This window comes from Gracilimonas sp. BCB1, assembly GCF_040117685.2.
Taxonomy (GTDB): domain Bacteria; phylum Bacteroidota; class Rhodothermia; order Balneolales; family Balneolaceae; genus Gracilimonas.
Map to the genome: position 1 here is coordinate 173,014 of NZ_JBEDYP020000014.1, position 57,671 is coordinate 230,684.

The 57,671-nt window shown below is 44.5% G+C and carries 52 protein-coding genes and 1 pseudogene (2 of these 53 only partly in view); 15 read left to right on the forward strand and 38 right to left on the reverse strand.

Going from position 1 to position 57,671, the window contains the following annotated elements; all coding sequences use genetic code 11:
• The 14 genes and pseudogenes from ABFW99_RS11550 to ABFW99_RS11615 form a co-directional block, all read right to left on the reverse strand.
• Positions 1 to 757, reverse strand: the 5' portion of a protein-coding gene (locus ABFW99_RS11550) for an MBL fold metallo-hydrolase (RefSeq protein WP_349354172.1). 56 nt of this gene lie to the left of the window's left edge; the window shows 757 of its 813 coding nt (coding positions 1-757); its start codon is at positions 755 to 757; its stop codon lies off the left edge, out of view.
• A gap of 59 nt (positions 758 to 816) precedes the next feature.
• Positions 817 to 1,167, reverse strand: a complete 351-nt coding sequence (locus ABFW99_RS11555; RefSeq protein ID WP_349354173.1) for a four helix bundle protein — start codon at positions 1,165 to 1,167, stop codon at positions 817 to 819.
• 34 nt (positions 1,168 to 1,201) lie between these two features.
• Positions 1,202 to 2,162 (reverse strand): annotated as a pseudogene (locus tag ABFW99_RS11560) (PhoH family protein).
• A gap of 160 nt (positions 2,163 to 2,322) precedes the next feature.
• Entirely contained in the window at positions 2,323 to 2,991 is a 669-nt protein-coding gene (rpe, locus tag ABFW99_RS11565; protein ID WP_349354174.1) for a ribulose-phosphate 3-epimerase, read from the reverse strand.
• Positions 2,988 to 3,842 carry a PASTA domain-containing protein gene (locus ABFW99_RS11570; RefSeq protein WP_349354175.1) on the reverse strand — a complete coding sequence of 285 codons (855 nt, stop codon included), beginning with the start codon at positions 3,840 to 3,842 and terminating at the stop codon, positions 2,988 to 2,990. The genes rpe and ABFW99_RS11570 overlap by 4 nt, the downstream gene beginning before the upstream one ends.
• Before the next feature lie 29 nt (positions 3,843 to 3,871).
• Positions 3,872 to 4,843 (reverse strand): hypothetical protein, encoded by a 972-nt coding sequence (locus tag ABFW99_RS11575; protein WP_349354176.1) that lies wholly within the window; start codon positions 4,841 to 4,843, stop codon positions 3,872 to 3,874.
• Positions 4,840 to 8,202: a hypothetical protein gene (locus ABFW99_RS11580; protein WP_349354177.1), complete on the reverse strand. Its 3,363-nt coding sequence runs from the start codon at positions 8,200 to 8,202 to the stop codon at positions 4,840 to 4,842. The genes ABFW99_RS11575 and ABFW99_RS11580 overlap by 4 nt, the downstream gene beginning before the upstream one ends.
• Positions 8,202 to 11,351, reverse strand: coding sequence for a T9SS type A sorting domain-containing protein (locus ABFW99_RS11585; RefSeq protein WP_349354178.1), 3,150 nt, complete (start codon positions 11,349 to 11,351; stop codon positions 8,202 to 8,204). The genes ABFW99_RS11580 and ABFW99_RS11585 overlap by 1 nt, the downstream gene beginning before the upstream one ends.
• A 48-nt stretch (positions 11,352 to 11,399) precedes the next feature.
• Entirely contained in the window at positions 11,400 to 12,545 is a 1,146-nt protein-coding gene (gene porV, locus ABFW99_RS11590) for a type IX secretion system outer membrane channel protein PorV (RefSeq protein WP_349354179.1), read from the reverse strand.
• A 54-nt stretch (positions 12,546 to 12,599) separates the two neighbouring features.
• Positions 12,600 to 16,511 carry a type IX secretion system sortase PorU gene (gene porU, locus ABFW99_RS11595; RefSeq protein WP_349354180.1) on the reverse strand — a complete coding sequence of 1,304 codons (3,912 nt, stop codon included), beginning with the start codon at positions 16,509 to 16,511 and terminating at the stop codon, positions 12,600 to 12,602.
• 267 nt (positions 16,512 to 16,778) lie between these two features.
• A complete protein-coding gene (locus tag ABFW99_RS11600) occupies positions 16,779 to 17,957 on the reverse strand; it encodes an acetyl-CoA C-acyltransferase (protein ID WP_349354181.1) in 1,179 nt (392 codons plus the stop codon).
• A gap of 84 nt (positions 17,958 to 18,041) precedes the next feature.
• Positions 18,042 to 19,178 (reverse strand): cystathionine gamma-synthase, encoded by a 1,137-nt coding sequence (locus ABFW99_RS11605; protein WP_349354182.1) that lies wholly within the window; start codon positions 19,176 to 19,178, stop codon positions 18,042 to 18,044.
• Positions 19,179 to 19,180: 2 nt separating this feature from the next.
• Entirely contained in the window at positions 19,181 to 20,371 is a 1,191-nt protein-coding gene (locus tag ABFW99_RS11610; protein ID WP_349354183.1) for a tetratricopeptide repeat protein, read from the reverse strand.
• 23 nt (positions 20,372 to 20,394) lie between these two features.
• Positions 20,395 to 21,708, reverse strand: coding sequence for a tetratricopeptide repeat protein (locus tag ABFW99_RS11615; RefSeq protein ID WP_349354184.1), 1,314 nt, complete (start codon positions 21,706 to 21,708; stop codon positions 20,395 to 20,397).
• 139 nt (positions 21,709 to 21,847) lie between these two features.
• Here ABFW99_RS11615 and ABFW99_RS11620 point away from each other — a divergent pair, with 139 nt between their 5' ends.
• Positions 21,848 to 22,225 (forward strand): RidA family protein, encoded by a 378-nt coding sequence (locus ABFW99_RS11620; protein WP_349354185.1) that lies wholly within the window; start codon positions 21,848 to 21,850, stop codon positions 22,223 to 22,225.
• Positions 22,226 to 22,245: 20 nt separating this feature from the next.
• On the opposite strand, the gene ABFW99_RS11625 is transcribed toward ABFW99_RS11620, so the two are convergent.
• The 4 genes from ABFW99_RS11625 to rplU all read right to left on the reverse strand — a co-directional run bounded on the left by ABFW99_RS11625 (position 22,246) and on the right by rplU (position 25,586).
• Complete coding sequence (locus tag ABFW99_RS11625; RefSeq protein ID WP_349354186.1) at positions 22,246 to 24,057, reverse strand: M23 family metallopeptidase; 1,812 nt, start codon at positions 24,055 to 24,057, stop codon at positions 22,246 to 22,248.
• Positions 24,058 to 24,060: 3 nt separating this feature from the next.
• Positions 24,061 to 24,714, reverse strand: coding sequence for a fumarylacetoacetate hydrolase family protein (locus ABFW99_RS11630; protein WP_349354187.1), 654 nt, complete (start codon positions 24,712 to 24,714; stop codon positions 24,061 to 24,063).
• 72 nt (positions 24,715 to 24,786) lie between these two features.
• A complete protein-coding gene (gene rpmA, locus ABFW99_RS11635; RefSeq protein WP_349354188.1) occupies positions 24,787 to 25,044 on the reverse strand; it encodes a 50S ribosomal protein L27 in 258 nt (85 codons plus the stop codon).
• A gap of 26 nt (positions 25,045 to 25,070) precedes the next feature.
• Positions 25,071 to 25,586 carry a 50S ribosomal protein L21 gene (rplU, locus tag ABFW99_RS11640; protein ID WP_349354189.1) on the reverse strand — a complete coding sequence of 172 codons (516 nt, stop codon included), beginning with the start codon at positions 25,584 to 25,586 and terminating at the stop codon, positions 25,071 to 25,073.
• A 138-nt stretch (positions 25,587 to 25,724) separates the two neighbouring features.
• Between rplU and ABFW99_RS11645 the strand changes: the two genes are divergently transcribed.
• Positions 25,725 to 25,961, forward strand: coding sequence for a hypothetical protein (locus tag ABFW99_RS11645; protein WP_349354190.1), 237 nt, complete (start codon positions 25,725 to 25,727; stop codon positions 25,959 to 25,961).
• A 1-nt stretch (position 25,962) separates the two neighbouring features.
• Here ABFW99_RS11645 and lexA read toward each other — a convergent pair whose 3' ends face one another.
• A complete protein-coding gene (gene lexA, locus ABFW99_RS11650; protein ID WP_255132855.1) occupies positions 25,963 to 26,619 on the reverse strand; it encodes a transcriptional repressor LexA in 657 nt (218 codons plus the stop codon).
• Between the two features lie 92 nt (positions 26,620 to 26,711).
• Here lexA and ABFW99_RS11655 point away from each other — a divergent pair, with 92 nt between their 5' ends.
• A complete protein-coding gene (locus tag ABFW99_RS11655; RefSeq protein ID WP_349354191.1) occupies positions 26,712 to 28,706 on the forward strand; it encodes a peptidylprolyl isomerase in 1,995 nt (664 codons plus the stop codon).
• Positions 28,707 to 28,708: 2 nt separating this feature from the next.
• Here ABFW99_RS11655 and ABFW99_RS11660 read toward each other — a convergent pair whose 3' ends face one another.
• From ABFW99_RS11660 to ABFW99_RS11685, 6 genes are all read right to left on the reverse strand, one after another.
• Positions 28,709 to 29,164, reverse strand: coding sequence for a hypothetical protein (locus tag ABFW99_RS11660; RefSeq protein WP_349354192.1), 456 nt, complete (start codon positions 29,162 to 29,164; stop codon positions 28,709 to 28,711).
• A 79-nt stretch (positions 29,165 to 29,243) separates the two neighbouring features.
• The gene (locus ABFW99_RS11665) at positions 29,244 to 30,218 is read right to left on the reverse strand and encodes an alpha/beta hydrolase family protein (RefSeq protein ID WP_349354193.1); all 975 of its coding nucleotides are present in this window, start codon (positions 30,216 to 30,218) and stop codon (positions 29,244 to 29,246) included.
• Between the two features lie 47 nt (positions 30,219 to 30,265).
• Complete coding sequence (locus ABFW99_RS11670; protein WP_349354194.1) at positions 30,266 to 30,763, reverse strand: DinB family protein; 498 nt, start codon at positions 30,761 to 30,763, stop codon at positions 30,266 to 30,268.
• Positions 30,764 to 30,847: 84 nt separating this feature from the next.
• Positions 30,848 to 31,222 carry a YccF domain-containing protein gene (locus ABFW99_RS11675; protein WP_349354195.1) on the reverse strand — a complete coding sequence of 125 codons (375 nt, stop codon included), beginning with the start codon at positions 31,220 to 31,222 and terminating at the stop codon, positions 30,848 to 30,850.
• A gap of 2 nt (positions 31,223 to 31,224) precedes the next feature.
• Positions 31,225 to 32,433, reverse strand: a complete 1,209-nt coding sequence (locus ABFW99_RS11680) for an acyl-CoA dehydrogenase (RefSeq protein WP_349354196.1) — start codon at positions 32,431 to 32,433, stop codon at positions 31,225 to 31,227.
• Positions 32,434 to 32,586: 153 nt separating this feature from the next.
• A complete protein-coding gene (locus ABFW99_RS11685) occupies positions 32,587 to 33,759 on the reverse strand; it encodes an acyl-CoA dehydrogenase family protein (protein WP_349354197.1) in 1,173 nt (390 codons plus the stop codon).
• Between the two features lie 210 nt (positions 33,760 to 33,969).
• On the opposite strand from ABFW99_RS11685, the gene xrtX reads away from it, so the two are divergent.
• The 4 genes from xrtX to ABFW99_RS11705 all read left to right on the forward strand — a co-directional run bounded on the left by xrtX (position 33,970) and on the right by ABFW99_RS11705 (position 37,772).
• Positions 33,970 to 34,488 carry an exosortase X gene (gene xrtX / locus ABFW99_RS11690; RefSeq protein ID WP_349354198.1) on the forward strand — a complete coding sequence of 173 codons (519 nt, stop codon included), beginning with the start codon at positions 33,970 to 33,972 and terminating at the stop codon, positions 34,486 to 34,488.
• A gap of 90 nt (positions 34,489 to 34,578) precedes the next feature.
• Positions 34,579 to 35,871 (forward strand): glycerate kinase type-2 family protein, encoded by a 1,293-nt coding sequence (locus ABFW99_RS11695; protein WP_349354199.1) that lies wholly within the window; start codon positions 34,579 to 34,581, stop codon positions 35,869 to 35,871.
• 205 nt (positions 35,872 to 36,076) lie between these two features.
• Complete coding sequence (locus ABFW99_RS11700) at positions 36,077 to 36,562, forward strand: Lrp/AsnC family transcriptional regulator (protein ID WP_349354200.1); 486 nt, start codon at positions 36,077 to 36,079, stop codon at positions 36,560 to 36,562.
• The gene (locus ABFW99_RS11705) at positions 36,546 to 37,772 is read left to right on the forward strand and encodes a trans-sulfuration enzyme family protein (protein WP_440707507.1); all 1,227 of its coding nucleotides are present in this window, start codon (positions 36,546 to 36,548) and stop codon (positions 37,770 to 37,772) included. Before ABFW99_RS11700 ends, ABFW99_RS11705 begins: the two co-directional genes overlap by 17 nt.
• A 75-nt stretch (positions 37,773 to 37,847) precedes the next feature.
• Here ABFW99_RS11705 and ABFW99_RS11710 read toward each other — a convergent pair whose 3' ends face one another.
• The 3 genes from ABFW99_RS11710 to ABFW99_RS11720 all read right to left on the reverse strand — a co-directional run bounded on the left by ABFW99_RS11710 (position 37,848) and on the right by ABFW99_RS11720 (position 39,736).
• Positions 37,848 to 38,606: a TPM domain-containing protein gene (locus ABFW99_RS11710; RefSeq protein ID WP_349354202.1), complete on the reverse strand. Its 759-nt coding sequence runs from the start codon at positions 38,604 to 38,606 to the stop codon at positions 37,848 to 37,850.
• Positions 38,599 to 39,060: a TPM domain-containing protein gene (locus tag ABFW99_RS11715; protein WP_349354203.1), complete on the reverse strand. Its 462-nt coding sequence runs from the start codon at positions 39,058 to 39,060 to the stop codon at positions 38,599 to 38,601. The genes ABFW99_RS11710 and ABFW99_RS11715 overlap by 8 nt, the downstream gene beginning before the upstream one ends.
• Positions 39,061 to 39,145: 85 nt before the next feature.
• Complete coding sequence (locus ABFW99_RS11720; RefSeq protein ID WP_349354204.1) at positions 39,146 to 39,736, reverse strand: LemA family protein; 591 nt, start codon at positions 39,734 to 39,736, stop codon at positions 39,146 to 39,148.
• Between the two features lie 103 nt (positions 39,737 to 39,839).
• On the opposite strand from ABFW99_RS11720, the gene ABFW99_RS11725 reads away from it, so the two are divergent.
• Positions 39,840 to 40,541 (forward strand): HAD family hydrolase, encoded by a 702-nt coding sequence (locus ABFW99_RS11725; protein ID WP_349354205.1) that lies wholly within the window; start codon positions 39,840 to 39,842, stop codon positions 40,539 to 40,541.
• An 8-nt stretch (positions 40,542 to 40,549) separates the two neighbouring features.
• Here ABFW99_RS11725 and ABFW99_RS11730 read toward each other — a convergent pair whose 3' ends face one another.
• The 9 genes from ABFW99_RS11730 to ABFW99_RS11770 form a co-directional block, all read right to left on the reverse strand.
• Positions 40,550 to 41,215 carry a sulfite exporter TauE/SafE family protein gene (locus ABFW99_RS11730; protein ID WP_349354206.1) on the reverse strand — a complete coding sequence of 222 codons (666 nt, stop codon included), beginning with the start codon at positions 41,213 to 41,215 and terminating at the stop codon, positions 40,550 to 40,552.
• Between the two features lie 7 nt (positions 41,216 to 41,222).
• Complete coding sequence (locus ABFW99_RS11735) at positions 41,223 to 41,672, reverse strand: FixH family protein (RefSeq protein ID WP_349354207.1); 450 nt, start codon at positions 41,670 to 41,672, stop codon at positions 41,223 to 41,225.
• Positions 41,673 to 41,675: 3 nt separating this feature from the next.
• On the reverse strand, positions 41,676 to 43,145 hold the full coding sequence (gene ccoG, locus ABFW99_RS11740; RefSeq protein ID WP_349354208.1) for a cytochrome c oxidase accessory protein CcoG: 1,470 nt from the start codon (positions 43,143 to 43,145) through the stop codon (positions 41,676 to 41,678).
• 145 nt (positions 43,146 to 43,290) lie between these two features.
• Positions 43,291 to 43,896 (reverse strand): cbb3-type cytochrome c oxidase N-terminal domain-containing protein, encoded by a 606-nt coding sequence (locus ABFW99_RS11745; protein ID WP_349354209.1) that lies wholly within the window; start codon positions 43,894 to 43,896, stop codon positions 43,291 to 43,293.
• On the reverse strand, positions 43,893 to 44,081 hold the full coding sequence (locus ABFW99_RS11750; protein ID WP_255132816.1) for a cbb3-type cytochrome oxidase subunit 3: 189 nt from the start codon (positions 44,079 to 44,081) through the stop codon (positions 43,893 to 43,895). Before ABFW99_RS11750 ends, ABFW99_RS11745 begins: the two co-directional genes overlap by 4 nt.
• A 2-nt stretch (positions 44,082 to 44,083) precedes the next feature.
• Positions 44,084 to 46,282, reverse strand: coding sequence for a cytochrome-c oxidase, cbb3-type subunit I (gene ccoN, locus ABFW99_RS11755; RefSeq protein WP_349354210.1), 2,199 nt, complete (start codon positions 46,280 to 46,282; stop codon positions 44,084 to 44,086).
• The gene (ccoS, locus tag ABFW99_RS11760; RefSeq protein WP_349354211.1) at positions 46,282 to 46,464 is read right to left on the reverse strand and encodes a cbb3-type cytochrome oxidase assembly protein CcoS; all 183 of its coding nucleotides are present in this window, start codon (positions 46,462 to 46,464) and stop codon (positions 46,282 to 46,284) included. Before ccoS ends, ccoN begins: the two co-directional genes overlap by 1 nt.
• Positions 46,455 to 48,968 (reverse strand): heavy metal translocating P-type ATPase, encoded by a 2,514-nt coding sequence (locus tag ABFW99_RS11765; protein ID WP_349354212.1) that lies wholly within the window; start codon positions 48,966 to 48,968, stop codon positions 46,455 to 46,457. The genes ccoS and ABFW99_RS11765 overlap by 10 nt, the downstream gene beginning before the upstream one ends.
• Positions 48,914 to 49,381 carry an RrF2 family transcriptional regulator gene (locus ABFW99_RS11770; RefSeq protein WP_349354213.1) on the reverse strand — a complete coding sequence of 156 codons (468 nt, stop codon included), beginning with the start codon at positions 49,379 to 49,381 and terminating at the stop codon, positions 48,914 to 48,916. The genes ABFW99_RS11765 and ABFW99_RS11770 overlap by 55 nt, the downstream gene beginning before the upstream one ends.
• A gap of 188 nt (positions 49,382 to 49,569) precedes the next feature.
• On the opposite strand from ABFW99_RS11770, the gene ABFW99_RS11775 reads away from it, so the two are divergent.
• Both ABFW99_RS11775 and purL read left to right on the forward strand, forming a co-directional pair.
• The gene (locus tag ABFW99_RS11775; protein ID WP_349354214.1) at positions 49,570 to 50,844 is read left to right on the forward strand and encodes an acetyl-CoA hydrolase/transferase family protein; all 1,275 of its coding nucleotides are present in this window, start codon (positions 49,570 to 49,572) and stop codon (positions 50,842 to 50,844) included.
• Between the two features lie 87 nt (positions 50,845 to 50,931).
• Positions 50,932 to 53,169 (forward strand): phosphoribosylformylglycinamidine synthase subunit PurL, encoded by a 2,238-nt coding sequence (gene purL / locus ABFW99_RS11780; RefSeq protein ID WP_349354215.1) that lies wholly within the window; start codon positions 50,932 to 50,934, stop codon positions 53,167 to 53,169.
• A gap of 12 nt (positions 53,170 to 53,181) precedes the next feature.
• On the opposite strand, the gene ABFW99_RS11785 is transcribed toward purL, so the two are convergent.
• Positions 53,182 to 54,027, reverse strand: coding sequence for a helix-turn-helix transcriptional regulator (locus ABFW99_RS11785; RefSeq protein ID WP_349354216.1), 846 nt, complete (start codon positions 54,025 to 54,027; stop codon positions 53,182 to 53,184).
• A gap of 140 nt (positions 54,028 to 54,167) precedes the next feature.
• Between ABFW99_RS11785 and ABFW99_RS11790 the strand changes: the two genes are divergently transcribed.
• The 5 genes from ABFW99_RS11790 to ABFW99_RS11810 all read left to right on the forward strand — a co-directional run.
• Positions 54,168 to 54,686, forward strand: a complete 519-nt coding sequence (locus ABFW99_RS11790; RefSeq protein WP_349354217.1) for a DUF1579 family protein — start codon at positions 54,168 to 54,170, stop codon at positions 54,684 to 54,686.
• Positions 54,683 to 55,468, forward strand: a complete 786-nt coding sequence (locus tag ABFW99_RS11795) for an alpha/beta hydrolase family protein (protein ID WP_349354218.1) — start codon at positions 54,683 to 54,685, stop codon at positions 55,466 to 55,468. The genes ABFW99_RS11790 and ABFW99_RS11795 overlap by 4 nt, the downstream gene beginning before the upstream one ends.
• A gap of 42 nt (positions 55,469 to 55,510) precedes the next feature.
• Positions 55,511 to 56,254, forward strand: coding sequence for a hypothetical protein (locus tag ABFW99_RS11800; RefSeq protein WP_349354219.1), 744 nt, complete (start codon positions 55,511 to 55,513; stop codon positions 56,252 to 56,254).
• Positions 56,255 to 56,319: 65 nt separating this feature from the next.
• A complete protein-coding gene (locus ABFW99_RS11805; protein WP_349354220.1) occupies positions 56,320 to 57,039 on the forward strand; it encodes an SDR family oxidoreductase in 720 nt (239 codons plus the stop codon).
• A 264-nt stretch (positions 57,040 to 57,303) separates the two neighbouring features.
• On the forward strand, positions 57,304 to 57,671 hold the 5' portion of the coding sequence (locus tag ABFW99_RS11810; RefSeq protein ID WP_349354221.1) for a DoxX family protein. It continues 28 nt past the right edge of the window; 368 of the gene's 396 nt are visible here — the first part of the coding sequence; the start codon lies at positions 57,304 to 57,306; its stop codon lies beyond the right edge, outside the window.

Sequence of the window (57,671 nt, forward strand, 5' to 3'; positions counted from 1 at the left end):
AGTCAGTTAGTTTGAACAAAGGGTTCTGGTCTTCATGGTAGGCTAAAATAGTATATCCCTCCTCAAATGCCAGTTTGGCCAGTTCTTCGCGTTTCTGTTGGCTTACTTTAGGCTCAAAGTCATACTTGGCGGCATACTTCCGGTTGATGGCACCTTTGGTTCCGATTACATCACCGGCTTGCATATATTTATGTTCGCCATCATCAAAAAGCAGTACCTGGTGAAACTCGGTATGTCCGCCAATCTTCTGAACTTTAAGATCCGGATAAGGTTGGTCTTCCTCATCCAGAAAGTGAAGGTCGGCTTTGGCATCTATAAAAGAGACAAACTCCGTTTTCTCTTCATCATAATATTCATCTTTAGCCATCACTTTTTCCCAGCCTTTTTTGGATAGCCAATGTTTGGCATCCGGAAAGGTGAGTTCCCAATATCCATTTTCACGATGGGCTAATCCACCAATATGGTCATAGTGCAAGTGGCTCAGAAAGATATCGGTGATGTCAAACTCGGTAAGTCCGTGTTCATCCAGATTCCGGCGGATAGTTTCAGGGCCGGTGTCTTCACCGAACTCGCCAATCCCGCAATCAAACAGGTAATTCCGCTCCGGAGTATGAATAAGTACAGGGTTCAGAGAAAGCTTCAAAGCCCCTTTAGCTGGAGGGTCATCTCTGTCAATTCGCACAAATTTTTTGTCTAATCCAACAGAAAATGTGCCCTCATACAATGTGGCAGCGTAGGTTTGTTTAGTTTGTGACAATGAGTTGTCGTTTTGTGTTGTTAAGTGTGACAAAGTAAATGAGTGACAGAGTTACATAGTCATAGGTTGGAGATGAAACTGCTCATCATTCGCTCAATTTCTCGTGTATCGGAGTAAAGCTCCTTAAACAGTTCTTCATCTAAAAACCCAAGATTGAATGATACTTCTAATTCCGTTTGTAGTTCAAATAGCGAACCCATGCTGATATTTAAGAATCTTCGAAAATCTTTCTTTGATCTTCTGCCAAAACCTTCTGCAATGTTGGCCGGAACCGAAACCGAGCTTCGCCGAATCTGGGATATAAGCCCAAACTTCTCGAAATCAGGGAAATCATCAACAGCCTGATAAACCCGGGTGACAAGCTGCATTGACTTTTGCCAAATCTGTAAATCCCGATGTGTTTTAACCATGATTTCTCTGTCTCTTTGTAACTGAACAACTCAGTTACTTTTTCTTCTTCTTTTCCTCAAACTTATCGTAGGCTTTAATGATGTCACGGACCAGCTTGTGGCGAACTACGTCTTTCTTCGCCAAGATATACGAAATCAATTCCGTCAATATCCTGTAGAATTTTTTGAATGGATATAAGTCCCGATTGTTGACGGTGGGGGAGATCAGTTTGTGTAATATCCCCGGTAATAATAGCCCGGCTGTTGAACCCGATTCGGGTCAGGAACATTTTCATCTGGGTATTGGTGGCATTCTGTGCCTCATCCAAAATCACGAAAGCATTGTTGAGCGTACGCCCGCGCATATAAGCAAGTGGGGCAATTTCAATAATGTTTTTGGTCAGATGCAGCTCCAGCCGATCGCGGTCAATCATATCTTCCAGGGCATCATAAAGCGGGCGGAGATACGGGTCAATTTTTTCCTTAAGATCACCCGGGAGGAATCCAAGGTTTTCTCCGGCTTCAACGGCAGGCCGGGCTAAAATAATTTTTCTGACCTGACGGTTTTTCAAAGCCTGAACGGCTAAGGCAACCGAGGTGTAAGTTTTCCCGGTTCCGGCCGGACCAATGGCGAACACAATATCATGCTCTGCCGAAGAACTAACGATTCTTCGCTGTCCGGGGGTTTTAGCCGTGATAGCCTCCCCGTTATGGGTGTGAATGATGGTATCGCCCGTTTCATCCAGTGTACGGATTTGAGGCCGGCCAGCAGTGGTTTCGCCACTTTTAAGAGCAACCAGGGTTTTAACATCTTCTTCGGCTACTTTACTCTTGCGATCCAGCAGCTCGATCATCCCCTCAATTACTTTGGTCGCCGTATCAACTTCCTCTTGTGGGCCTGTGAGTTTAACACGGTCGCCGCGGGTGTTGAATTTGGTTTCGGGAAAAGCCTTGTCTAAAGCAATGATGTTGTGATCATGTAGTCCAAACAGGGCAACAGGATCGGAACCTTTGATTTCAATGACTTGTTCTGAAAGTGTTTTCTCGTCTTCTATGGTAGTATAGATTTTTTAGTGAAAGAATTGCCCAAAGATAAGGATTTAGCAGAAGAAATGATGCAGGGATGCCTTGGAAGCTAGCTTTCAGGAAATGATATAAAAGGCGAAACCGGATGGATTATCCCAGTTTCTCCGTAAGCTCCTCAAAACGGGCGGTGATATCTTCAGCACTGAATACACTGCTTCCCGCTACCAGGATGTCTGCTCCGGCCTCAGCTACTTTTTTGGCGTTCTTGAGATTCACACCACCATCAACCTGTATTAGGAATCCAAGCTCTTGTTCTTCACGGATCTCAGCCAGTTTTTGGAGTTTATCATAACTGCTTTCAATAAAACTCTGTCCGCCAAAGCCTGGATTCACACTCATGATTAAAACCAGATCTACATCATTCAGAACCGGCTTAATATTGTGGAGTGAAGTGGCTGGGTTTACAACAACACCTGACATAATCCCATACTTTTTAATATTCTGTAGAGTTCGGTGGAGGTGAGGACAGGTTTCAAAGTGAACGGAGATTAAGTCAGCTCCGGCCTGAACGAATGCCTCCACATAATCATCCGGGTTTTCGATCATCAGGTGTACATCGATGAATGCCTGGGGAGCAGCCGATTTTGCAGCCTTCACAACACCGGGTCCATAACTGATGTTGGGCACGAAATGCCCGTCCATGATATCACAATGAATCCAGCTTGCCCCTCCTTTAACCGCATCATCGATATCTTGCCCAAGGCGTGTGAAGTTAGCCGCTAAAATGGATGGTGCAATCAGGGGAAGTTCAAAATTCATTGATCAGGGTTGTTATTGGGTTGGTTCTGTTGATTGTTGAGGGAATCAGGGTTAGCACCTGAATTATTATCGGTAGAATCTATGATCACAGCTCCGCCTTCGCTCTGTTCGATAACTTCAAAACGTTCGGAGATGACCAATGTCAGGCTTTCTCCTTCGCGGAGTTCTTCTGCTTTGGGGGAAAAGTCGAGCACGGTATTGGGTACAATATCTTTTGTTGGGCGGAACTGAACTTCGCCTACTCTGAATCCCGCTTCGCGTAATTTAAGCTGGGCTTCAGGAAGCCTGAGCCCAATTATTTCCGGAACAGTGATAATTCGGCTGCCAAATCCATCGCCAACAACAAGGTCTATTACGGTGCCTTTTTCAACGGTGGTTCCTCCGGAAACAGACTGCCGGATGATGGTTTTAAAACGGGACGATTCATAGCTTCGGCTGCCAACTTCAAGCCCATAATTCTGAAGCTGTATTTCTGCATTTCGAAGGGAAAGATCTACGACATTGGGGACCACTACCTGTGGTTTAACCTCATTGTTTACCGTGAGATAGATTTTCCGATTCGGCTTCACGATGTTATCGGCGCCCGGGCTTTGGTCAATCACGTAATTCGCCGGATAGGCTGAATTGGCCCGGCGGTCTGCAACTTCAAAGCGCAAACCGTAATCGGTAAGCAGTGCTTCAGCCTCTTCTAAAGAAATTCGGGTTACATCGGGTACCGTTACCCCTTCATTATAATTGGTGTAGTAGGGCATAATGAAGTTATCAGCCACATATAGAAAAGCTGCACCGAATAGCATCAGGGAAAAGGTGCCGATATAAAAATACTTGTTAGTCAGAATCTGCTTGAGCATGTGCATAAAATACAGGAACTATTAACGTGTTAAAAGTGCCAGGTTACAGAAAATTGCTCCATCTTCATCAGGTTAGTATTCGTCTGAATACGGCTGTTTTTAAGCTGAACCGTGAATAATGCATCGAAGGCGGAGACTACATGGTTTACTACCAACAGCTTGAGGATGTTCCCGGCAGCGCGGTAGTTGTCATTGAATTCCTGAGCCCGATCCCGACCCTGATAGAATAGGGTAAACGGCTCATCCCTGCCATTCCACATGTATCGGTACATATCCGGGCTTTGATTATTGGCAGTAGTAACTTGCCCGTACCAATCCTGCCATCCCGGCTGATATTGATAGTATTTGCTGATCAGCTCGTAATATTGCTGAGAGCCGTAATCGGGTAAAAGGTGCGAAAACTCACTTCCATACCGGTTCTCGAAAACAAAGGGTGTTTCTTTCTCCACCTGATGAAGCAGATTGATGTTCACCTTCGACCAGTCTTTAGTTGTATTGCTGAAGTCCGGATTCTTACCTGCAATATGGGATTGAAGATCTTGCCAGCCGTTATCCAGGTTGTTTTGCATGGAGTAATTCACCAGCCACTCAGCATATGCCAACACACTCCAGTTTTGATGGGTAAACTCTTCGTAGGCTTTTTCCTGCCGGCGGGCTGTTGCATTTCGGTCGAGATGATAAATAATACCCACGGCCTCAACCGCAAAGTAAATTCCGGCCCGTACCCACTTCCCATTTGCTGCCTGACCTGAACCGGGAATAATTGCAGATGCTGCAAATGCGACAATTGGCTTGGTTCGTGGAAGTTCTAAAAGAGAGGACCTGTCATTTCGGTAGGCCGATTGGTAAGAGAAATCGGAAAGCGTAATATCGCCGGTATCAGTTAACTCTGCTGATGGAGTTTTCTTGAATATCTCATTACTGAAACTGCTCAGCGTCTGGGCATTAGTTGCGGTTGAAGCCAGAAAAAGTAAAATCAGTAAGCAGATGACCTTTTTCATAACAGTTCAAAATCAAAGGTTATACCGAAGTGAATAAGTAATTCACGGCCATAGGTAACTTGGTTACTCTGTGAGTTGGTTATAAAATCTTCGGGCAGGGTTAAGGTGAACTCATTGAAACCATACGCACCGCTCACAAAAAACTTCAGAGGGAATAAATAGTATCCGTTTAAAGCTAAGCGAAGTTCTGCTCCTACACCGGATTTTAGGTTATTGCCCGTGTCGTACGGACTACGCCATCCATTACCGGTTTCAAAGAAGAAACGGGCAAAAACTTTATCCAGTGTGTATGGACCTACTTGTTTGTTAATATCCCTGAAAATGGGAGCAAACCAGGACACGCTGGCAAAACCGGTAGTACTACCGCCCAGTGCAAAATAGGGATAACTTCTCAGTCCCAGGAATCCACCCACATAATCGGCATAAAAAGAATCCCCCGGGTTATTGAAATAATGGAAGCCTCTCACACGCGCCTGAAAAGCCTGATCGCCAAATGTCTTGAATCCGTACCGCATATGGATTTCGGTAGAATGGTTTTCGGATTTTTTGAAAACGGGAGAGAGAGAGCCGTCATCAATTTCATATTCTTCCAGCAACTTGGAGGGCTGGTATTGATAACGGGCATATCCTTTTAAACCAAGCGGAGCGATATCGGCATCGTTGGAGTAGGTGTAGTAATCGAAGGTATAGGAAGCGGATAAGGTGGTTCCCCTGAAATACTGCGAGGAAGACCCGCTGATCTGAGCTTTGAGTTCGCGGGAATAGAAATCATCGGTTGAGACACGGTAAGGGCTATAGGCAATGCCAAGTTCCAGCATACTTCTTCGGCTCAGTTTGCTCCTGAAATAGAGGCCGGCTTCCCAGATGTCATAGGCAATATCCACGGAAACCGTATCAGGTTGGCCGCAGGAAGTACATCTGAATTCTTCAATAGACAAACCATCAGATACGTTGCGTCGCAGATTGTAAATTTCCAGAGCAACGGTTGGAGACCAGCTTCGTTCAATGAAAGGAAGTCCGCGGTGTTCAGCGATAAGAAAGGCATCACGGTCTAAGCCAAAAAGCCGGTCCGGGCGGAAAAATCCCCCGATGCTTTCTGCCGGTTGAGAGGCTACTCCTACCATCAACCCACCAAATAAACTTAACTTGTCAATTACATCCCGGGAAGAGAAATAAACCCCCGGCTTGGCATCACGAAGAAGGTTTTCACCAAACTGCCCGATTTTCCCATTTTTAATGAGCGTACCGTTATTGCCGTTTATTTGGGAGTAATTATCGAACCGAAGTACCGGGAAGAAGCTAAATCCGGAATAGGTGTCTTCGTATTCGCGGTAGGTTCTTTCAGTGTTATCGTCAATGGTGGACAAATCAAACCGGTAACTGCCGGTGTCGGCAATGGCTTCTGCCTGTTCATCAAAGGGGCGGATATCGGTGTCATCAAAATCATTTAGCTTATTGATGTACTCAAAATCAGCACCGGGCTCCATAATTTCGTCGGGGAAAGGAGGTGTGTAATAACCAAACCGAGGCTGAGCCAATAACCTGTTTTCCGGAGATGACTTAATCTTATACCCGTCCACATGATATTCGGAAAAGTAAAGGGTGCCATCCTCTCCGATAAATGGCATAAATGCCCCGCCCAGTACACTTGTAAGCTGTTGCGATTCTCCACTGCTCAGCGGAACACGAAAGATATTAAAGATGCCTTCAGGGTTGGCCGAGTAGTACAGGTAATTACCATCCGCCCCGATATGAGGATCCCGGTAATCGATATATTTATCCGATAGGTAGGGAAGAACCACACCCGATTCAACATCCAGTATAAAGATATTCCGGTTTCCGTTAACCGCTTTTGCAAAGTAAATTTTAGAATCGGTTGGTCCCCATTCCGGAGTGTAAACCGTTTCTCCGCTTTTGTAGTTAGTTAGTTGTGTAACAGAATCCGGGTGTTCGGGGTGAAGCAGTACAAGGTTTTGTGTGCCTTGTGAATACTGAACGGCTACAATCTTGTTGTTATCCTTATTCCATGCAGGCGACTCGATGCGTGCACTGTTTGTCAGGCGTTTGTTTTCATCCGACTCAATATCATAAATGAAAATATCGCGGTAGTGTTCTCCATACTTGTTCTTTTTGTTGATGGCGTAAGCAATTTGTTTGCCATCGGGAGAAAAGGAAAATGAAGATTCGAGAAAGGATAGTACCGGCTCCAGAGAACTGACGTGATTTTTATGTTGATGGGTATCAAGGTCATCAATCACAGCGACTTTTTTGTTTTCACCGTTTACGTCTTTCAGATATAAAGAGAGCAAGCCATAATCTACCCCTTTATTTGAAAGGTATGCCAGTTTGGTGCCATCGGGAGATTGCTGAGGGTAGAAATTGAAGAAACCGGACTTCTCAACGGTATCACTGATGGTAGGGATGATTCCTTCCGTTGCGTTAGCATAAAACTCTTTCCGTTCCTCAATCCAGTCATTGAATACCTTATTCCCCGGGAGTCCGGTAGCTATTTCAATAGCTTCCTCAACCTTATATACTCCTTTCTCGCCAAGGGCAGAGGTGATTTCTCTCAAAACCTCATCGCCAAACCGGTTGGCCAGGTAAATGACAAATGCATACCCCTGATTATACACCGTTTCACGTTCAAGGCTGGTTTTGGATGAGAAGGTTCCCATTTGCTGAAGTGAAAAATAGGTGTCGGTAAGGATGCGTGTTCGCAAAATCATATCCCGGTGGCTGTCCCAGGTTTCGTATAAAAGCCCGGCCGTTTGATATTGAGCCGTACCCTCAGCCAGCCAGGCGGGAATATTTACCGTGGCAAAAGGCATGGTTATAATGCCATTGGGAAATCCATAGAGTACATCAGGGCGGCGTACATCCTCGTACGAAAGCCACTGCAGATAAAAAGCAGGAATTTTGCGGCTTCGCTTCATTCCCTTCTGAATTTGAATAATATGAGTGTATTCGTGAGTTATCACATTTCGCAGCCAGTTGTGAGTGCCACGCAGAGGGGTGTTTAAAGCAGGAAGCCAGATATCAATTTTATTATCGAAGAAATAAGCAGCACCGTTAGAGTAGTCTTCCCGGTCTTTGAGAACGATACTCACTTTTTCATCCGGGGTGTATTGATATAGGCCGGTAATAGGCGGGTGGATTTCTTCTGCTATACGTGAAACCACCTGGGCCGATCGGCTGTTCCCCTCCTGAAAATGTATCAAAAAGTGCTCACTTTCGATGGTGTACCACTCCAGATGATTCATAGGGTAATCGTAGAAACGCACATCTGTTTGGGCCTGAGATAAAAATGGAGTCAACCCCAAAAACAGGAAGAAAACCGAAATTAGCTTAAATTTTCTCATCAATGTACCACTCCGATTTTAATGAGTTTGGTTTCAGTTTTTCCATCTACGGTAGCTTTAATGCGGGCAACATATCCGCCGCTTCCCCAGTCTCCGGTTTGAACCTGTACTTCCTGGGGAAATCCGCCGGGTGAAGTGAGGGATTGTTCAAAAATGATGCGTCCGCTCATCGTAATTACCGTAATCTGAACGTTCCCACCGGGTTCTGCAAGCTCAAAACGTATGTTGGTATGTTCTGTTGCCGGATTTGGCCAGTTGTACGTTTCAGTTTCATTCAGAACTCCAAAACCAGAAGGAGATTCATTTCCGGAAGTTTGAACCCGGGCAGAAACCTTATTAAACGGAGCCTTTCCATAACGGGTAGGCCATCTTGTATTCGATACCCGGGTTAGATTCCATGACTTGACCGTACCATCATGACTGACCGCATATAAATTTTGGTTGTAGATAATCGGGTGAATAGGTTGAGTTCCGGGTGCTATGGCTTTGCCTGCATAGAGTGGGAATCCATCAATAAGTAGCCCCTGTTCATCGTAGGCAAAAATGTTTTGAGATAAACTATCCTGTCCAACAACCAATGTTGCATATTCCGAGCCCGATGCAAATAAATTGGTATAAAGGGGAGTACCGATAAATTGAACGCCCTCTGGTGCATCAACAGGATAATAGTCTTTAGTTGTACCAAAGCGATTCTGGGCAATTAGCTGATTGTTGGTTCTATCTACCCGAAGAATAGTAGCATCGTCCAGTATAGCTGGCCATTCAGCTGCAGCTTCTTCAAAAACCGGCAGTTCGGTCTGATCTGATTCGGGATCCACCAATACAAACCGGTTATCTTCAAAAACATAAAATATCACTCTGTTGTCCAGCTGAATTGAACCTGTATAAAGTCGGTTTTCATCTGATGCGGGAGTAAAAGCATATCCATTCAGTGATGAGAATGAAACACCTGAATTGTATGCTTCGGCGAATTCACCGTTAATAATTTCGGATCGCTGAAATGGGGGAATACCTTCTGAAGTTGGATTGCCATTGTCAGCTGTCAAACCGGCATCGGTGAAATCAGCTAAGATGGTTTCACCGGTTTGAGAGCTCAGGAAGCCACGGTTATTTGGTAGTGTTGCCGTCCAGCTGGTGTCAAACCCCTGGGTGTTTGTATTCCATGAAATGGAGGCTACATCAATTTGATTAGAAGCCGACACAGGTTTTTCAGCCAGTACTAATTCATTCCCAATAAAAGGTTGCTGAACAGTGGCATCAGAAAGTTGAAACTGCATGTTCGCAGGATCAGAAATAGAAAGAGCCGTTACCGATTGTTGAGAAGGAACAATCAAAAAAGTGTCAGTCGCGGTTTCATAAACAGACAAGGAAAGCGGGAAGTAGTTGTAATAAGAATCATCGCCTGTGTAATAGCTTTGGGAGGAATCCAGCTGTACGGTAAAGTCGGAGGTATATAAGTCGGAATAAGGTTCATCCGCTCTTATTTTAAAAGAAGCTGTAGGCAAATTGTCAGAGAAATCGTACAGCTCAAAAAAGGAGGGAGCTCCTGAATTACTGTTGTTATCGGGGCGGGTATCCGGGCCAAACCGGTTTTGATAAAAGCTTATCTGTTGCCCTGATTGTAAAATCACGCGATAGTCATTACCACTCCACCAATAGTCAAAAGCAGATCCGAAAGCAGCGCTGTTATCCAGTGCTCCGGGTACGCCCGGTCCGATATCCTGTGCTCCGTCCGCTTCTTCCAAATCAACTCCACGCCGATCAGGATCCGCATTTACACGCTCATTTTGAAGCTGCTGGTTGATCATGGCCTCATCAATATGCCAGATTAAAATCCCACCGTTAAGATCCCTGTCGTCAGAAGGGTCGTTCTCGTCATCGCCGAGGTCCAACCCACCCGGCAGACTGAAATCAAAATTCGATGCATTCACAAAAGTACCCGCTTGAAGCAGGGTATCGAATTCCGACTGCTGAAATACAAAAGCTTCATCCTGATTGGTAAATGTTTGCTGAACTTCATTTCCATCAGGCTGACGAATGGTAATCGTAATACCTGTTCCATCAGGATCACGGTGCCGGTTTTCAAGCAGGAAGTATTCTGAACCGGAGAGGTTGTACTTTGCTACGGCATTGGGTTGATCGAGTGAACCTGCCGGTAGCTGAATATCGCCTGTATTGTTCACATCAATTTCAAAAGGGGTCTCCCATCCCAAATACATTTTTTCCCAGGCAGAAGGCTCGGGAGGGAGCAATCCATTGTAAGAAAAGAATCCGGCACCGTCCATCAGTCCAAATCGACCAATTGCAGGGTCTCCGGTTTCGGTATTAAACAAATCAGGTAAGCCCAGATGACTTCCGATAGATGCACAAAGAAGGCCGTTTATGGAAAGCGGAAATGCGAATTCATTGTCTTGTATGTCCAAGCCACGCCGGGTTTCGGTTCGGGGTAAGATCATAGAGTTTGTGACACGGAACGACCCGTCATTAACAGGAAATCCATCAAAAGATGGATCATTTAAAAGCTCTCCGAGATTTTCTTTGCGAAGGTAAAGAGAGGGGATGTCAAAAGGGGTGATGTCGAGGTTAGTACCCGTAAGTTCTATATCCCGCCCAACTCCGGCATGAAATATAACGAAAGCGGTTGTTTCCGGATCCAGGCCGGAAGCATCAAAATCAGGGCCGTTCTCAACTTGTTGCCAGGCATCGCGGGCAAGCTCAGCTACTTTTTCGTTGGTAAAGGTTTCTCCGGTTGGGGAATACTCCTCCATCTTTTTCGGAAGCCGGTAGAAAGTAGGAAGCACCTGATAGTCGATGGTGAGCTGACCATCAGACGATTGCTCATAATAGTTTTTTGCAAACTCCAGGTGAGCTTCAAAATAACTTCGGTTGTGCGGAAGCGGATCAATCCGAAAGTCTTCAGCATTAGCCAGATAGGGAAGTCCGTCCATGCCATTGGATCCAAAAATTCCGGTTCCGGAAGTAAGGCGGTTACTGTCCGGTTGAAATTCGACCATGATGGCAATCACATTGATTGTTCCCGTAGCATTCAGGTTCTCATTCAATACCGGTTGGGGCTTGGAAATAGCATGAGAACGCTTAACGGGAGTCTGTTGAGCGTGGGAGTGGCGGTTCCAAAATAGAAAGAGCATGCTAAAAACTAACATGCTCTTCATGAAAAACTTCAAATGCTGCATGTATTAAAAGTCAATAAGCAAGCTGAATCGTAAGGTATTGGCAAGCGGGTGATCTTCTTCAAGGGTCTTTATATAACTGAAGTCGACACCTAGGAAACTATACCTGATACCGGCGCCAAAAGTGATATATTCACGATCCCCGTTTTGGGGGTCTTCAAAATAATAACCGCCACGCAATGCGAACTGATCAGCATACCAATATTCAATGCCGGCTCCAATCATAAATTGCTGCATCAGCCCAACTTCGACGGTATTCTGACCATCAAAACGCTCGAAGCTGCTCCATGACTTGTACAGAGCTTCAATAGGGCCTACTGCTTTGGTTTCGATAACGGTTGAGTCACCACTTTGTACTTCAAACTTATCGGTACGAGCCATGATTTTGGAAATATCATTAGCAACGGTAATGCGGTTAATACCTTCATCATCGAGATCGAGATCAAAAGACCACCCAAAGCGTAGAACAGTGGGCAGGGGGTCTTTCTGGGCGTTGTCGGTATATTGAATACCTGGTCCAAGGTTAGAAAGGTTTGATCCAAAGCTAAACCGAGCATCTCTTCCTCCAAGCGAGAATGTATCCGTCTTATATAAGAAGGAAAGGTCAACAGCAACGCTGCTTCCCGGGTTTACTTTTTGGGCAGCAATGGAAGTACCACTGGCCAAACTGGAGTAAATAAGGCGCAAACTTGTTCCAACTCCGAAATTTTTACTGACCTGGTAACCATAAGACCCACCAAGGGCAACTTCGTAACTCTGGAATCGGGAGATGGGCTCAGGACTGGTTTCATCCGTTTCCACCTGCTCTCCAAGGTTCAGGTAGGTTAAGTGAGCTCCGAAGGTACCAATACCTTCAACGTAATATTTACCTACCACGTAATCGTAGAAAAGGTCGCTCACATTGAAGTTGGCCAACCAGTTGGAGTGGGTAATACTGGCTTGGTTGGCTCCTTTTTGGAAAGCTAATCCCGCGGGATTCCAAAATAGCGCAGATGCGTTGTCTGAGATAGCTACTCCGGTGTTTCCCATACCGGCACCGCGCGAATCCGGTTCAATTTGAAGAAAGGGCACCGCTGTAATGGCAACCTGTGCATATGTAATGGCAGGCATTAAAAATAATGCTGCTGCTATGATGGATACTGTCCTTTTCATAAAAAACGAATTTAAGATAGTTGAATATAAGAGATTCAGGGTTAAGTTACGATGCTATCGTATGATTACGAGCTTTTCGACTTGCTCTGTTGTTTGTCTTCCTTTCGGGGTATTTGTTGCAACCCGAAGCACATAAATATAAGTACCGTTACCCAGGCGATCATAATCCCGGTCACGGCCATCCCATGAAATACTGGCATAAGAACTTGTAGTTATGAGTGACTGTTCAATGTGTTGCACCGGCTTGCCACTCAGTGTATAAATACGAACTGAAACATCAAGTGGATTACCGGGCTGGTTATGTTCGAAGCTGAATCGGGTGGCATTATTCATCGGGTTGGGGAAGTTAAACACGTTTCTGACGGTTAACTCCTCACTCGATGCTACTTCAAAGAAAACTTCTTCTTCTGAAGGATTATTGTGCACATCCCACGCCCGAACTTTAAGGGTATAGCTACCTTCCGGAAGTTGATCCAGAGGGTACTCGATACGCCCCCGCGTGAAATCATTTAAACTGCCCTCATAAAAATCGTTGAGGACGAACGATTGTTGTGGTTCTGTATCGATTGTAGCAATTATCTCATGTCCTACTCCTGTTCCTGTAGTGTTTATGCCAGATTGATCTTCAAGTTCAATTATCAGTGTTGGTGAACTATTCACCAGGTTTCCGTTTACAAAGCGTTCATTATTCAGAAATACATCCATCTGCGGCCCCGAGCCGTCATCCACGGCGTTTTCATTAACTCCGTTAAAGCGCACTTTTGTATATGAACCGCCGGCAGTTTGCCCATTACTGTTAGCAAAGAAAATGATTCGGCCGGTGTTGTCTGAAAAGCTGATGTCTTTTGGTACTATAAAAGAAGAGGTAAACTCCCCGTTAGTGATGGCGGCCTTGCCCTTGAATAGAATATCGTTCTCAGCTTCATAATCACAGCCAGAGAGCCGGCAATTGTCCTGAGCTACCCATTCTCTATCGGATGGCAGTGGAACATTACGAGGTGCGTCCATAACGGTGATGACTGCCTCTCCGTTATAATCGGGAAGGGGGTTACCCTGAAGATCCTTTATTTGCCCGGCCAGGTTTACCTGTTCAAGGGCCTTTATGGTCAGTGTGGTATCTTCACCAGCTTCTGAATAGCCGTTAATAGATGTCAGGTCAGCTTGTTGCTCAGGCAGACGAAATTTTGTAGCCGGATCGCCAATCAGTATGAATTTCTTACTGTTTCGGGAAGCTACAACGGTGGAACTGTTGATACTGGAATTTTTGGTGCGCATGTAAATATCACCCAGCCGAAGGGGGCTTCCATCGGAATTACGTTCCACCATTCGCTGGGAAAGAGCCACATTCAGCCCGAAGTTATTACCGGCGCTGATAGTAAAACTTGTGAAGACGACCCGGGTGGTAGTAAATGCACCTACTATCCCTCCGTTCTCTGCAAAAAGCAATTGCTCAGCTCCGGATTGAGCTTCGATGTCATCATACCTTCCGAACTGACAGGTAGCTGTTACAAGTACCGCTAATTCATCACGGTTGGTGAGGTTGGGAATGTAATTAGACAAAAATAGCTCTTCATCAGACAGCGTCTGCTCATTTCCATGGCCCGAATAATTCATCACCAGGGTACCTTCGTTAAACGAATTTATGAAAGCGTCTGTAGCTCCGGGTATTTTCCGTCCCGATCCGGTAATCTCAACCGGGTAGGCAAATTCATACACTTTTTTGATTCGGAGTCCGGGCTCCATAAAGTTCATGCGCTGGGCGGTTTCATCGGCATTAACTACGTGAATATCTCTGTCGCCGGAATCGGGGAAGTCGTCGTCGGCCGCAAAGGTTAACAGGTTTTGCCAGCTGCCGGTGTTGGCCGGGTCCTCGTAGGTTTTAATTTTTTGGACGGCTATAGCTGCTTCAGATCTTGTTTGTGCAGAAATTCGGCCGAGTCCAATATCCATGTAATGCGAGTTGCTGGTCAGTCCGGCGGACAAATCTCCCTCGTTGTCGTCCAGAAAACCAAAGAAATCATCGGTAGCAAAAGACTGTATCCTATTTAGAGATTCTTCACTTTGATAGGTGACGATATAATTTTGGAAACCATTGCTGATAATGTTCTTGTAGTCGAAGGTGGCATCCCCAAAAAGGAGTAAGTACTTCGGGGGTTCCTGTCCGTTGTTTAAAGCCCGGTCGTACAAAAATTTGGCATAGTCGCGAATAGCCGAGGGATCCACAACACCGCCTGAGAATTCGTTTAAAATCTGTTCTTGGGTCACTACCACAGGGTTTAACCCATCTTTTTGAGTTCGGTAACCGGCCAGGTCATCGGCATATTGCTTGAAGTCTTCAGATGTGACGATGATATAGTCAGGGTAATCGTTAATTCCTTTGAGATTCTGAGGGGCTACTAATGTACCCATAGCTGGTTGGAAAAAGCTGGATTGAGCTACGAACCGTAAGTCATTTCCTGTATAATAATTGAAGCTGAAATTTCCGTTAGATTCGGTTAAACTTAATAGCCTGGGTTGGGTCACATCACTTACATCGAGAATAACAGGCTGGCTGCTAAACCCGGAAAGCCGGTATTGAGCAAGTTCGCTGGAAGAACCATCGGCCGGCGAGTAGAAATACAGGTGACCGTTTTGAGCCTGTAGTTCTCTTCGAACGACCACACGGAACCAATCCAAATAGCCTCTTGAACTAGATTCGTTATGATTGTAAGCAGCTTCGGCTTCAATTATTCCATCTTGAATAGTTGGTATGAAGCTGGTCTTGAAGGCACCTTCTACGCCGGATTCACCGCTACTGCAATTATAGCAGCTTCCACATCGGGTGCACGAAATAGCACGGATATTTACCGTCTCAACCTGCTGGCCGTTTACCGATACCCGGAAATTGGCAGAATTTGTTGAACGGTTTATAAACTGTCCTTCTACCGTAATCGGGTCACCGGCAATAATTCCGGCAAGTGTATCTGAGAAAACAGGGATGGAGGTTCCATTGCTGGAAGCATCAAAACGTCTTCCAAACCAACGACGGCCGGACTTTATACTTTCTTCTGTTTTATAAAGCTCCTCATCCTTCCAAATAAAATCATAAAAAGAGGTTATGGTACGGGAAGGGGATAAGTTGTTGTTAACAGGTGTAAGGCGATCTCCGGGAATGTCAGCAACTGTCAGGAAAATAAAGGATTGATCGCTGTAGGGGTGAAGTTGGTGTTCAAAATTGAGACTGTCTCTGAGTACCCGGTGTGGCGAATTTCCGTAGAAAATTATGCGGTCATTGGTATTAAAAGCGCCGTCACTTTGCCCTTCAACGATAATGGGAATCTGTGAAAGCTCCGGGCGGGTCTGGTCGTTTGCTTCAGGAAGCTGATAGCCTCCGGTTCCCCAAATCTGGATATTGCGCGGATCAATGGTGCTGATTTCAATCCCTAGGTCTTCAAGGTAGGTGGCATCGAGTTCGTAAATCCCGTTTTTAGTGATGGGGATTTTATACCAGATTCCCTCCTCAAAATGGTCACTGTTGTTTTTCTTGGCTGCTCTTAACTGTGGAAGGCGGGTATCACCGTTTTTATAAACCCGAATCCTGAGTTTTCTAAGCACTTTTGCATTGCTTTCACCATTGCGGGCTATATTTATACTGAGTGCGCTAACTTTTTTGCCACGGTGAATGCCTGGATCAGAGGTTTCGATTAGCGGTTTAGATATATCAGAAAGGGCTAAAACGGTCGCTTCTTCACGGGAAATTTCACTATTAATAGTAGAGACCGCTTGTTCAAGTATCTGGTAACGGGGAGAATTACCTAAAACCGGAACCATCAGCCCATGCGGGGACAGGATTTCAAGCTTCTCGTTGGAGAACTCGTAATCTGTAAATGAGTCTGTTTCTGCTACTACTTTCAGTTGCTGGGCATTTGCTACTTCAGCAATCAATAAGCAAAGCAAACCACTAATATAAAGCAGCTTGTTAAGCATAAAGGAACTAATCGTTTACTGGTTTCGCGTATTAACGCTTAAGGTTTTGTAGCAGTTTTTCTATATAAGGATATAGTACTTCGAGTTAAGATTGACCTGTAAGATGAGAATGTTCTCTGTGCTGATGTTTAGTTAACGATAAATGAATAGTAGCTTTGGTCTATACAGTAGAGTCGTTTGTTTCAGGTCTGCTTTATAATAGGTCGGTGAAATAATAATGTCAATAAAAAAATACCCCGCTTAAAAATGTAAGCGGGGTAGGTTCTTTTAAAGCATTTCCAGCACAAGGGAGGAAGCTCCGCCTCCACCGTTACAGATACCGGCACAACCGTATTTGCCTTTTGTTCTGCGAAGGGCATGGATGAGGGTAACGATAATCCGTGCTCCTGAACATCCGAGCGGGTGTCCAATACTTACTGCACCCCCATGGATGTTTACCTTGTCAGGATCAAGCTCTAATATCTGATTGTTAGCCAAAGCTACAACCGAAAAGGCTTCATTGATCTCAAAAAGGTCGATGTCACTCTTTGTCAGCCCGGCTCTCTTAAGCGCAATCGGGATGGCATCAGCCGGAGCAGTTGTAAACCATTCCGGGGCTTTAGCTGCACTGGCATGGCTCAATATTTTTGCTAATGGCTTAAGTCCGAGTTCTTTGGCTTTGTCTGCACTCATCACCAACACCGCTGCTGCACCGTCATTAATACTGGAGGCATTGGCAGCCGTTACAGTCCCTTCTTTGTCAAACACCGGTCGCAAATCCGGAATCTTTTCAAAACGAACTTTATCCAGTTCTTCGTCTTTTTCTACTTCGGTTACATTTCCTCTGCGGTCTTTAACTTTAACCTTTATCAGCTCGTCTTTGAAGTAGCCCTTTTCCGTGGCTTCGATGGCTCTTTTGTACGAATTAATAGCATATTCGTCCTGTTCTTCACGGCTGATGTTGCACTCTCTGGCGCAAAGATCGCCGGCATTGCCCATCAGGTATTTGTTATATACATCCCAAAGGCCGTCTTTCACGATGCCGTCTTCGGCTTCAACGTGCCCGTATTTGGCCCCAAAACGTTGCTTAGGCAGATAATAGGGAACATTACTCATACTCTCCATTCCACCTGCTACAATGATATCTGCTTCGCCTAAACGAATCTGGTCGGCGGCGATCATGATCGACTTCATCCCGGAAGCACACACTTTATTTACCGTGGTTGCAGGAGTACGCTCGTGAAGCCCTGCTTTCATAGCTGCCTGCCTGGCCGGTGCCTGCCCGATACCTGCTGAAAGTACATTGCCCATTACCACCTCCTGTACATCATCGGGCTTAATGCCTCCTGATTTTACCGCTTCAAGGATGGCCGATGCGCCCAACTCGGGTGCAGAAAAGGAAGAAAGGCTGCCTCCAAAGGAGCCCATGGGGGTTCGTTTTGCAGATACAATTACAACGTCTCGCATGATCGAAATTAGTTTTGAATTAGATATTCTGTAAGCGCTTTTTCAGCGTTTGAAAGATACTAAAGGCTCAGGAATGATGATATACTAAAATGCCTGTTTCAGGTCATCGATGAGGTCATCAGCGTCTTCAATTCCAACGGAAATACGAATAAGAGAGTCTTTTAATCCTGCTTTCTCACGTACCTCTTTTGGAATGGAACCGTGAGTCATGGATGCGGGGTGGCTAATCAAAGATTCCACACCACCCAAACTTTCAGCTAAGGTGAAAATCGAGGTGTTACTCATAAATTTAGTGGCGGCTTCGATCGAGTCGTCTTTCAGGGTGAAAGAAAGCATGGCTCCGAAGTCATCCATTTGTTTAGCAGCTAATTCATGCTGTGGATGAGATGACAAGCCGGGATATAATACAGACTCAACTTTATCATGACTATCCAGGAAGGAAGCTATTTGCTTGGCATTATCAACCGATCGTTGAACACGTACGCTTAAGGTTTTTATGCCTCTTAAGGTTAGATAGCAATCCATTGGCCCTGGCACCGCACCGGATGTTTTGGTTTGGAACCGGAGGTTTTCCATAATCTCCTTATTGGAGCTGGCGACCGCACCATGAATTACGTCAGAGTGTCCGGCCAAATACTTGGTTGCTGAATGGAGCACGGCATCAGCTCCAAATTCGAGCGGTCGCTGCAGGTACGGAGATGCAAATGTATTGTCTACAACAGTAAGTATATCCTTCGGCTTAGCCAGCCCAACTAACGCCTCGATATCAACAATGCGCAACAAAGGATTGGTTGGTGTCTCAATCCACATCAATTTAGTTTGAGGGGTGATGGCATCCTTCACCTTATCAAGATCCGTCATATCAACAAATGTGAAATTAATCCCGTAGGGTTCAAACACCTTGGTAAATAGACGGTAGGAGCCTCCGTATAAATCATTAGTCGTCACAACGTGATCGCCCGGGCGTAACATTTTCATCAGGGAATCCATTGCTGCAACACCGCTTGAAAAACAAGCGGCTTCATCAGCACCCTCTAATCCGGCGATCATTTGCTCGAGAGCTGTGCGGGTAGGGTTTCCAACACGGGCATAATCGTACCCTTTATGTTTATTAGGAGCTTCCTGAGCGTAGGTTGAAGTTTGAAAAATGGGAGGCATTACCGCGCCTGAAGTTTCTTCTGGCTTCTGGCCGGCATGAATCGTCTTGGTATTAAATTTCATAATTAATTATCTGCTGAGGCAGTTTTGCGATTTTTTAAAGTTTTGAGAACGCTGAGTTTATTGGTGTATTCTTCGTTGTTCGGATCTATTACAACTAATTTTTCGTAGTAATCAATCGCAAAGTTAATAAGTGTATAGGCTTTGGATTCGAGGCTGGCTCTGTCGTTCTCAAAAGCAACGGGCAGAAGTGACAAGTACTGAGCTGAAAGGTTATTATAGAAAACAGCAAGACTTTCAAGGTACTCTGTATTCGAGGTATCTCTTTTAAAGGCTTCGATCAGTTGCGTTTCGGCTTCGTCGCCCATTCCTTCAGCTTCAAATTTAATCTGCTCAACAAGCATAGTATCATTACTCGTATAGGCTTGCTTCAGGTCTTGTAAAATTCCGGAAGTAATCTGGTAAAGCTGGGTACCATATACATTTCTCAGGTTGGCATTATTAGGATACTCTGCAACCAGATTCTCAAGTATATCGGCTGCCTGTTCGCTATTTCCATCCGATATGTAGGCATTGATCAATCCAAAAGCCAGGTTCATATCTTCCTGCATATTTGTATTGGCCTGCTCATAGTAAGCAGCGGCTTGTTCGGGTTCTCCCTTCTCAAGATGTAAATATCCAAGATTTTCATAGATTTCGACCGGCTCTTCATCAGCATAATTCAGGGCAGTTTCCAGTGTTTGGATGGCATCATCCAAATTCCCCTCGTTAAACTGTGCAATCGATAAGTTCTTATAAGAACTGACAGCGTCTTCCTGTAAGATTAGCGCGTTCTGGAAGTGAATTGCAGCAAGCTGGTATCGTTCAGAAATATCTTCGTTCTCTGAAATTCGAAGTCCGGCATTGTGTTCTGTCTTCCAATATTGCTGCCGCAGGCTATCTATAACGGAAACCTGGGATGCATCAGCTCCATATTCTACGGCTAACTCAAAATTATCGGCCGTGTTGTTGTAAAACTCAGCTCGTAATTCGGGATCTGCCTGGTGAGCTAAATCGGCATTAATTGTGGCTTTTTGAATATAAAGTGAAGGTTGTTCGGGGTTTTCAGCAAGTCGGTTATCAATCTCAATGATGGCTTCCTGATACTTTTTATTTGCGAGCAGTTCATCAATGTTAACTTTCGATGTACTGCAGGAAATAAAAAACCCGGCCACAAGAAGTAAGCCTGTTAGCCGGGTAAAATTTGAAATAGTCATATTAAATTTTTTGAAATGTGAAATTACATGCCTGCTTTATCCATGGCTTCGGCAGCTTTTTCTTGCATGTCGAGCTGAACGTAAATGCGAGATAGTGATTGCCAGTTGGCGGTATTGTCAGGCTCAAGCTCTACAGCTTTTTCGTAGTATTTCATGGCTTCACGAAGCTCTTCTTTAGCTTGTTTGTCAAGCTCGCTGGCAAGTTCGTTATCCTGGGTGAAATTTCTTTTCTCGTATAAAGCAGCAGCTTTATTGGTGAAAGAAATACCAAGATATTGGTAAGCCTTAGGATCTTCCGGACGTAATTCCGTAACTCTGATCAGTTCAGATTCTGCGCGGTTGCTCAACTCATTCATTTCTGAAGTAAGTTCTTCATTCACAGATACCAAAGAGTCGATGGATGCATTAATGGCATCTGCTCTGTTGCGGTTGTTCCGAAGCTCAGTACCCAAGTCATAAATCTCATCGTAGTTACTGGTAATTCTTTCAGAAATTTCGGTAGTAGCCTGTAGTAACTGAGTTCCCAATGCCAGGTGATATTGAGCATTATCAGGATCTCTTTCGATCAGTGCTTCAATGGTCGCAATAGATTTGTCTCTTTGTCCGGCCTGCATGTACACATCAGCTAAAACCTGTACCAGCTGCACACTGTCCGGGTAAGACTCAACACCATTTTCCAGTACGGTAATCGCTTCTTGAGGCTGCTCACTTTCCCGGTAATAAGTTCCCAATCGTAAGTAATCTTCAGAAGGTGGGTTACCCTTCATCTCCATAGAAGTGTTCAGGGCTTTAATGGCTCCGGGGTAATTGCCGTCGAGGCTCTGCACCTGAGCAAGGATGTCCCAGGAAAGGGTACTATCAGGATTGATGATTACAGCATTCTCAAGGTGAGCAACAGCTACTTTGATCGGTTCTTCTACGGTAGCTTTCAGGCTGTCATCATTTACATACTCAATAGCTTTGTTGTGCTCAAAGCCCCAGGTACTAAGGATAAGATTATCCACATCACCGGCTTCAGAAGGGACTTCTTCCTGAGCTGAGAATTTCTCGCGAGCCGTTACGGCAGACTCTCTGAAATCCTCGTAGGTTCCTTTTCTCTCATTTGGTTGAGGTATTGTTTTGGCTTTTTCTTTAAACGTCATGGCCTTGTAGTAATAAGGAAGGCCGCTTTCAGGATTATTTCGGATCGAACGGTCTAAAACAGCAAGGGCAGAGTCATAATTCTGAGTGAAAATATTTTTCTGCGCCTCTTCAATCAAAGGATCTGTCGTTTCACAACTAGCAAGGATCCCTACAAAAAGAACCGCTGAAAGTAAGTTTCTAAGTAGCTTTTTCATTTTATTATAAAATTGAATTTGGTTGAAATCGGGTCAAATGTATATGTTATCGAAAATAGTCATATGTGCTGCTTTCTGCAATTTATTAGCGCATATGCTTTAGATTTTTGTATCACCATAATCATTAAGGAATATATTCATGAAAAAAATACACGCTACAGACAACGCACCGGCTGCCATAGGGCCTTATAGTCAGGCAACCTCTTATAACGGAACGCTTTACTGCTCCGGACAGATTCCATTAGATCCTGAAACGATGGAGCTGGTAGGTGAAACTGCAGCTGAACAGGCTGCTCAGGTTATGACCAATCTTGAAGCTGTACTTGTTGAGGCCGGCATCGATTTCTCACACGTGCTCAAATGCACCATATTCTTGGCAAGTATGGATGATTTTGGGGCTGTCAATGAAGTGTATGGAGCACGGTTTAAGTCAGATCCTCCCGCACGAGAAACAGTAGCTGTAAAAACCTTGCCGAAAAATGTGCTGGTTGAAATCAGCTGTATTGCGCACCTGTAATCTTTTATAAAAGCCGGAAATTAGTTTTGAAATTCTTTTGAGACCTTGTTTCCGGCTTTATCTTTAATCTCAACAACAGCTGTATTTACCTTTTGGGGTTTAAAATCAGGCAGGTAGTAAATCAGTAACTCTTCTTCGTAATCGTATTCGGCAATACCCTGCTTTCCATTAACAAAAAACTTGGCCGATGATGACTCGATGCCGGTCAGCTTATCGATAACCCGTACGGAAGCCATCCATTTTCCATAATCGGTTTTATAGATGTTAAAGTAAGAGATTTCCGGCGGGTCATTATCAGCTAAAACCGTAAGCTCGCCAAGTGCTGATGGCCGGGCGTGGATTGTTCTCCCTATCAATTCAGATTCCACATAGCTTGTATCTCCATCAGAAGCATCGATAGTGAAAAGGCGATAATTATTGTCATCTTCAAAGTAATCTCCCAGAAAGAATTCCAGCCCGAAGTTGGATTTTGCGGGAAGCATCTCCGGTTGTATTGAAATCTTGATTTGTTCATTATCCATCTTATAGGAAGCAGCAACAGTCAGTGTATCGAAAAAGGCTTGATCACCAAATCGAAGCGTTAACTGCCGGTCGGGAGAAATTACTTTTTGAGAGCTCCCGGGCGTGATGCGGGCAAATTGTAACAGCTTTTTTGAAGAATCAATCCGAACAATGTGCTGAGATTCTTCCCACTTAAATCCAGAGTTGAGTTGTGTCAAATCCAGGGTGTTCTGAAGGTCAGGTGAGGCCCAGTTTTCAGCCCAGTACCATTCATCCGTATTAGGGGTTAGAGAAACCGATGAAGAATTTGAAAGTGTGTCCCGGACAAATGTTACAGTTGCTTTGGATGTATTGCCAAAGTAGTCTGAGGCAACGATTGTGTAAGTTTCTGCAGAATCCGAAAAGCTTATTTGAGCACTTTCTTTAGTGATCAGGTAGAAAGGATTATTACTCCCATCTTTATGATATAAGCGTTGGTGCCCGCGTCGGGTTGATCCAAAAGGAGCAATCCTATCCAGAAACATTTCGTTGCTCTCATTATAATCAAAACGATTCAGTTCTTGATAAAATAAGGTATCCGAATCCTGAACCAATGCCAGTGAGTAAATCGCATAGGCATTATAAACATCATTGGCCCGGTCGTATACATTTACGGCCAATCCTGCTTTTCCGTTTAGTTTCACTTCTCCAAAATCGAACACTTCTTTGCTTTTGTCAGCCCTGATGTAATTGGAGATGGGCTGCCCATTCACCCGTGAGTTTTTTGTCAAAGGCTCAACAATAAGTGAAGAGAATACCGGAGGGAGGACGTCCTGGATAGATAAATTAGTTTTCAATGCATTGACCGGGGTTTCCAGTGAGTCCCGGATTTCAAAGTGGAGGTGGGGAGGACCAATTCCGGTCGATCCCGTATATCCAATTACAGCGCCTTGGTTTACTTGAATACCCAGAGTGTCGAGGAAGGCATCCATTTCAAAAGAGAAGTCCGGCAGCCTGATTGAGTCTGCAATAGACTGAAATTGATCGTTAAAACGCTGAAGGTGAGCATAAACGGTAAAGGTGCCATCCGGGTGCTTCAGATAGATAGCGTTTCCGTAACCGCGTTCTGTAACGAGTAATCTAAACAGGGTGCCTTCTCTGGAAGCAAACACTTTGTAGCCTTCTCTTCCCCAGGTTTTAATATCCAGTCCGGCATGAAAGTGAGCGGAGCGCGTTTCACCAAACGTTGAGCTCAGGTAATTGCCGGATGCTGATGGCCACAGGTATTCCTGTGCATGAACATTTGCAGCAGTTATGAAAAGTGAAAAGATGGCTATACTAAAAAATCGCAAAACTTACCCGATATTCACCGTTAAGGATGAGGTTCCATTATTCAACAGCACTTCAAGCTTATCTCCTGATTCAACCGGCCCAACACCTTCGGGTGTACCGGTGAAAATGAGATCTCCGGGGTGAAGGGTGAAAATTCCCGAAAGAAAAGATATCAGGTTGGCTATCGGAAAAATCATTTCTGAAGAGTTGCCGTGCTGTTTAACAAAGCCATTATGAAAGAGCTTGATATCTATGTCGGCCGGATCTGCAATGTCCTCTGCGGGCACGAAATTACTGATGGGCGCAAAATTGTCGAACCCTTTAGCAATAGTCCAGGGTTGTCCCTGCTTCTTGGAAATGGATTGAATATCCCGCGCCGTAAAATCAATGCCGGCTCCGTAACCGGCTACATAATTAAGGGCAGAGTCCTGGGCGATGCTTTTGCCTTCTTTGGAAATAGCTACTACAATCTCGGCTTCATGATGCACATCGTTGGTTTGAACAGGCAGCTCAATGGTAGCCTCATTGAAACAGATAGTGCCCCGTGGTTTAATGAAAACAAGAGGAATTTTAGGAACCTTATTTCCTAATTCTTTCGCATGCTGAGCATAGTTTCTGCCAATGCAATAGATGTTATTGACCGGGATTTCGAGGCCGGGAATGGTTGGATTTTTCATATCAGGAAGATATAAAAAAGCCCCGCACTTAAATCAAAAAGAGCGGGGCTTTAAATATTTTTAAAATGTAAATCAGTTAATAGGATCTACATTCACGTGCTTTCGTCCGCCCGAGCGAACAGCAAAATTCACGGTTCCGTCAGAAGTTGCGAACAATGTGTCATCGCCGCCTCTTTTTACATTCTGACCGGGGTGAAATTTGGTTCCACGCTGTCTTACGATAATTCCTCCGGCACGCACAAATTCGCCACCGAATTTTTTAACACCCAACATCTTTGGGTTTGAATCACGACCGTTTTTTGTTGAACCTTGACCTTTCTTATGTGCCATAACAGTAAGGGTTTAGTAATGAAAATTTATGATAATGCTTCAATCAGTTCGGCCTTTCTCATACTTGAGTATCCGGTAAGGCCTTTTTCTTTCGCCAAGTCTTTGAGTTCAGCAACTGTCATAGAATCTAAATCAACAGATTCTTCTTTTTTAGAAGCTGATTTTTTGGCTTCTGCTTTGGGAGCAGGAGCGTCATCTTTCTTAGCGGCTTTCTTTTTTGAAGTAGAACCCGAGGTAGAGATGCTCTCGATTTGAATCTGAGACATCACCTGACGGTGTCCATTAAGTTTCTGGTATCCTTTACGGCGTTTTTTCTTGAATACTAATACTTTGTCAGCTTTAACCGTATCCAGGATCGTAGCGGAAATCTCAGCTCCTTCAACTACAGGAGTTCCAATATTAACATTTCCGTTGTCATCTTTAATCAGCAACACTTTATCAAATGTAAGCTTCTTACCGTCGGCGTTTTGCTTATCCACAAACAGCACGTCGTTTTCTGCTACTTTGTATTGGTGTCCGCCGATTTCAACAATAGCGTACATAATCGATTAATTTCTTTCTTTGCGTTTAATTCAGAGCTTGAAAAGATAACGTTTAGATCAGACAAAACAAAGCAAATCTATACTGATAAATTCAGAAACTTCACTTAAATTTAGAGAAATGAAAATCAGGCAATAAATATGAAAAAGCTACCTTCGCTTCACGAACAGGCATTCAAGTATAAAAATACCAAAAGACTACAAAGAGACGGCGGCCGGGCATGGATCAAAGACTCTCAGCTGCATGAGGCGCGTAAAGATGCAAATGGTCGTTTCCTGACCATAGCCAATGAGTTAAAAGTGCCCAATAAGAAAACAACCATTTCAGATAAAAAGGACCTCCCCACTCATCTTAATGAAGATTCTCCTTTACCTTAGTTTAAGCTACTAATGGAATGGCCCGCTGAAATCCTTGTCGGTTTACGTGACCGATATACTTACCGATGATTCGTACTTCTTCGAATACATCCGGCTCAATGATAATGTCATCATACTCTTCGTTGGCGGGTTCCAGCCTCAGGCCGTTATCATCCCAGTAAATTTTCTTCAGGCTGGTTTCTCCATCATACAGAACGGCACCAATGTCTCCGTTTTTCACATCGGTATCCATGAGGAGCACAAAATCTCCGTCATAGATTCCCACATCTTTCATACTGAAGCCGGTAACTCGTAAGGCAAACAGATCATCCAGATCGGGGAAAAGGGTATCGAGCGTAATACTGCCCAGATTTGCTTCAACGGCTTCCTGTAGTGATCCCGCAGCAATCAACCCGCGAACCGGGATGCCTTCCTGTTCTTCGGTTTCACCCAGGAGACTCTTTTTGTCAGAGGGTAAATCATATTCCTCATCATTTCTTTTAACTAAATAGCCTTTCTTCAGCAGCGCCTGTATATTTTGGGTCACGCTGTTTGGAGATGCATACCCAAAGTGGTCGGCAATCTCACGATAGGTTGGCCACACTTCATTCTCTTTTTTATAGTCGACAATGAATGTGAAAAATTCGTGTTGTTTACGAGTCAAATGTGCATTATCCATGGCGAAAGAAGTTTAATGTAAGAAACATGTGTAATAAACGGAGTTTGTCTATGAAGTTCAATACTAAATGTGTAAAAAGTATGTGTGTTTTGATGATGGTCACATTTTCGGCCTTCCTCACAACATCGTGTATGCAGGAAAGTGCATACTCTGAACTTTTAACGGATGAGTACCCGGAGCTGTACCGGCACGCTTTTGATCGTAATGCGGATTCTCTGTTAGCTTACACCGAACACCCGGATTCTTTTGTACAGGATCAAGCGTGGCGGGCGCTCATAAGTACGCCGGTTGAGGATATGGATGCGTTTCTGACCCAAGCCCAATATGCAAATACCGAATTGGGGTGGATGGCTTTGAGCGCACACGAGCTTACAGATGAACAATTGACCCGCCTGCACGATTTATGGAACCGAAGAGCTTCGATGAGAAAGGGGATCAGTAAGGTGCTGGGGCAACAGGGTAATCAGGAGTCTTTAGATCTGTTGGTTCATAATTTTGATGAAATTATTGGCCCTGATTCTGATTACGAGTATAACTCGGCCTTAGCTATGGGGCGATTGATGATGGAGCATGAAATGCCGGAATCATCCCGCCGGAGTATACTTCGATATGCTGCTGTCCTGGAAGAGGAGGATTTATACCGTGCCTATTTCTATGGACTCTACCGGGGAGATGAGATAATTGAAGACGAGCAAATCAGGACCAATATTTGGGAAGCGTATGAATGGGTGGAAAGTCCGTATATCCGGCAGTATGCACTGCGCATAGCTTTTAAAAGCGACGCAGAATGGACGCTTGAACGCCTGCCGGTGGAAGATATATCGGATATGAATGTGCAGCTTGCAGTGGAACTGGCAAACCAGGCTTCGAATGCCGGATGGAGCCCAAAACTCGAAGAGGTGTACACAAGGCTGCTTGATCATCCCAACCCCGTTGTGAATGAAGTGGCTTTGAACCGGATAGCCAATCACCCCGAAAAAGAAGCCAATTTTGATGCGGTTATCAGTGCAAAAATAGTTGAGAATGAACAGAAAGAAGCATCGGTTCGTCTTTCCGGTATAATCGCATTGAGTGAGGCAGATGAATACCTGAGCCTGGCAGAGTCTCTTTCCGGCGGGCAAGAATATTTGTTGATTAAGAAGTTACATATCTATCGACAAGCTTTGAATGCTGATGAATTTCTGGAGAAGCTGGAAGAGTATGCCGGAAGTTCAAACAGGATGGAAGCTTTGTTTGCCGCCCAGGCCATGTCGGGGTGGTGGGCTGATCTGGAGGAGAGCCAAAAAACTACAACTGTCGAAGAAAAGGTAAGAAACCTGGTCTTTGATTTACTTGAAAGGGGCGATCGCTCCATTACTTATATAGCGGCATCATTCATGAGAAATGCCGGGGTGATTGAAGATGAAGATTATACCCGAATTGAAGCAATGCTGGCCAACTATCAGCTGCCCGAAGACATTGAGGTGTATCAAGCCATGGCCGGATTTTTTTATGAGCGTTTTCGTGATGAGGCCCAGATTTTGATTGATTCCCTGGCTGCAAAAGGAAACCCGGCCCTTAACTCCACATTGGCAAATCAGGGTTGGGACGTACCGGATGCCGAAGCCGAACCTCCGACATTCAGAACTCCGGATTGGCAACGTTTGGCAGAGCTCGACTTTGAACCTGTCTGGGTACTGGAGACAGAAGAGGGAACCATTAAAATTGCTATGGACGTACTTTCTGCTCCTGCAACCATCTCTGGTATTGACAGCCTGACCCGTGCCGGGGCCTATGATTCCGTAGCTTTCCACCGCGTTGCACCGAACTTTGTGATACAGGGAGGAGATGTGGAAACAGGTGATGGATTTGGCGGCCCGGATTATGTTGTGCCAACCGAAGCTTCCGGAAAAGAATACCGACGGGGAATGGTGGGTATTGCAAGTGCGGGTACCGACACGGAAGGCAGTCAGTATTTTGTGATGCACGACTGGGCACCGCATCTGAACGGGCGTTATACCATCATCGGTGAAGTGATTGAAGGAATGGACGTGGTAGACCGGATAATGGTGGGAGATAAAGTGTTGAAGGCTAGCTGGCAGAGATAAAATTAGTCCGGGTCAGATAATTCTTTTCTGAAAATCCTTGGGAAAAGTAATCCATTTGCTAAACCAACCAGCGGGAACAGGATCACTGCATCCAGCATACTGTACAGGTAAAAGACTTTGATATCGGATGTGTAATGATTCATATAAATAGCGGCAAGGCTTACAAAGAAAAGTCCCATCAAGGCAAAAATTTTGAGACTTTTCATAATATAACTTCCTTTGACCTGTGGATGGGCAATATAGAAAACCCAGGTTGCTGTTAACCACATCATGAAATTGTAGAATAAAGAAATGGCAAAATCTGTTGAAGAAAAATCATTATCAAAAACCTCGGGGTACTGAGGAAGCACAGCATGCATCGGCTCCATAAGCACCACGGCTTCGATAGGGCCTCCTATCAGATAACGCACTAAATTCAGAATAAATACAAGACCCAGAAATTTCAGAAAGATTTTCATAATTCACTCCAAAATATGAGTTATAAAAGCGGGTGAATTCTTTAATGAACTGAAATACAGCTAATTTTCAAAGAGTATTCTATAGGTTCTCAAAAACCCAGTCCTGGAAAACTTCTTTAAACCGGAAGGAGAAGTTTTTTTGAACACTCTGGCTTTCCTCGAGATAGTCATAGCACTTGGGCACTACATGGAAGAAATGGTTGGCACCGGCAATGGTATGAACGGTAAAGTTGGAAGGGAGCGAGTCCGGATATATTTCCTGAAGACTTTCCATAGCCCAATCCGGGTACACCTGCCCGTCATTTTCCCCAAAAAGGAATAAAGACGGGATGTTGATGTCCCTGATATAGGTTTCAGGTTCAAACCCAACCTTCATGTTCATATGCCGCCACCGTTTGGTGAGAGGCAGTACCGAGACCCAGTTTTGGTGGGATTGTGCTTTTTGTACCGCCTTCCTGTATGCAGTGGTACTGTCTTGTCCGTTGCATACATATTCACTGTGATACTCATTAACCAGCTGCCTTGTAGGGTCGAAAGTTGGTCCGCCTAGGGAAGCCATAAGTTTAACCTGATCCGGTGAAGTGGCGGCTACAACCTGAGCCATCCAGCCGTCTTCACCCAGTCCTACAATTCCTATTCGGTCGGGGTCTACTTCCTTTCTTTGCTGTAAATATTGAATAGCTGCCTTGGCATCATCAGCGAAATCGGTTAACGAAGCGCGGCCCCATCGCCCGTCAGATTCACCGACACCGCGCGGATCGTAATAGAGAATACCGATGCCTGCCGGCGGGAAAACCGCTTCCAGGTTCTCCTGAATAAAAATCTCTCGCTGTGGATGATGGTCTCCCCATTCATACATTCCTCCAGAAAACACAAGTACAGGGACATTTTCAGCTTTCTCAGGTAAAACCAGAGTGCCGTTCAAAACAATATCCCCGCTTTTGAAAACAACTTCTTCTCCTTGAGAAACGGAAGAGTTTTGGGCAAAGCTATGTAAGGGGAGTAGTGCACCAATTAATACAAGGCTAATGGTGGCAATTGTCACTCGCATCATGTTGAATAGTCTTTCTGGATGAAAATAGATATCGAACCTTGATTTCATTAAAGTTGCGATTGAATACGCTCAAGTTGTTTCATGTGACGCTGGCTGTGAATAATACTGAAGTGAACCCACTCCATGCGGGTTAAATACCCAAAAACAGGATGTTTGTACTTCATGCATAGTTCTTCTTGCGGAAGTTCTTCAATGAGTTCAGCAATTTTATCCCTGTTATTGCGAAATTTACCGATCAGGTTTTCTTTTGTTTTTTCTCCTTCGGTGGGAAGGATAACACCGGAGGCTTCCATTTTGGCATCTGACTCGAGGAACCGCTTCCTCATATCAGGAAGGTAAGCATCAGGCTGTCGGTCGGTAAGCTGTTTGGTTTCTCCGGTAAATAATCGGGGTATTCCAAATTCAGAACGATATAGGTGTTCCAACACATCCGCTGCCGACCATGAGTCCGAATCGGGCTTTAGATTAAATTGTGCATCGGTGAACTCGTTGACCTTGCCAACAAAGATATCGGTGTTTTCTAAAAGCTGATTTTTAAGCGTCATAGTAAAAGATAAATTGCCCGACTAAAGTAAACGAATGTTCTGAAAGATTCAGTAAAAGATCGTTTTGGAAGTAAACCATTCAAGTTATTCGGGCACGATATCCCTGCCAAATGGCAGAAGTGCCACCGAAGCCAGTTTGAAATGCTGTTTGGCGAATGGAATGCCGATAACCGTTATAAACAAAATAGCCCCAAACACAATGTGGGTGATACTGATCCAAATGCCACCCACCAGAATCCAGAGGATGTTCATAGCCAGGGAAAGGCAACCGTCTGATTTTTCATTCACCACGGTTTTTTTACCGAAGGGAAAGAGAGATAGCCTGGCCAGCTTAAACGTCTGAACTCCGAACGGAATACCTATGATGGTAAGACATAAAATCAGGCTGGAAATGGCATATTCTATAGCTACAAAAATTCCACCAAAAATAAACCAGATGATGTTACCGAGGGTGTTCATGGTTAATCATTCCCTTTAGGCGTGAAGGCCTGAATACCGGTAATTTCTCTTCCAAGGATTAACCCGTGAATGTCATAAGTTCCTTCGTAGGTATTAACAGATTCCAGGTTCACCATATGGTGAATAACCCGGTAGTCACCGGTAATACCATTGCCGCCGTGCATGTCGCGGGAGATGCGGGCAATTTCAAGAGCTTTGCCACAGTTATTTCGTTTGGCGAGGGAGGTCATGGATGGATGATCGCGTCCCTCATCTTTTAGTTTACCCAAACGGTAGGCCAGCATTTGCATAGATGTGATATCGGTCATCATATTAGCCAGCTTGGTCTGGATAAGCTGATTGGCCGCCAATGGTTTACCGAATTGCTTGCGATCCAGTACATAATCCCGGGCTTGCTGATAACAAAACTCAGCTGCACCTACGGTACCCCATGCGATTCCGTATCGGGCGGAGTTCAGGCACATAAATGGTCCTTTCAATCCTTTGATGTCCGGGAACACATTTTCATCAGGAATGAACACATCATCAAAAACCAACTCACCGGTTTCGGAAGCACGCAAACTCATTTTGTATTTGGTAGCCGGCGCTGAAAACCCATCCATCCCTTTTTCAACCAGGAAGCCGCGGATTACACCCTTGTCATCTTTATGTTCTTTAGCTTTGGCCCAAACTACCGCAACATCAGCAATGGGAGAGTTGGTGATCCACATTTTGGCACCGTTCATAATCCAGCCCCCATCAGTCTTTACAGCAGTTGTTACCATGGAGCCGGGATCGGAACCGTGATCAGGTTCAGTCAGTCCAAAACACCCAATCATTTCACCGGTAGCCAGTTTGGGAAGGAATTTTTGTTTCTGTTCTTCAGTCCCGAATTCTGAGATCGGGTACATCACCAACGATGATTGTACACTCATGAATGACCGGTATCCGGAATCCACTCTTTCCACTTCCCGGGCAATTAATCCATAAGCGGTGTAGCTGGCTTCGGAGCCTCCATATTCTTCGGGAACGGTTACTCCAAGCAGTCCCATTTCACCCATTTCTTTGGCGATATCCTGATCAAAATACTCTTCGGTGTTTCCTTTTAGAGCGCGGGGTTCGAGTTTGCTCTGGGCATAATCCCGGGCTGTTTCCATGATGAGCCGGTCCTCTTCATTCAGTTCAGATTCAAAAAGAAAAGCATCATCGATGTTGAATAGATTCTTGGACATTGCGTTGAGTATTTATCTTGATGTTCGTTTGATGGATAGTAAGAAAAATATGCTTCAGGCCGAAAGAGATTATCAGCAGATATAACAAAAAAGCCTGCAGCTCTCAGAGAACTACAGGCTTTTGATTCCAACAACAACAGGAGATCAAGTTGATCAGACTAAACCTTTCTTTAATTCTCTGGCGATGATCAATCGCTGTACTTCCGAGGTTCCTTCTCCAATGGTCATGAGTTTGGCATCACGAATAAATCGCTCTACATGATATTCTTTGGTGTACCCGTAGCCGCCGTGAATCTGAACGGCTTCATCTGCAGCGCGAACCGATAACTCCGAAGCAAACAGCTTAGCCATGGAAGCTTCTTTGGTGTAAGGCTTGCCGTTATCTTTCAGCCAGGCTGCACGGTGAACCAGCAGGCGGGCAGCATCAATTTCAGTAGCCATGTCCACCATTTTTCCTTCCATATACTGGAAGTTTCCAATGGCTTGTCCAAATTGCTTTCTTTCCATGGAGTATTTGAGCGATTCTTCCAAAGCTCCACGTGCAATACCCACAGAAAGTGCGGCTATTCCAACACGTCCGCCGTCAAGTACTTTCATGGTGTCAATAAATCCTTGTCCTTCTTTTCCGAGAAGGTTTTCTGCCGGTACTTCTACATTCTCAAATACCACTTCGGTGGTATCGGATGAATTCATGCCGAGCTTGTGCATTCCTTCGCCGGGTTTTACACCATCCCATTCGCGCTCTACGATAAAAGCAGAAATACCTTTCACTCCTTTGGATGGATCTGTTTTGGCAAGTACTACATATACATCACCAACGGAGCCTTGGGTGATAAAAATCTTGGAGCCGTTCAGAATATATTTATCACCTTCTTTAATGGCCGTTGACTTCATTCCTGAAGCATCACTACCAGAACCCGGTTCGGTCAGGCACCAGGCGGCCAGCTTTTCTCCTTTGGTGAGCGCGGGCATGTACTTCTTTTTCTGCTCGTGATTTCCGGCAATGGCTATGTGTCCGGTTCCAAGGGAAGTATGCGAAGCAACCGTCAAAGCAAGGGAGGCATCCCAGCGGGCGATTTCTTCCAGGGCCAGGCAAAAACTGACCACATCAAAACCCCCGCCGCCGTACTGCTCTTCATGGTAGATGCCGAGCATTCCCAACTCTCCCAATTGCTTAACAATATCGTGTGGGAATTCCTTACTGTTATCTCTTTCCATTACCGAAGGAGCTACAGTTCGTTCTACAAATTCTTTTACGCTGTCGCGGATCATTTTCTGATCCTCTGTGAGCTCAAATGATAACTCTCGGTCTAAAACGGCATCCATATTTCTATACTACTATCTGTTTAAATTTGTTTGTTGGAAACGCTTCCAAGATAACGGTTTGAATCATAAATATCGTTCAGGATTGTATATAATTTTAATTTTCTGATGGCCTATGCATGATAATTCTGATTCAAAATGATTGAATAAGTTGGAGTTCAACGTTTTATATTAGCGCAGATTATTTTGATGAGTAAATTAAATCAGATATAGATGAATTCTCCGATTTTGAAATTCATAGCCAAAGCCTTGGTCATCTTTGTTGGATGGTACATTTTGTATGAATTATGGCTGCTTCCGGCAGGGGATCTCGACTATTGGCTGTCACTCAATATTATCGGAACCAGTGCCGGCATTATTGAAATATTTGGCTTTGATGTGTTTACGGTGAACCGGATTATTGGCATCGGTGAATATCCAGGAATTGAAATTGTAGATGGCTGTAATGGCATAGCTGCAATGGGCTTGTTTCTTGGATTTATTTTGGCCTATCCGGGCGACTGGAAGAATAAACTGAGCTTCTGTTTTGTGGGGATCGGGATTATCTATCTGGTAAACATTATAAGAGTTGTTGCCCTGGCCATCACACAAGCAAAGTGGCCTGAGTTTTTTGATTTTACCCATGATTACTCCACCACGGCTATATTTTATATTGTGATTTTTATCCTATGGATGGTTTGGGTGAATTATGCCGATGCTTTTCCCGATGAAAAGGCAGAGGAATATGCTTAACATTAGATTGCCAGCTCGTTTTGCCTGAAAATAAAATGAGCTTTTAATCTGATACAGTTGGCTTTAATTGAAAAGAGAAGGATTTAATTAATGAGTGAAAATACAGATCAGCATCGCTCACTATTAGAAGACGTTGTTAATAATTTTGTAGACGGGAAATTCTTTAATGCCGATGTGGAGGGTATCTTATCCTCCTTTCCTGTAGATGGAAATGTTTGGATTCTGGGTGCGGGTAAGGCTTCATTCGAAATGGCCCGTCAGGCAGAAAACCATTTCGGTACTCAGATAAAAGACGGAATGGTAATAGCTCCAGAAAGCTCCAGAGATTTGAAGCAGGTTCAGGTTTTCAAAGGTGCCCATCCTTACCCGGATGAAGATTCTGTGTCTGCCTCGTATGAGCTTTGGGAACTGGCAAAAAAGATACCTGAGCGGGATACCGTCGTGTTTTTATTGTCGGGCGGAGCTTCATCGCTATTCTGCATTCCGGCCAACGGCATCGAAATTGATGAATACCAAAAAACGTACGAACTGCTTCTTAATTCGGGAGCATCCATTGATCAAATCAATATCGTCAGAAAGCATATCTCGGAAACCGCAGGTGGAAGGCTGGGGGAATTACTGTTTGCTCATAGGTTGATTTCAGTTATACTATCCGATGTTCCCGGCGACAAGCCCGAAGTTATTGGCAGCGGGCCAACCGTGCCCGACCCGTCGACGTTCAAAGAAGCTTTTCAGGTGTTGAAGCACTTTAGGTTGTGGGAAGATGTACCTCATGCTGTTAGAATTCATCTCTCCAAGGGGATGCACGACGATAGCCCGGAAACTCCAAAGCCTGAAACATCCAACTGGAAAAAGCACAAGGTAACCGTTATCTCGGGTGCTGAAATATTGGCGAAGAATGTCGGTTCTTATTTAAACAATAGGGGATTTAATGTGAAAGTGAGTGATGAAGCCTATGATGCGGATGTGAAAAAAATTTCAAAAAGAATGTGCAGTGATGCCATTTCCATTCTAAGCAAAAAGGCGGACATGAAGCCGCCCGCCGCTCTGGTTTATTATGGTGAATGTACAGTGGATGTGAAGGGAGGCGGTAAAGGCGGGAGAAATCAGGAGCTGGCGCTGAATGCAGCTATTTCCATTGAAGGCCAGCATCCCATTTCGTTGCTCAGTTTTGCCACCGACGGCATTGACGGCCCAACCGATGCTGCCGGCGCAATCATCAACTCTGAAACAACGCTCAAAGCCCGGAAAAAGAAACTGGAGCCGGAATCTTATCTCCAGAAAAACGACTCTTATCATTTCCATGAGCAAATGGATACGACGCTCAAAACTGGAACAACCGGTAACAATCTGATGGATATTCAGGTGATTTTAGTGGGGTAATATCCATGCCTGGTAACCATGTTAAAGAATAATATTTCGGGGTATAAAAAAAGGTACCGGTGTTTCAGAATTAAATTCTTTATTTATCGCAATAACAGCATTAAATGCTTTTAAAAGATTTTATAAGGTTTTTGTATCTGTAAATATGTCTTTTTGAAGGATAATTACTTATAATTTTAGGGTAATTATAGTAAGTCCTTCTTTTATGCCATCTCTTAAACTTGATGCAACCGACAAAAAAATTATCGCCATTCTCCAGCAAGAGGGGCGAATGGCGAATAACGAGCTCGCGAAAAGGATTGAACTTACCACCACACCAACCTTAGAGCGGGTACGCCGTTTAGAGCGTGAAGGGATTATAGAAGGTTATAGTGCCCGCGTAAATAAGGAAGCGGTTGGGCGGGGTTTTACCGCATTTGTGAAAGTCACCTTAAGCGTTCACCAGTTGAATCTGCTGGAGGAGTTTACATCTGCTATAAAAGAAATCCCCGAAATACTTGCTTGTTATCACACCACAGGTGATGGCGACTTTTTGCTGCACGTTGTAGCTAAAGACACCAAAGACTATGAGCAGCTTATGCGAAATAAGCTGACAACACTGCCCGATGTTGAACGATTACATACCAGCATTGTGCTGAATACCATCAAAGATCAATCTCCAATTCCAGTTTATGATGAAAACAAAGATTAAGCCCACATTAGAGTCTGTTGCCGTACATGCCGGAAAAGGAAAAAAAGATCAGTACGGCTCTCATGCGACGCCCATTTATCAAACATCTACTTTTGTTTTTAATGATGTAGAATCCGGAGCCAGGGCTTTTCGTCATGAGGAGGGAGGTGCAAGTCACGTTTACTCCCGGCTCGGTAACCCAACCGTTGAAGAACTGGAAAGAGCAGTATGTGAGCTGGAAACCTATTCACTGGAAAATGGAGATGATTATGCGGGTATGGCCTTTGGAAGCGGAATGGCGGCCATCACAACGGGGATCATTGCCCTCGCTAAAGGAGGACATATTGTAGCCCAGGATGCTCTGTATGGCTGCACCAGTCAGTTTTTGAAGGAGGAAGTTCCGGTGATGGGAATGAGTTGCTCCTTTGCGGATATGTCCGATTTGATGCAGGTTGAAATGGAGTTAAAAAAGCATCCTGAAACTAAACTCATTTACCTGGAAAGCATTGCCAATCCCACCATGACGGTTTCTGATATAAAAGCACTTTCCCAGCTGGCTGAAGAATATGGAGCAAAGCTAATGGTAGACAATACATTTGCCACTCCGTATCACATTCGTCCGTTCGAATTGGGAGCGGATGTAGTGGTTCATTCAACCACGAAATACATAGGCGGACACGGTTCTGTGATTGGCGGAGTGATGGCTGCGAAAAAGGAATTGATTGAGGAGTCTGAAACCGCTCTTTTCAGAAAAAACCTTGGGGGCATAGCCGGACCCATGGATGCATGGCTTACCCTGAATGGAGTTAAAACGCTGCCCCTGCGAATGAAGAAACATGCGGAAAATGGGATGGCCGTCGCACGGTTCCTGGAGAATCACCCAAAAGTGGATTATGTGTTTTATCCGGGACTAGAATCACATCCCCAGCATGCCTTGGCTTCGTCTATTATGAAAGATGGATACGGAGGGATGATTGCCTTTGAACTTAAAGGAGGATATGACGCCGGTGTTTCCCTGATGAACAATGTGAAGCTGTGCACCTTAGCTGTGAGTTTGGGTGCGGTGGATACTTTGATTCAGCACCCGGCTTCTATGACCCACTCCATTGTGGATGAAGAACTCAAAAAACAGGCCGGCATCACCGATGGACTGGTACGTATTTCCGTTGGTATTGAAGGCGCAGAAGACATCATAGCGGACCTCGAGCAAGCGTTGGAAATTCAAAATTAGGAATTCAAAATTTAAAATTGAGTCAAATCAATTTTAAATTTTTCATTTTGTATTCTTAATTACGGATAATGGAAATTACCAACCCCCGCTGGCACCGCCACCTCCGGAGCTGAAACCGCCGCCTCCGCCAAAACCACCGAAGCCACCACCGCCTCCGAATGAACCGCCACCACTTCCTCCACCGAAGCCACCGCCAAAGAAGATGATGCCGTTGGAACCAAGTGAGTGCCTGCGCCCGCCTTTCCCACCTTTCCCTTTAGAAACGAGGAAGAATATCAGGATGATAAAAAGGATGATGAGATCAATAGGGATACCTTCATCACCGGAAGAAGTCCTTCGTTCCGGAAATCCTTCAAATTCACCGGCAGCTAAATCAATAAGAATGTCGGTTGCTTGGTTTAATCCGCCATAGAAATCACCTGCGCGAAAGCTTGGGGTCATTACATCATTGATAATCCGGTTGGCCATGATATCGGGTATGGCGCCCTCCAATCCATATCCAACCTCGATACGCATTTCCCGGTCCTGCTCGGAAATCAAAATTAACACCCCGTTATTGCGCTGCTCATACTGAATATCCCAGGTGTTGAAAAGATTTGTTGCTACATCTTCAATAGGGTAATTCTGCAGGCTTTCGATGGTTGCAATCACAAAAGCATTGGTGGTAGTATCCCGATAACTACGTAGTTTATTTTCCAGCCGCCTTTCTTCAGAAGAGGTGAGCATATCGGCGAAGTCGTTTACCATACCGGTGGGGCGGTCGGGGAGAAAGTCCTGCCCGAATGCGCTTACAGTTACACTAAAAAACAAAAACAGGGTTAGAAGTTTACGCATCACTCTCGCTTTGTTGTTCGTCCTTATTGTAGCTGATCTGATTTGAAAGCTCATTCACATCATCGGGTTGATATGGGAAATGTTCTTTGAGTTTTTGGCCGATTTGCAGGATTACTTCACTTAACCCGGTTTCATAGTCTTCTTTTTTGAAGTAGTCGAGAATCAGTTTAAGCTCTTCTTCCCAAAATTCCTGCCCTACTTTTTCGTGAATACCTTCATCTCCCCAAATGGCAACTTTATGATCCTTCCATGCTACATACACGATCACTCCATTTCGTAATTCAGTCTCATGCATCTTCAGTTCAGTAAAAACTTCCTGAGCCCGCTGCAAGGGAGAATCCGCTTTGCATTTTTTTTCGATGTGAACCCTGATTTCGCCGGAGGTTTCCTTCTCAGCCTCCTTAATGGATTCCACAATTGACTGTTCCTGTTCTTCGGTAAGAAATTTGGCCATTGGTTTTTTAGTATTGGAGATTTAGACATAAGAATTAAGACTACTCCATTATCTTAAATCTTATGTCTTTTATCTGAAGTCTGTTTTAATTGCTGAAATCCACAGTTGGGGCTTCCTGAGCACCTTCATCGGCCTGGAAGTATTCCTTCTGCTCAAAACCGGTAATGGAGGCAATCAGGCTGGCAGGGAAGCGGCGTACTTTGGTGTTGTAAGCCTGTGCAGCCTGGTTAAACCGGCGGCGTTCGGTGGCAATCCGGTTTTCGGTGCCTTCCAGTTGAGACTGTAGGTCTCGGAAGTTTTGATTAGCTTGTAATTCCGGGTACCGCTCAACGGTTACTAACAGACGGGACAAAGCTCCGCTTAACTGGCTCTGGGCTTCCTGAAACTGCTGGAAAGCCTGTGGATTGTTCAGGTCGTTGGCGTCAATATTAACGGATGTGGCTCGGCTTCGTGCTTCAATAACTTCGGTTAGCGTTTCTGATTCAAAGTCTGCCGCTCCGCGAACCGTATTTACCAAATTAGGGATAAGGTCGGCACGCCGCTGATACTGATTTTCAACTTGTGCCCAGGCGCTGTTTACATTTTCTTCCTGAGAAACGAGGCTGTTGTTTACAGTGATTCCATAAAAAACGAAGAGTGCAATGACTCCGAGAATAATCCAAAATTTACCTTTCATGAGTAGTGATTTAGTTGTTTATTTATCGCCCTGCTACGAGCTGAATTTTATTAAGGTTCAAAGATCTAAAATTTCATTCAAACAATAATCAAAAACTGTTCCATTGTCACAACTGAATCCCAAATTCATTTATTTTGACTTAGATGACACTCTCCTTGATCACAAAAAGGCAGAACAAGCCGGACTGCGGGATGTTCATAATCACTTTGATATGTTTAATGGAATTTCGGAAGATAACCTTCTGGAAACCTATCATCATATAAATAAAGGACTGTGGGAAGAATACGGGCGTGGAGATATTGACCGGCATGAATTGCACCGGCGCCGCTTTTCCGAAACATTTCAGGAGCTTGGTTTGGATAAAGACATGCATGAAGAAGCCGGAAAAGTGTATATGAATTATTACCGGAACCACTGGGAATGGATTGAAGGTGCAAAAGAAGCCTATGAAGCTATAGCCGGGAAGTTTGAAGTAGGCATCATCACCAATGGCTTTGCAGAAACCCAACGACTAAAAATTGATCAGTTCAAGTTGAGAGATACAGCCAGTCAAATTGTCATTTCAGAAGATGTGGGCGTGATGAAACCCGATCCGAAAATTTTTGATCATTCTACAAGTTTAGCCGGGGTGAACCGGGAAGACATTCTTTACGTGGGTGATTCCTTCACTTCGGATGTGGTTGGAGGTTCCAAAGCCAGCTGGAAAGTTGCCTGGTACACCAAAAACCCAATTGAGCAGGGCTATAAATTGGCCGACTTAATTTTCGATGATTTTGATGAGCTGCTGAAAAAGTTGGAGATCTGACAGTAGCCTTAATGCATCATGCCATATCCGCCGTTCATCATCGAATACCCTCGCCAGATTAACAATAAACCTATGATGATGGCGAAATAAGAAGAAAAGGGTCGGAGTTTGATACGTAATTTTGGCGTGATAAATCCCGGTGCCATGTTCATCATCAGCATTACTGGTAGTGTGCCCAGGCCAAATAGTGCCATATAGATTGCACTGTGAAACGTAGATGAGGTAATTAAAGCCGCAGCCAAGGCGGTCACCACAAATCCACAGGGGAGGAAGCCGTTCAGCAATCCAATAAACAGGGATGAAAACTTCGAATCACTTTTATAAAGACTGGATATGTGTTTGGTCAGTTCTCCGGTAAATTTTTTATACAACGAGTTTGCTTTACCGGGAAGTTTAATATGAGGAAAAAGGGCAAAAAGTATAATAGTGAAGCCTAATACAATGGAGAGTACATTTTGGTATCCGATGACGGTAACACCCATCCCGAGAACGCCAGGCACAAATCCAATGAGGGCATAGGTGATAATGCGGCCGGAATTGTAAAGCAGCCCGCGAAAGAACATGGAAATCCGGGACTGATTGTTACCGGGAATAGCCAACGCAATGGGACCGCACATTCCAATACAGTGAAAACTACCTAAAAGCCCCAAAGTAAAACCGGTCCAGAGTTCCATTTTTCAGTTATATGAAAATATTCTTCTCTTCGATGTACAGCAGAGAGTCCGATTCCCACTCCACGGTCAATTTCCACCGGCCTTCCTCAAATTCCCCAACAGGGATTGATTGCCGGCCTTCCTGATCAAGGTCAAGCTTAAATCTTTTATCCAACTCGGGATTATTAGGGCGATAGAAAGTGACGTTACCGGAGAGTGAATCCGTTAGAATTTCTTTTGGGAACATCAGCTTTATGGAGACCGTGGGTTCATCGAAGAGTACCACTACCGGATTTTCAAGGTTTTCTGCCCGCTGCTTTTTATCGATGGTTTGCTGGTACTCAACGCCTTCCTGGTAATGATCATTGGATACAAGGTAAAAGTCTAACGAGATCAGGTAGCTTACCACACTCAAAGTGGCAATCACAAATAAGGTAACCGCCAATATAATTCCGGTTCCCCAGTTAAATTTTTTCATGGTTTAATTATTGTCGTTGCTGGCCGGACCCAAAAATCCGGAAGTTATAGTTTCAAGTTTTTCGCCATTCGAATATACACCAAAGGTAAGTTCGGTTTGTAATCCGGTTAGTTCACTCACCGGTAGTTTCACTAAAAAACGCCCTTCGGCAGAATTTTGGGAAGGAATAATATCCACGTTTCCAAGTGATACAATTTCACCTTCGGGGCTTTCCAATCGTAGCTCAAAGTCAATATCTTCAAAGGTTTTATTCAGCACCTTCAGGTTATAAATATTGCTGAACATGTTGTTGGGAAGTTCCTGATATAACGTGCCCGGTTCTCTCAAAATAGACGTTTCTGTATCGGGTCGTAGTGTAAGTAAAGTGATAAAGGTGGCTAACAGAACAATCAGAATGCCTGAATAACCGGCAACCCGGGGGGTAAGAACTTTTTGTTCTCCTTCTTTGATTGCGTTCTCCGAAGAGTACCGGATAAGTCCCAGGGGCTTATCAATCTTCTCCATTACAGAATCACAGGCATCAATACATGCTGTACAATGCACACACTCAAGTTGAGTTCCGTTACGGATGTCGATTCCCATCGGGCAAACCTTCACACATTGGTAACAGTCAATACAATCACCAAAAGTTTCATTGGCGCTGAAGCCTAAATCTTCGAGTGTGGCTTTTCGGTTTTCCAGCTGATACCTGTCTTTGACACTGGCCCTGGTTTCTCCACGTTTGTAGTCGTACATCACGTTGATGGAATTATTGTCGAGCATTACGGACTGCATTCGTCCATACGGGCATACAAAATGACAAACCTGTTCTCTCATAAAGGCAAATACGCCGTAAAAGACCCCGCTGAAAATAATCATGGAGCTTAAACCGGCAAGGTGTTCAGAAGGTGGATCGGTGATGATTTCAAATAACTGATCCGGACCAATAATATAGGCCAGAAACATATTTGAAATGAGAAAGGCGATGCCGAAGAATACACCGTGTTTTAAGGTCTTCTTCCAGATTTTCTCAAAATTCCAGGGCTTTTTGTTAAGCCGGATTTGATCAGCTGCATCTCCTTCAATCCAGTATTCAATTCGTCGGAAAACCATTTCCATGAAAATGGTTTGAGGGCAGGCCCATCCACACCATAGTCGGCCGAAAATGGTGGTAAACAGAACCACAAACAGAATAAAGGCCAGCATTCCAAAAACGAGAAGGTGCAGATCCTGAGGCCAGAAAGCGACACCAAAGATCACAAACTTCCGCTCTATAATGTTCAGAAGCAGCAAAGGATTCCCGTTAATGGTGATAAAGGGCCCGGAGAAGAAAAAGACGAGTAAAAGTACAGCCACCACATTGCGGGCTTTGTAATGCCTGCCGCTTGGTTTTTTGGGGAAAATCCAGTTCCTCTTGCCTTCCTCACTAACGGTAGCGAGGTGATCACGAAACTGTTTCTTATCAATCCTTCTTTGTTCCTCTAACGATGCCATGTGGTTTACTCTCGTTTATACGACCTCAAATAATTCCCTAATTTATTTTTCTTTTGTGATGATTTTATGAATGTGATAAAGTGATAAGTGAAGCATCCGTTTGCGCTATTTTCCGCATGCTTCATTTATTACTTCATCACTGAAATTACTCGATTGTGCAGGGTTGTGCGCGGCTCATGTCAGCGGCTTTTGCACCGGCAGGGTCAGTTCCCTGTATAGAGGCAATATAGCTGATTAGGCTTTGAACCTTTTCATTCGACATGGGTGCGCCACTTCCGTAGGCAATCATCCCCTTATCTGGGAAACCTTCGGTTATGCTTGCAGCCATTTCTTCAGCAGAACAACCGTGAATCCAGAGGTCATCAGTAAGGTTAGGGCCAACAAGACCTTCGCCATTGCTGCCGTGGCAGGTATAGCAAAGGTTGTTATTGCTCATGAAGATTTCCTTTCCTTCCTCAATTCTGGCTTCTTCATTGAGGTATGCCCAGGTGAAATCAGATTCACCCTGTGGTTCTGTACCTCCGCCACTGTCCAGATTATACTTTTCCTCAGCGGCAGCCATTTCCATCTCGTAGAGTTCTTCCTGAGAGGGTCCACCCAGCATATAATAATACACCATGTATCCAACACCCCACGCAATGGTGAAGTAGAACAACCATAACCACCAAACAGGCATATGATTATCCAGTTCACGGATTCCATCGTACTCGTGGTCGAGAAGCAGATCTTTTTCGTCGTCTAATATTTTCATTGCTCTGATTGGTTATAGTTCATCTTGTCGTCTTCGAGGGGGAGGCGTGCGGCATCATCCCAATGATGTTTTCCTTTTTTGATCAGATAAATCAACATGACCACAAAAAAGGTGAAAAAAAGAATGAGGGATATGCTCGGGTAAATCCCAATATCTTCGATCGCACGTAATACATTCTTGTACATGATTACTCCTCCTTTTGCGGTTTGAAGTTAGCCTGGATGCGATCGCTGGATGGAAGTGACTCCCAGGGGTTTTCTTCCCCTTTAATGTCAACTCCCAGTCGCTGCATGTAGGCAATAATGGCGATAATTTTCTTGTCAGAAGTAATCTGAATTCCTTCAATCTGATCAAAGCCATTTTCTTTCAACCCTTGGGTTATTTCCTGAGCCTGTGCGTCCAGGTCGCGAATGGCAATTTCTTCATAGCCTTCCACATAAGGTACGCCTACACTTCTGAGCGCATTAATACGGGCCGGAATGGATTCTTTGTCCATATCCTGAGTGAAGAGCCATGGATACGCCGGCATGATGGAGCCCGGTGAAGTGGATGTCGGATCATACATGTGACGCACGTGCCAGGAATCCGGATACTTGCCGCCTAACCGGTGCAGGTCGGGGCCGGTACGTTTTGATCCCCATAAGTGCGGGTGATCGTAAACAAACTCACCGGCTTTGGAATATTCGCCATAACGTTCGGTTTCGGAGCGGAAAGGCCGAATCATCTGCGAGTGGCAGTTATTACAACCTTCGGCGATGTAAATATCGCGGCCTTCAATTTCCAGCGGAGTGTAAGGCTTCACGCTTTCAATGGTAGGGACATTTGATTTCACAAGAGCCGTTGGTACGTATTCCACAATACCCCCAATCAAAATTACGACCAATACCAATACAGTCATTTGGAGCGGGCGGGATTCAAGGCGTCGGTGCCAGCTTTCTTTATGTCCCTCTGCAGGGTTAATGATCGCCTGAGCTTCATCCGCTTCAGATTTCTCCAAAGAACCCTGGCGGGCAGTTTTAAAGATGTTATAGCTTCCGGTAGCTGCTCCAATAATGAAGAGCGTTCCACCTACCGCACGCAGTGCATACATGGGTATGATCTGAGTTACGGTTTCCAGAAAGTTTGGATACTGAAGAAGACCTTCGGCAGTGAATTGTTTCCACATCAAACTCTGAGTGATTCCACCCCAATACATGGGAATCACATAGAAGATGGCGCCAAGGGTTGCAAACCAGAAGTGGACGTTAGCCAGCTTCACGGAATACAGCTTGGTTTTATAGATCTTCGGTGTGATGTAATACAGCATCGCAAAGGTTAAACCCCCATTCCAGAGCAGGGCACCGTTATGCACGTGACCGATAATGTAATCGGAGTAGTGGGCAATAGCATTTACGTTGGCAATGGAAAGCATAGGTCCTTCAAAAGTTACCATCCCGTAAGCGGTTACCCCTACAACCAGGAATTTTAGTACAGGGTCTTCTCGTACCCGATCCCAGGCACCACGAAGGGTTAGCAGTCCGTTCAGCATACCACCCCAACTGGGCGCAATAAGCATTAAGCTGAAAACCGTACCCAAGGCCTGCGCCCATCCCGGCAGTGCAGTATAAAGCAGGTGATGAGGTCCGGCCCAGATGTAAATGAAAATCAGCGACCAGAAGTGGACAATGGATAACCGGTAAGAAAAAATAGGCCGGTTAGCTGCCTTCGGGATGAAGTAATACATAATTCCCAAAAAGGGTGTGGTTAGGAAAAAGGCCACGGCATTGTGCCCGTACCACCATTGAACCAGAGCATCCTGAACACCGGCGTAAATCGGATAACTTTTCAGGAAAGTAGCCGGCATCTCAAAAGAGTTAACTACGTGGAGTACAGCCACGGTGATAAAAGTAGCGATATAGAACCAAATGGCTACGTACAGGTGTTTTTCACGACGCTTGAGGATGGTCATGATCATGTTGATACCGAAAATCACCCAGATCAGAGTTATAGCGATATCAATAGGCCATTCCAGTTCTGCATATTCCTTACTGGTGTTAATCCCAAAAGGCAGGGTTAATACGGCCGAGACAATAATAGCCTGCCAGCCCCAAAAGTGAATATTGCTGAGTTTCTCACTCCACATAGAGGCTTTACAAAGCCGTGGAAGTGAATAGTAGACCCCGTAGAATATGGCATTTCCGGCAAAGGCGAAGATCACGGCATTGGTATGCAGTGGTCTAAGCCGTCCGTAAGATAGTTCCGGTATAAATCCAAGAAAGTCTGGATAGATCAGTTTTAAAGCTATAGTGAGCCCAACGATAAATCCGATTAAGCCCCAGATGATAGTGGCTATCCCGAATTTCCGGACGATTTCGTTATCGTAATGAAAGGTTTCTAATGATGACATTACTCATCCCGATTTTTGTGGTTAGTTGATTTTTTGTTTGAATTTGTATCGTCAAAAAGTACCCGCATAGATGGTGTGTACTGATCGTCGAACTGCCCGCTTTTAACTGCCCAGAAAAACAATCCGAGGAAGATTAAAGCGACCATTAAACTGAAGGCAATAAGCAGGTAAATTACTTCCATATAGCCAACCCCAGTTTTCGCGCTTTATAGCGCGTGGTTAAAAAGGTAAATACCATCACACTGATAGAACTGAGCGGCATCAGAATGGCTGCTACCAGTGGGGAGAGGTGTCCGGTAATGGCAAAGCCTAATCCAACCGTGTTATATAAAAGGGAAAGCACAAAACTCATGATGATGATATTCATGCTTCCCTGTGAAAATTCGATGAAGTTCTTCAGTTTTTTAAGTGATTTTCCTTCCAGAATGGCATCGCAGGCCGGAGAGAAGGAACTGATATCGTCAGACAGGGCAATCCCAAAATCACTTTGCTTTAAAGCTCCGGCATCATTTAATCCATCCCCGATCATTACCACCTTTTGATGTTCTTTCTGAAGCTCCTTTAAAAACTCCAGTTTTTCTTCCGGTGATTTATTGAATAACAGGGATTGCTGATGTGCAAAATATCCTTCCAGCTCTTCTTTCTGCGATTCATTATCCCCGGAAATAAGATAGGTGAGAACGCTTGTTTTAAGGGACTGAAGAAGATCAGAAACCCCATTGCGGAGCCCTGCTTTAATGCCGAAGTATCCAAGGTATTCACCGTTAATGGATACATGTGCAACGGAACCGTTATAATCTGATTCAGCTACTTCTGAAAGAGGAGTTTTAGTTTGTTCAGCCAAAAAGGTCCGGGAACCAACACAGACAAAACATCCATCAAAAGAAGCAAAAATTCCTTTTCCGGATACTTCATAAAAACTGTCCGGTGAATGTTTGCCATAACCATGATCCTGAATGAAGGCGGCAATTTTCCGGCTTATGGGATGAACGGATTGGGCGCAGGCAGAGTAAATGAGAGATTTTTCCTCTCCAGATAAAGCAATGCCTTTAAAGATAACTGTGGCTTCTTCCTTATTTGTTAAGGTGCCGGTTTTGTCAAAAACCACAGCGGATGCTTTTGATAAGTTTTCGAGAAGCAGGTGATTCTTGACGAACAGTCCGTTCAGCGATAATACGTTTAATGCAGATCCTAATGTGAAGGGAGTTGAAAGAGCAAGAGCACAAGGGCAGGCAATAATAAGCACGGCTGTAAAAACTGATAAGGCCATTTCCATACCGGCCGTTTGCAACCAATACATACCCGCAAGGGCAGAAATTCCTAAAACAGCTACTGTGAAGAATGGACTGATTCGATCGGCAAAGCTGGTCAGTTTCAGCTCTTTATCATTATTGGTGAATGCCTCGTGATTCCAAAGTTTGGTGAGATAACTGTTTTCAACTTCTTCTTCTGTTTTAAAAGAAGCAGAAGCCCCGATCAATTTTGCTCCGGCATAAATGAGCTCACCTCTAGAGACTTCAACCGGGTCAGATTCACCGGTAATAAAACTGTAATCTACAAATGCTTTCTCAGTAAGAAGGGTGGAATCGCAGGGAACCATTTCCTGATTGCGGAGCCTGATTTCCATTCCCGGAACCAGCTTATCCAAGGAAACAGATTTTTCAGCACCGGAATTCTCACTCACATTAATGGCAATGGGTAGATATGATTTGTAGTCGCGGTTAAAAGAAAGGCGGTTGAATGTTTTCTGCTGAACCAGTTTTCCAATCAGCAAAAAGAAAATGAGCCCGGTAAAGGAATCCATATATCCGGTTCCGGTTCCGCTCACGATTTCATAAAAACTTCTTCCAAAAAGAGCGAGGATACCAATGGAAATGGGAACGTCCAGGTTCACCCCTCGCTGACTCAAAGCCGCAAATGCGGATTTCAGGTAATCGCTGCTGCTATAAATAAGCACCGGAAGGGCAAGCACGATATTCAGGACTCCGAAGAAAATGTGAAACTGTCCGCCGAGTCCACTGTTACCAGTATCCAGATAATCAGGAAAACTGAATAACATGATATTTCCAAAAGCAAAACCAGCAACGCCAAGTTTTAGCCAAAGAGATCGGTTTTGGTGAGATTTGGAGGTTGTGGCATCCAGCTTGTCGAGCCGGATTTCCGGCTCGTACCCAATAGTGGTTAATTGCTCAACAACTTTGCGCAGGGACGTAGATTCGGTATCAATAAGTACATCCAGTTCACGCTTTAGAAAATTGACTTTGGTTTGCAGAATGCCGGAATCCAGTCTCTGTAGATTTTCAAGCAGCCAAACACAGGAGGTACAGTGAATATTCGGAATGTATAAAGAAACAGAGAGCTGCTGCTGGTTTTGAAAATCGGCTATCCGTGAAATTACCTCTTCATCTTCCAGGTAATCGAACCGGGTGCGGGAGCGGGTATTTCTGAGGTTGATGCCGGGATTGCTTTCCAGGTCGTAGTAAGAGCAAAGGCCGCTTTCATCCAGAATCTGATAAGCCGTTTGGCATCCGGTACAACAAAAAGACTTTTTCTGAAAGTGTACAGTGGATTCCTGACATACTTCGCCACAGTGGTAGCATACTTCTGTTGATATGGTTGCCCCCGGGTTGGTCATTGGTTGAATGAAGGGACTCCATTTGAGAATTGCAAACGTAAGTCGAACCATTTCTGAGACATACGTTTATCAACCTGATCAAATGTAGTGTCTTTAAGCCATTGTTCAATCTTCTTTCGTTCTACAGACCAAAACTGGTGAAAGGGGCACGGTTCGATATGTCCGCAACCCTCAATGCCCATAAAACACTTATTAAAGAACTCAACGCCATCAATAGCAGCGATTACATCCATCAGACTGACTTGGTCAACCGACTTGGCAAGGTAAACCCCACCATTAAGTCCTCTACGGGATTTAAGGATGCCCGGTTCTTTTAGCTTAGCCAGTATCTGAGATAGATAAGCTGTTGGGCAATTCAACGATTTTGATAACTGTGAGGCCGAAACAGCTCCATCATCCGCACTCTTGGAGATAGCAATAATGGCAGAAATGGCGTATTGAGCCCCTTGTGATATTAACCGCATAGGCAATCGATAAATAAATATTCATATTCTAATATCAATATTAGATTTTAAGAAGATTTATAATTCCGATCAACAGAAGGAGGGATAATTTTAGACATTTAGAATTTTTCTAAATATTGGGGCTGTCTTAAAAATATATTCACAATTGATATATATCATTTGCGAAATCAAAATCAAAGATACATCCTATGATCGAATATCAGACAGCAGAAGAGGCAGTAAAGGCTATTAAATCAGGAGACCGGGTATTTATTCATGGCGTTTCGGCCACTCCGATTCCCCTTGTAAAGGCAATGACAAACCGTCATTCAGAACTAAAAGATGTGGAAGTCATTCATTTGCATACTGAAGGTCCGGCCCCATATGCCGATCCTGAATTCAAAGACAGCTTTTTTGTAAATGCTCTTTTTGTAGGAGCTAACGTAAGGAAAGCGGTAAATGAAGGGCGGGGTGATTACGTCCCGGTTTTCCTGAGTGAAGTTCCCTACCTGTTCCGAAATAATATTCTATCCCTTGATGTGGCACTGGTTCATGTTTCCCCACCCGATAACCATGGCTACTGCTCGCTGGGTGTTTCTGTGGATGCAGCTTTGGCCGCTGTACAATCAGCCGGGTATGTAATTGCACAGGTTAACCCTAATATGCCGCGTACGCATGGGGATGGACTCATCCATGTCAACGAAATTGATGCCCTGGTTGAAGCCAACGAGCCTTTGCCCGAACAGGTTGCTCCTGAACCCAACGAGGCCGAACTTAAAATCGGGAAGTATTGTGCAGAACTGATTGATGACGGTGCAACCATGCAAATGGGAATCGGGGCTATACCCAACGCGGTTTTAACAAGCCTGACGAACCATAAAGATCTGGGCGTACACACCGAAATGTTTTCAGACGGAGTGATTGAGCTGGTTGAAAAGGGAGTGATTAACGGGCGAAAGAAGAAAATTCACCCTGGCAAAATCGTAAGCGGATTTGTGATGGGATCAAAGAAGACCTATGATTTTATAGACGATAACCCGGCCGTGGCCATGCTCGATATCGCTTATATCAACGACACAGCCGTGATACGACGTAACCCAAAAGTAACGGCCATTAATAGTGCTGTGGAAGTAGATTTGACAGGCCAGGTTTGTGCCGATTCCATTGGTACATATCATTATTCAGGGGTTGGCGGGCAAATGGATTTCATTCGGGGAGCTTCGCTTTCGCCGGGAGGTAAGCCCATCATCGCACTGCCTTCAACAACCAATAAAGGAATCAGCAGAATAGTGCCATTCCTGAAACAGGGGGCCGGTGTGGTAACTACTCGTGCTCACGTTCATTACGTTGTGACTGAATATGGAGTGGCTAATTTATACGGTAAAAACTTATGTCAGCGGGCAAAAGCTCTGACCGGAATTGCACACCCTGATCACCGCGAAGCGTTAGAGGAAGCGATACATGTAAGGTTCAATAAAAAATAGAAAGGCCGCAAGTGAGTTAGAGCCTTTTCTTAAATAATCGTACCTTTGGACTTTCTGAAACCCTAACGCTTCAATCACTCCATCGGAATGTCGCAAACAACGATTCAAGAACCGGAAGTAACGCTCGAACTGGCCGAAGAACACGGCCTGAATGCTGAAGAATATGAAATGATTAAATCCCGATTAGGTCGGGTGCCAACCTTCACCGAACTGGGCGTTTATTCCGTGATGTGGAGTGAGCATTGCTCGTACAAAAACTCCATTGTAGAACTCAAAAAGCTTCCTTCTGAAGGAGAAAATTTATTGGTGGGAGCCGGTGAAGAAAATGCCGGGTTGGTTGATTTAGGTGACGGACTCGGATGTGCTTTCAAAATTGAAAGTCATAACCACCCTTCAGCTATTGAACCTTACCAGGGTGCGGCAACAGGAGTGGGTGGTATTCATCGCGATATTTTTACCATGGGAGCCCGCCCGGTGGCAAGTTTGAATTCTCTGCGATTCGGCTCGATGGATAACCCGCGCGTCCGCTATCTGCTGGACGGTGTGGTTCGGGGTATCGGAGATTATGGAAACTCATTCGGAGTACCTGTAATTGCCGGAGAAGTTTGCTTTGATGAAAGTTACGAAGGCAATCCTTTGGTTAATGCCATGAGTATCGGACTGGTGAAAGAAGGCGAGACCGCTTCAGCCATTTCCAAAGGAATTGGGAACCCTGTGATTATTGTAGGGGCAAGCACAGGCCGGGATGGAATTCACGGAGCTACTTTTGCTTCGGAAGAAATCAGTGAAGAAAGTGAAGCCAAGCGACCGAGTGTTCAGGTTGGAGATCCGTTTACCGAAAAGTTGCTGCTTGAAGCCAGCCTCGAAGTATTAAAAACCGGCGCAGTAATTGGCATGCAGGATATGGGAGCGGCCGGTATTGCCTGCTCTACCTCTGAGATGACGGCCAAAGGCGGGCAGGGGATGAAAATTGATTTGGATAAAGTGCCGGCTCGTGAAGACGGGATGACTGCCTATGAACTGCTGCTGTCTGAAAGTCAGGAGCGCATGCTGATTGTGGCTGAAAAAGGCCGCGAGCAGGAAGTGATTGACGTGTATGAAAAGTGGGACCTGCATGGTGTGGTTATTGGGGAAGTGGTAGATACCGAAAATGTAACGTACTGGAAAGGCGGCGAGATCAAAGCCGATATCCCGGCCGACCATCTGGTACTAGGCGGAGGAGCTCCCCGGTATATCCGTGAGACGAAAAAACCGGCTTACCTGGACGAAGTACAGAACTTTGATATCGACTCACTGGATCATCATGACAATTATTCCGAAACCGTAACCCGACTGCTTGGTTCGCCTAATATTGCATCCAAACGGTGGGTACACGAGCAGTATGACACCATGGTTCGGACCAACACGGTAACCGGGCCCGGAGCTTCAGACTCGGGAGTGATTCGCATCAAGGGCAGTAAAAAAGGTTTGGTAGCCAAAACCGACTGTAACGGGCGGTATGTATATCTGAATCCACGTAAAGGAGGACAGATTGCCGTGGCAGAATCGGCACGGAATGTAGTCTGTTCCGGCGCCAAACCCATGGCCATCACCAACTGCCTGAATTTTGGAAATCCCTATAAGCCGGAAGTGTACTGGACCTTTAAGGAAGCATTGGGTGGGATGGCAGATGCTTGTCGTACTCTCAACACCCCGGTAACCGGTGGAAATGTAAGTTTCTACAATGAAAATCCTAACAGCGCGATTTTCCCTTCACCCATCATCGGGATGTTAGGAGTAATTGAAGACGTGGAAAAACATGTAATGACTCCCGGCTTCAAAAAAGAAGGAGATGTCGTTCTCTATATCGGAGCCGACCGAAAAGGACTGGGTGGAAGTGAATATCTTAAAACCATCCATGAGCTCACCACCGGCGATGCCCCGGAAATTGACCTGGATTTTGAAGTGAACTTGCAACAAGCATTATTGACGGCTATTCAAACCGGACTGGTTACAGCTGCTCACGACGTATCCGATGGCGGGCTGGCAATTGCTCTGGCTGAGATGGCTATTTTCGGGAAGAGAGGTGCCGAAGTTTCAGTGGAAACCATGAAAGGCTCAACGCATGAAATTCTATTCAGTGAAGCACAATCAGGAGTGGTTATAACCATTCCGGCTGCCGAATTGCAAACCGCTAAACATCACTTTGAGAAAGCAAACGTACCTATGTTTGAATTAGGTGTGGTTAAAGGGAACAAGCTGGAAATCAAAGATCTGGTTTCGTTAGATGTAGCGGCTGCCGAGAAGACCTATGAAAGCGTTATTCCTGAAGCAATGGAAGCCTGATAAAACATAAGGTTAAGCTGACCGGAAATGAGCTCTTTTGTTAGAAATAGATAGAGCCGCGAGCTTAGGTACGGTAAAGTTCATATCAAGGAATTCTTTTGGGGTGATCCCGATTACTTTCTTGAAATCTTTGATCATATGGCTCTGGTCAAAATAGCCCAAATCATATCCCATTTCCGTGAGGCTTGAGCCGGAAAAAATTAACTGATTGAGTAGGTAATTAAAGCGGATCAGGTTGGCATATTGTTTGGGGGAAAGTCCGGTAGCATGCTTGAAATTCTTCTCGAGGGTAGATTTATGCATCCCGAAAGAGTCACAGAATTTTGAGATAGTAACCCCACCTTGTCTTTTTATCACCTCGGCAATAAAAGCTGAAATAATGTGATCTTGCTTTGGCTCTTTAACCTGACTGACAAGCCAAGAGTTTATCTTCTCAATAATTTTGGGAGCAGATGTATTCTTTAAAGCTTCATCCATGGCAAGGTCAGCCAATTCCGGCATTAGCTGCTGCAGGGGGTATCCGACTTCACTCAATTCTTGCAGGCTAATTCCTGTCAACTGTTGAATGGCTCCCGGTTTGAACCGCATACCCAAACATTTTGTGAATGGTCTTTGATACACCTTTACTGCTTTTCTGAATGCCGGAACCAAGCTACAATATTCAACTAAATGCTTTTCACGGTTCTCTTCATCGTCCCGCAGGTAATTACCGTTCAGCATAAAGATAGCATCCGTGTTACCATCGGGAATGATGAAATCGAAATCCTGCTCAAAGTCATGTGGATGGAGTGTACTTACCCAATAAGATTCCACAAGATAGCTGACAGAAGCCGGCGCGGCATATTCAACATAATCCATAAAATGTGACTCCTCCTATGTTGTTCGTGTATTTCAACGCAAAACAATAGTGAATGTTAGCGAGAAATTCGTCTTTTTTACAAGGGTATTACTAAACAGTTTGTGTATGATAGTGCCAACTTTCAAATAATGATTCTGCTATGAAAATATTACTGACTCTTATAATTATGATTTTGGCAATTACCGGTAATTCATTTGCACAAACAAGTGTACAGGAACTGGAAGCATACTTTGATTTCTGGGTGGGGGAATGGGAACTGTCGTGGACTGATAATCAGGGAAAGGAAGGGGCCGGAACCAACACCATCGAGAGAATATTGGACGGAGTGGTTATTCAGGAAAACTTTATGGCTACAGAAGGTGCCCTTGAAGGATATAAAGGCCGGAGTGTATCGGTTTATAACCCGCAGCGACAATCCTGGCATCAGGCCTGGGTAGATAATCAGGGTGGTTATATTGACCTAAAGGGATCGGTTGATGGCAATCAACGAATATTTCAAACAGCCGAACGACCGGGACCACAGGGAGGTACCATCATTAACCGAATGGTATTTTATGATATCAATAAAGATTCTTTTACCTGGGATTGGGAATCATCTCAGGATGGAGGAGAGAGCTGGTCGCTCAACTGGAGAATATTTTATCAACGGGTGAAATGAACAGAAAAACATTCAAAATAGTAACTCAAGCATTGCTTGTTGTACTAATTTTTAGCTGCACAGTTAAGCAGGGAGATGAAAAAAAGCTCAAAGAAGTAAGTTTTTTAACTTCTGACTCAGTCAAAATATTCGGTAACCTTTATATAGAAAACTCAGGTTCTCCATTGATTTTATTATTTCATCAAGGTGGATCGAATTCAAGAGCAGAGTATAATCCAATCATCCCTAAGTTACACAAGGAAGGCTATAACATCCTGGCAATAGACCAGCGATTGGGCGGACAAACATATGGTATGTACAACCGAACCATAGCCAAGTTTAAAACTAACCCCCACACCTACTGTGATGCGTATAAAGATCTTGAAGCTGCACTTAATTATGTAAAAAGTAGCTCGCAATTTTCAGGTGATATCATTGCATGGGGAAGCAGTTACAGTGGTACATTGGCTATTCAGTTAGGAGCCAAAAACGATTCACTCATTAAAGGAGTCATTGCATTCTCGCCGGCTTCGGGAGGACCGATGGCACCCTGTAAGCCGGATGAATATTTGAAAAATATGGAAATGCCTGTATTGGTGGTGAGACCAAAAAGTGAAGCAGAAATTGAAAGTGTTAAGGATCAATTAAGAATAGTTAATGAAAGTGGACATCAGTTTTACCTGGCTGAAAATGGAGTTCATGGGTCTTCATTGCTGGTACAAAAAAGGGTTGGGCACGATGTAGAAGAGAGCTGGAATGTAATTCTGGATTTCATTTCAGAAACTACGGGCTATAATAACTGACAGAATATGTTAATGTAAAATCAACGATTACTTGCTTGTACTATGAATCATACTTTAATTTTACTGATAACAATCATTGGCTTGTTCCCTATCAGCAGCGATACCCCGGATGCTTTCTGTGAGAATAGTAGTTACTTACTCAGGCAAAGCCAGAATGCTCACGATCCGAACAATGAATGGGCAGGTGCCATCTTAAATATTCACATTCAGGAACCCAGGTTGCAGAACCCTCAGCGCTATTCCATTCTGACATTAAATAACAAGACAGGGTATTTCAGTTTTATTCGGGATTCTGAGGTTGGAAAGGTTGAACGTATTATCGATGAAGAAGGAAACCCAAAGGTTTTGCTAAACGGTTCAACCCAGATAGTTGAAGATACAGTAAATGAATACCGCTTGGGAGAAGATCGAAATGCAGGCTACCGTTCGTTTTATGAATTAATGTATGGATTGCCGATGTCAGTGACTGAAGAGATGTGGGCAAGTATTGAAGATGCAGAACTATTATCCCTGGAAGGACAGGAAGTTTATAAAGTGAGGCTCGAGCTGAAGCAAGCGATGATAAGCAAGCACTGGGTACTTTATTTTGATAAGAACAAGTATTCCCTTGCTGCCCTGAAATTTGATCACTCTGAAGATTCAAACCGCCCGGATGAAATCATCATGTTTGACGGGGAGTATAAGCTTGGTGAAATCACGATCCCGAGGTTCCGGCACTGGTATCATATGGAGAGCGGGGAATACAGAGGGAGCGATGTGATCTTGAAGGAGCCGTCCGATAATTAACGGAACGAATATTCGTGTATTCCACTTTTCCATGATGACTATTTATCAAGAAAGATTATCACATTATGGAAAACAAAATTGTACTCATCGTAGGCGGATCAGGTGGTATTGGAAGTGCAACGGCAAAGCGATTTGCGAATGAAGGTGCCAAGGTAGTTCTGGCCTCACGTAACAAAGCCAACGTCGAAAAAGTAGCCCAAAATATTAATGATAACGGTGGAGAAGCCTTTGCAATCGAAGTGGATGCTACCAACGAAGGCTCAGTACAACGCATGGCTGATGAAATTACCAATCAGTTGGGTAAAATCGATGTACTTATTAACGCATTCGGGCAGGGAATTATACAGCCTTTTCCGGATATCAATCCTGCTGATGCCAAAGAAATAATCGACACCAACGTATACGGTACCTACCTGGTTACCCAAACGGTCATGAAAAATATGAACCAGGATGAACCGACATCGGTCGTCATGTTTCCCGGCACCATGGGGAAATATGTCATGAAAAATGCATCTGTTTACGCCGCATCTAAATTTGCCATACAGGGGTTCACCAAAGCTTTGGTTGAGGAGCAGCGAAGAGGAAATACAAAATTTTCTCTATTATATCTTGGCGGAGTAGATACGCCTTTTTGGGACGATGAGAGGGTAAATATGAAAGTCAGAAAAGACATGATGCTCACCCCCGATGAAGTAGCTGAAGCGGTGTTCTATGCCGTAAATCAACCCTCCGGTTCGGTTATGAACGAGGTGGTAATTCAACCGGAATCACACCAGTTAGTGTGATAAGGTAATTCAGGCACGTTCGTAGAAATCAAAAGCTGATTTATAAAGCTGAACGATCACTTTATATAAGTGAATTCTTTCAACATCTGCTCAGTACTAAATAGGTTAAAACCTAAGAATACAGTAATGTTGAATCAGACTACAGCTCTTCTGATCTTATATATGTTGCTGTACTATATTAATTCTTGTAGTCAATAGTGAAATCAGGATACAAGACAAGTGGACTGTATTGAGTACTATTTACGCTCACTTAATTTCAAATAAATGAATAAGCTGAACAAGTTTTTAGAAAAGTATTCAAGCTACGGCGAGGTATTCATACGCATCATGCTGGGTTTCCACCTCATATATGGAACACAAGACAATGTATTTTCCTGGGACCGAATGCTGGAATTTTCTGAGTTCCTGGCCAGTTTTGGCTTTCCGGTACCGCTGCTTTCGGATGTAGTATCCGTTTATGCCCAATTCCTAAGTGGTATTATGTACATAATCGGGTTTCACATTCGGATAGCGGCACTGGTCATGGTATTCAATTTCACCGTTGCTATACTGATGGTACACATCGGTGATAGCTATCCCGGAATGTTTCCTGCCCTGGTGATGCTTCTCGGTTCTTTATACTTGCTGCTCAA

What these genes read in the sequence shown, in the direction of transcription:
- ABFW99_RS11555 (WP_349354173.1), bottom strand. Translation starts at nt 1,167, where the DNA reads ATGGTTAAAACACATCGGGATTTACAGATTTGGCAAAAGTCAATGCAG.
- rpe (WP_349354174.1), bottom strand. Translation starts at nt 2,991, where the DNA reads ATGAATTTTGAACTTCCCCTGATTGCACCATCCATTTTAGCGGCTAAC.
- ABFW99_RS11570 (WP_349354175.1), bottom strand. Translation starts at nt 3,842, where the DNA reads ATGCTCAAGCAGATTCTGACTAACAAGTATTTTTATATCGGCACCTTT.
- ABFW99_RS11575 (WP_349354176.1), bottom strand. Translation starts at nt 4,843, where the DNA reads ATGAAAAAGGTCATCTGCTTACTGATTTTACTTTTTCTGGCTTCAACC.
- ABFW99_RS11580 (WP_349354177.1), bottom strand. Translation starts at nt 8,202, where the DNA reads ATGAGAAAATTTAAGCTAATTTCGGTTTTCTTCCTGTTTTTGGGGTTG.
- ABFW99_RS11585 (WP_349354178.1), bottom strand. Translation starts at nt 11,351, where the DNA reads ATGCTCTTTCTATTTTGGAACCGCCACTCCCACGCTCAACAGACTCCC.
- porV (WP_349354179.1), bottom strand. Translation starts at nt 12,545, where the DNA reads ATGAAAAGGACAGTATCCATCATAGCAGCAGCATTATTTTTAATGCCT.
- porU (WP_349354180.1), bottom strand. Translation starts at nt 16,511, where the DNA reads ATGCTTAACAAGCTGCTTTATATTAGTGGTTTGCTTTGCTTATTGATT.
- ABFW99_RS11600 (WP_349354181.1), bottom strand. Translation starts at nt 17,957, where the DNA reads ATGCGAGACGTTGTAATTGTATCTGCAAAACGAACCCCCATGGGCTCC.
- ABFW99_RS11605 (WP_349354182.1), bottom strand. Translation starts at nt 19,178, where the DNA reads ATGAAATTTAATACCAAGACGATTCATGCCGGCCAGAAGCCAGAAGAA.
- ABFW99_RS11610 (WP_349354183.1), bottom strand. Translation starts at nt 20,371, where the DNA reads ATGACTATTTCAAATTTTACCCGGCTAACAGGCTTACTTCTTGTGGCC.
- ABFW99_RS11615 (WP_349354184.1), bottom strand. Translation starts at nt 21,708, where the DNA reads ATGAAAAAGCTACTTAGAAACTTACTTTCAGCGGTTCTTTTTGTAGGG.
- ABFW99_RS11620 (WP_349354185.1), top strand. Translation starts at nt 21,848, where the DNA reads ATGAAAAAAATACACGCTACAGACAACGCACCGGCTGCCATAGGGCCT.
- ABFW99_RS11630 (WP_349354187.1), bottom strand. Translation starts at nt 24,714, where the DNA reads ATGAAAAATCCAACCATTCCCGGCCTCGAAATCCCGGTCAATAACATC.
- rpmA (WP_349354188.1), bottom strand. Translation starts at nt 25,044, where the DNA reads ATGGCACATAAGAAAGGTCAAGGTTCAACAAAAAACGGTCGTGATTCA.
- rplU (WP_349354189.1), bottom strand. Translation starts at nt 25,586, where the DNA reads ATGTACGCTATTGTTGAAATCGGCGGACACCAATACAAAGTAGCAGAA.
- ABFW99_RS11645 (WP_349354190.1), top strand. Translation starts at nt 25,725, where the DNA reads ATGAAAAAGCTACCTTCGCTTCACGAACAGGCATTCAAGTATAAAAAT.
- lexA (WP_255132855.1), bottom strand. Translation starts at nt 26,619, where the DNA reads ATGGATAATGCACATTTGACTCGTAAACAACACGAATTTTTCACATTC.
- ABFW99_RS11655 (WP_349354191.1), top strand. Translation starts at nt 26,712, where the DNA reads ATGATGGTCACATTTTCGGCCTTCCTCACAACATCGTGTATGCAGGAA.
- ABFW99_RS11660 (WP_349354192.1), bottom strand. Translation starts at nt 29,164, where the DNA reads ATGAAAATCTTTCTGAAATTTCTGGGTCTTGTATTTATTCTGAATTTA.
- ABFW99_RS11665 (WP_349354193.1), bottom strand. Translation starts at nt 30,218, where the DNA reads ATGATGCGAGTGACAATTGCCACCATTAGCCTTGTATTAATTGGTGCA.
- ABFW99_RS11670 (WP_349354194.1), bottom strand. Translation starts at nt 30,763, where the DNA reads ATGACGCTTAAAAATCAGCTTTTAGAAAACACCGATATCTTTGTTGGC.
- ABFW99_RS11675 (WP_349354195.1), bottom strand. Translation starts at nt 31,222, where the DNA reads ATGAACACCCTCGGTAACATCATCTGGTTTATTTTTGGTGGAATTTTT.
- ABFW99_RS11680 (WP_349354196.1), bottom strand. Translation starts at nt 32,433, where the DNA reads ATGTCCAAGAATCTATTCAACATCGATGATGCTTTTCTTTTTGAATCT.
- ABFW99_RS11685 (WP_349354197.1), bottom strand. Translation starts at nt 33,759, where the DNA reads ATGGATGCCGTTTTAGACCGAGAGTTATCATTTGAGCTCACAGAGGAT.
- xrtX (WP_349354198.1), top strand. Translation starts at nt 33,970, where the DNA reads ATGAATTCTCCGATTTTGAAATTCATAGCCAAAGCCTTGGTCATCTTT.
- ABFW99_RS11695 (WP_349354199.1), top strand. Translation starts at nt 34,579, where the DNA reads ATGAGTGAAAATACAGATCAGCATCGCTCACTATTAGAAGACGTTGTT.
- ABFW99_RS11700 (WP_349354200.1), top strand. Translation starts at nt 36,077, where the DNA reads ATGCCATCTCTTAAACTTGATGCAACCGACAAAAAAATTATCGCCATT.
- ABFW99_RS11705 (WP_440707507.1), top strand. Translation starts at nt 36,546, where the DNA reads ATGAAAACAAAGATTAAGCCCACATTAGAGTCTGTTGCCGTACATGCC.
- ABFW99_RS11710 (WP_349354202.1), bottom strand. Translation starts at nt 38,606, where the DNA reads ATGCGTAAACTTCTAACCCTGTTTTTGTTTTTTAGTGTAACTGTAAGC.
- ABFW99_RS11715 (WP_349354203.1), bottom strand. Translation starts at nt 39,060, where the DNA reads ATGGCCAAATTTCTTACCGAAGAACAGGAACAGTCAATTGTGGAATCC.
- ABFW99_RS11720 (WP_349354204.1), bottom strand. Translation starts at nt 39,736, where the DNA reads ATGAAAGGTAAATTTTGGATTATTCTCGGAGTCATTGCACTCTTCGTT.
- ABFW99_RS11730 (WP_349354206.1), bottom strand. Translation starts at nt 41,215, where the DNA reads ATGGAACTCTGGACCGGTTTTACTTTGGGGCTTTTAGGTAGTTTTCAC.
- ABFW99_RS11735 (WP_349354207.1), bottom strand. Translation starts at nt 41,672, where the DNA reads ATGAAAAAATTTAACTGGGGAACCGGAATTATATTGGCGGTTACCTTA.
- ccoG (WP_349354208.1), bottom strand. Translation starts at nt 43,145, where the DNA reads ATGGCATCGTTAGAGGAACAAAGAAGGATTGATAAGAAACAGTTTCGT.
- ABFW99_RS11745 (WP_349354209.1), bottom strand. Translation starts at nt 43,896, where the DNA reads ATGAAAATATTAGACGACGAAAAAGATCTGCTTCTCGACCACGAGTAC.
- ABFW99_RS11750 (WP_255132816.1), bottom strand. Translation starts at nt 44,081, where the DNA reads ATGTACAAGAATGTATTACGTGCGATCGAAGATATTGGGATTTACCCG.
- ccoN (WP_349354210.1), bottom strand. Translation starts at nt 46,282, where the DNA reads ATGTCATCATTAGAAACCTTTCATTACGATAACGAAATCGTCCGGAAA.
- ccoS (WP_349354211.1), bottom strand. Translation starts at nt 46,464, where the DNA reads ATGGAAGTAATTTACCTGCTTATTGCCTTCAGTTTAATGGTCGCTTTA.
- ABFW99_RS11765 (WP_349354212.1), bottom strand. Translation starts at nt 48,968, where the DNA reads ATGGTTCGACTTACGTTTGCAATTCTCAAATGGAGTCCCTTCATTCAA.
- ABFW99_RS11770 (WP_349354213.1), bottom strand. Translation starts at nt 49,381, where the DNA reads ATGCGGTTAATATCACAAGGGGCTCAATACGCCATTTCTGCCATTATT.
- ABFW99_RS11775 (WP_349354214.1), top strand. Translation starts at nt 49,570, where the DNA reads ATGATCGAATATCAGACAGCAGAAGAGGCAGTAAAGGCTATTAAATCA.
- purL (WP_349354215.1), top strand. Translation starts at nt 50,932, where the DNA reads ATGTCGCAAACAACGATTCAAGAACCGGAAGTAACGCTCGAACTGGCC.
- ABFW99_RS11785 (WP_349354216.1), bottom strand. Translation starts at nt 54,027, where the DNA reads ATGGATTATGTTGAATATGCCGCGCCGGCTTCTGTCAGCTATCTTGTG.
- ABFW99_RS11790 (WP_349354217.1), top strand. Translation starts at nt 54,168, where the DNA reads ATGAAAATATTACTGACTCTTATAATTATGATTTTGGCAATTACCGGT.
- ABFW99_RS11795 (WP_349354218.1), top strand. Translation starts at nt 54,683, where the DNA reads ATGAACAGAAAAACATTCAAAATAGTAACTCAAGCATTGCTTGTTGTA.
- ABFW99_RS11800 (WP_349354219.1), top strand. Translation starts at nt 55,511, where the DNA reads ATGAATCATACTTTAATTTTACTGATAACAATCATTGGCTTGTTCCCT.
- ABFW99_RS11805 (WP_349354220.1), top strand. Translation starts at nt 56,320, where the DNA reads ATGGAAAACAAAATTGTACTCATCGTAGGCGGATCAGGTGGTATTGGA.